Here is a 57,332-nt window from a genome sequence, read left to right as displayed (position 1 = left end):
CAGGCGGTGGCTCATGCTCCGGGCCCTACACGCTGATCTCGCGCCATTCGCCCGGCGCCAGGCCTTCCACGCTCCAGTCGCCCACCTGCCAGCGCACCAGCCGCAAGGTGGGATAGCCGACCGCCGCCGTCATCCGCCGCACCTGCCGGTTGCGCCCTTCGGTGATGGTCAGAGAAATCCAGCTGTCGGGCACGTTCTTGCGAAAGCGGATCGGCGGATCGCGGTCCCACAATGCGGGCGGATCAATCGCCTGTACCAGCGCAGGAGCAGTCACCCCGTCCTTCAGCCGCACCCCGTGGCGCAAATGCGCCAGAGCCTTGGCATCAGGCACGCCTTCCACCTGCGCGTAATAGGTCTTGGGCATCTTGTGCTTCGGCTCCGCAATGCGCGCCTGCAACGCGCCATTGCCGGTCAACAACAGCAAGCCCTCACTATCGCGGTCCAGCCTGCCCGCCGGATAGATCCCTGGCAGATCGACATATTGCGCCAGAGTAGGATGCGGAGAATCATCCTTCCCCCCGCTGAACTGCGAGAGGACACCAAAGGGTTTGTTGAGCAGGATCAGGCGGGTCATGGAGGGTCCTATATCCTGACCAGCATGAATGCGGCACCCCTAACCCCGGCGCTCGTCAAAGCACGCTGGGAATATTATTTGCCAAGTTGCAATCCTCCCTGCGTCCCCCACATGGTCTGGGGACTGCCGGGCGCTGGCTGATTACCACCAAACGTCCCTCTTGACCCAATTGAACATTTGCGGAACATTCAGCTTCTATGGCTCTCACACACATTTCCGTGCGCGGCGCGCGCGAGCATAATCTCAAGGGTTTTGATATCGATCTGCCGCGTGATGCGCTGATCGTGATCACTGGCCTGTCCGGCAGCGGCAAGTCCAGCCTCGCGTTCGATACCATCTATGCCGAGGGACAGCGGCGGTATGTCGAGTCCTTGAGCGCCTATGCGCGGCAGTTTCTGGAGATGATGCAGAAGCCCGATGTGGAGCATATTGACGGGCTTTCCCCCGCCATCTCCATCGAGCAGAAGACCACCAGCCGCAATCCGCGCTCCACCGTGGCGACGGTGACAGAGATATATGACTACATGCGCCTGCTGTGGGCGCGGGTGGGCGTGCCCTATTCGCCCGCCACCGGCCTGCCGATTGAGGCGCAGACCGTCTCCACCATGGTCGACCGGGTGATGGAACTGCCCGAGGGGACGCGCGCCTATCTGCTCGCGCCGGTGGTGCGGGGCCGCAAGGGGGAATACCGCAAGGAGCTGGCCGAATGGCAGAAATCCGGCTTCACCCGCGTGCGCATCGATGGCGAGATGTATCCGATCGAGGAGGCGCCCGCGCTCGACAAGAAGTTCAAGCACGACATTGAGGTTGTGGTGGACCGGATCGCGGTCAAGCCCGGCATGGAAACGCGGCTGGCCGACAGTTTCGAGCAGGCGCTGAAGCTGGCCGACGGGCTGGCCTATATCGACCTGGCCGATGGCGTGGTGCCGGGCCGTGAGGAAGAGGGCGCTGCGGGGGGTGCCATGAAAGGCGCCGGCATGCCCGCCAACCGCATCGTCTTCAGCGAGAAATTCGCCTGCCCGGTGTCCGGCTTCACCATCGAGGAGGTTGAGCCGCGCCTGTTCAGCTTCAACGCGCCGCAGGGTGCCTGCTCCACCTGTGACGGGCTGGGTGAAAAGCAGCTGTTCGATCCGCAGCTTGTGGTCCCCAATGAGGAGCTGAGCCTGAAGAAGGGCGCGGTGGTGCCGTGGGCCAAGTCCAACCCGCCGTCCCCCTATTACATGCAGGTGCTGGGCAGTCTGGCCAAGGCCTATGACTTCGACCTGACCACCCCGTGGAACGAGCTGGAGCGCGACCAGCGCGACATCATCCTGTTCGGCACGCAAGGCATGCGCGTGGCGCTCACCTTCAAGGACGGGCGCAAGGAATATACCGTGCACAAGCCCTTCGAAGGGGTGATCGGCAACCTCAACCGCCGCCTGCTGCAGACCGACAGCGCGTGGATGCGCGAGGAGCTGTCCCGCTTCCAGACCGCCCAGCCGTGTGAGACATGCGGCGGTGCGCGCCTGAATGAAAAGGCCCGCGCGGTGAAGATCGCCGGGCGCGATATCTCCATGCCCGTGCGCCTGTCCGTGGGCGATGCGCTGGAGTTCTTCGAGGCGCTGCCCGCGCAGCTTACCGACACGCAGAACCAGATCGCCAAGGCCATATTGAAGGAAATTGTCGAGCGGCTCGGCTTCCTCAACAACGTCGGACTGGATTACCTCAACCTGGACCGCACCAGCGGCACGCTTTCGGGCGGGGAGAGCCAGCGCATCCGCCTCGCATCGCAGATCGGCAGCGGCCTCAGCGGCGTGCTTTACGTGCTGGATGAACCCTCCATCGGCCTGCACCAGCGTGACAACGATCGCCTGCTGGAAACGCTCAAGCGCCTGCGCGACCTGGGCAATACCGTGATCGTGGTGGAGCATGACGAGGACGCCATCCGCGCGGCGGACCATGTGGTGGATCTTGGCCCCGGCGCAGGCGTGCACGGGGGCGAGGTGGTGGCGCAGGGCACGCTCAAGCAAGTGCTCAAGGCCAAGAACAGCCTCACCGCCGCCTATCTCAACGGCACGCGGGAAATCGCCATTCCGGCCACCCGCCGCAAGGGCAACGGCCACAAGCTGACAGTCCACGGCGCCTGCGCCAACAACCTCAAGAACGTCACCGCCGCCATTCCGCTGGGCACGTTCACCTGCGTCACCGGCGTATCGGGCAGCGGCAAGTCCAGCTTCACCATCGATACGCTGCACGCCGGCGCCGCCCGCACGCTCAACAACGCCCGCGTCATCGCCGGCCCGCATGAGAAGATCACCGGGCTGGAATTCTGCGACAAGGTGATCGAGATCGACCAGTCGCCCATCGGCCGCACCCCGCGCTCCAACCCCGCCACCTATACCGGTGCCTTCACCAATATCCGTGACTGGTTCGCCGGCCTGCCCGAAAGCGCCGCGCGCGGTTACAAGCCGGGCCGCTTCAGCTTCAACGTCAAGGGTGGCCGGTGCGAGGCATGCCAGGGCGACGGGCTGATCAAGATAGAGATGCACTTCCTGCCCGATGTCTACGTCACGTGCGAGGCATGCCACGGCAAACGCTACAACCGCGAAACACTGGAGGTGAAGTTCAAGGGCCTGTCCATCGCCGACGTGCTCGACATGACGATTGAGGACGCGGAGGAATTCTTCAAGGCCGTGCCCCCCATCCGTGACAAGATGCACATGCTGAACGAGGTCGGGCTGGGCTACGTCAAGGTCGGCCAGCAGGCCACCACGCTCTCGGGCGGAGAGGCGCAGCGCGTCAAACTCGCCAAGGAACTCGCCCGGCGCAGCACCGGGCAGACGCTCTACATCCTCGATGAACCGACCACCGGCCTCCACTTCGAAGACGTCCGCAAACTGCTGGAAGTTCTGCACCGCCTGGTGGACCAGGGCAATTCCGTGGTGGTGATCGAACACAACCTCGACGTGATCAAGACCGCCGACTGGGTGATCGATCTGGGGCCGGATGGCGGTGTGCGCGGGGGTGAAATTGTTGCGGAGGGGACTCCGGAGCAGGTGGCGAAGGAGGTGCGGTCTTTTACCGGGCAATACCTTGCGGGGATGCTGCGGCGGTAGGTGGTAGCTCAGTAGACCGTCGATGAAGAAAAAGTCTATCCACAGGATATAACGTCAGAGATTTGCAGCTGAATCGATTTTTATTTGTATTAGCATTTGGATGGAACGGAATTTGAACCAAGAAGCAGCAAGCACTCCGACTGGCAAGATAATATCGTCAGCAGCCGAGGATGCCTTGGAGGATATTGAAGACAAATCTTGCCGTCTGGTTTTAACCTCCCCCCCATACAATATCGGGAAGGAATACGAGCGGGACCATCGCCGCTCGATTGATGAATATATTGAGTGGTTGAAGCCAATAATTCAGCAAACAGCTAAAAAAGTTTCCGACAACGGATCGATCTGTTGGCAGACTGGGAATTATGTCGAAGGAGGAGAAGTTTTTCCATTAGACTATTTCTTTTATTCAATTTTTAAAGATCTCGGTTTTAAGTTAAAAAATAGGATTATTTGGCATTTCAATTTCGGGTTGAACGCAACCTCGCGATTTTCAGGCAGATATGAAACACTGCTTTGGTGGAGTAAGTCCGACGCGCCAGTTTTTAATTTAGACAAGGTGCGAGTTCGGCAGCTTTATCCAGGCAAGCGGCATCCTTCTACTAAGGGTGCGAAGGCGGGAAGGCTTAGTGGCAACTCAAAAGGGAAGAATCCATCAGATTTCTGGACCTTCGAGCCAGAGGTTGGTCTTAAGCTTCAGCCGATCTGGGATTTGCCAAATGTTAAAGCGAATCATCCCGAGAAAACGTTTCATCCGTGTCAATTCCCCGTCGAGCTGGCTGAAAGATGCATTTTAGCGTTAACTCAGCCTGGGGACACAGTCCTCGATCCGTTTGTAGGTGCTGGCACCAGCGCAGTCGCTGCAGTTATCAACGGGCGTAACGCAATCGGGATAGATCGGGATCCACGTTACGCAGAGCTCGCGCGGCAAAGAGTGGCTTTGGCTCTTGATGGCGACCTTTCTATTAGGGACTTCGGCAAGCCAACTGCCCACCCAAGGCCGGGCCAGCAAGTCGCAAAGGTTCCTGAAGAATGGCTGGAAGAGAATGAAGGGCTCTGGACAAATGCCGCGGAAAAAGAAGCCTAAGATATCCAAAGAGGAGCGGTTTCGCCGTAGACACTACACCTCGGGGCGCGCCGTCTTCAGAAATATCGGTTTTGAGAGGATTGGAAGCCTCTCTGATCGTGAGTTTACTTATGACGGGAGTACGGGCGACTTCGACGACATTTACGTCGGCGATAACGTCGTAATTTTGATTGAGCATACCATATCCGCAATGGGTAAGGTCGGTGATCATCTAAAAAAGAAACACATCCTATTTCAAAAAATAGCGTCGGATCCCCTGAAGTTCTTTGACTTTCTTGTCTCGAAGTCAAAGGAATTCGCGGATGCAGTCTCAACTTCATACCATCGAGACAATTTTATCATAAGGATCGTCTATAATACAGTAAATCCGCCAAGTTCTGTGACGAAGGCGAATGTTCCTGAGCCAATCTATATGGAATATCCCAACTTAAAGTATTTTGAGAAAATTACGGGCATAGCAAAACTATCAACAAAGAAAGAGGTACTCCAATTTTTAGGAATTGATCCTGATGATGTTGGTGTGAATGGCGCATTTCCCAAAAAAGGCGCTTCTGATCCGTATGATGGATCGATACTTCCGGAAGCATCGTCGGGTTTTCCTAAAGGCTTTAAGGTCGTCTCATTTTATGCTGATCCAGCTTCGCTTTTGGAGCGAGCCTATGTTGTTCGTCGCGACGGCTGGAGAGGCTCCTCAGAATCTTATCAACGTATGCTGCAAAAAGGTAAAGTCGAACAAATCCGCAAGAAATTGCGTACCGAGAAAACCGTTTTTATAAACAATCTGGTCGCGACCCTTCCGGATAATGTTCATCCAGTTGATGAACATGGCAAAACGGTAGATATTTCGAAGCTTACAAAAACATCTCCTGTAAAAATTGGACTTCCTCGCTCTCCGAATTCATTGGGAGTGATTGACGGTCAGCATAGGCTCTATTCCTACTATGTAGCAAAGGACGATGATCCGATAATTGCTGGATTGCGAAATAACCAAAACCTTCTCGTCACAGCAGTTATATTTCCGGGCAACCTATCGACTGCTGAACGCGAGCGTTTTGAGGCTGGCATGTTTCTCAACATTAACTCGAATCAAACCAACGCTCCGAAGGCTCTCCGGCAAGAAATTCAAACGATTTTGAAGCCCTTCGGCAACGAGGCGATAGCTAAAAAAGTTATGCAGCGTTTGGCAGATGAGGGGCCATTAGAAGGACATGTGGAGCGCTTTTTCTATGAGCAGGGTCTATTAAAGACTACTTCTATTGTAAGCTATGGCTTAGCCCCTCTCGTAAAGTTGAGCGGTACGGACAGCTTATTTGCGAAGCTAACATCTGAAACACAGGAGCGTTTGCTCGACCACGATGAGGCTGCGCTTGAGGACTATGTCGAGTTTTGCAAGTCAGCAATCAATGAAGTCTTGGCTGCATTCAAGAGTCAAATTGGAAACGCCCGTTGGGTTACAGATCGAAACGTGCCTGAGCGCGTTCTGACTGTCACATACATAAACAGCTTTCTTATATTGATGCGCATTCTTATTGAGAATGGGCAGTCGACAAGTGGTTCGGTGGTCAGAGCTAAACTCGGGGACATTGGGAAATTCAAATTCAAGGATTATCATTCTAGCCAATATAACCGCATGGCGCAGGACATTTTTGCTAGGTATTTTTAGTTTCCTACACCCTCGTAAATGTGCCTCACTCGTTGCCTCAAACCGCAATCCATGAGGCAAGCTAATGTATTTCCCAAAGTCCCCGGCCAGTGAGCCCGAAATGCGCGAGCATGTGTGTCGCTGGGTGGTTCAAGTCACTGCTGGTCGCATTGGCATCGGTCCCAGCACCACGTCCGAGCAGCTCGCTCGCCATCGGCGCAATGAAGAGGTGTTCCGGCCATGAGCAAACTCCCCACATCCGCCCCCAAACCCCGCCACAACCAGTGGACCCGCCAGAAGATGGTGCTGTTCCTGCGTGAGCTGGCGGCGACGCAATCGGTGTCTTGCGCGGCGCGGCATGTGGGGATGAGCCGGACTTCGGCTTACACCCTGCGCAATCGCCTGCGGAACACGCCGTTCGACCTGGGGTGGGAGGTGGCCTTGGAAATGGGCTTTCACCAGCTCGCCCATGCGGTGATGGACCGGGCGATCAACGGGATGGAGGAGCCGCGTTTCTATCACGGGGAGCTGGTGGGCACGGTGCGCAAGTTCGATAACCGGCTGGCCACGTGGGTGCTCTCCAACCCCTGGAGCGTGGGGCGATCGCAGGTGGCGCGCGAATATTCGTCCGCCGCGTTTGACCGGCTGCTGGAACGGATCGAAGTGGCCTCTCTGGACTGGGAAGCGGGCGAGGGGCTTCCGGGTACCTCCGTGGATCTGGGCGCCTCGCCGCAGGACACGCAGGCCGCCGAGGGGGCCTTCGTCAACAAATCCAGCTGGTACGCCGCCGATGCCGCAGGGGGCCGCAAGCGCGCCGCCAGTCGCTGAGGCGGGCGGAGTGGGCTGAGGTCGGGCCAGGGCGGGCCAGGTCGGGCCAGGGCGTGCCAAGGCAATGCACGCAGGATAATTTCCTACATTGCTAAGGATATTTCTTTCGCCTGTAGGATACGCTCCGCCCGGAAATCACCGCAAGACACTGAGATAACAGCAAAATCGGGAGAGGCGCGGAGTTGACACCGTGTCACTTGTGTAAACCCCGGCCGCTCCGGGCAAGGGGGCAAGCGGGGAGGGGCGTCAGCGCGGGAAGTGGCGCTCGACCATCTGCTTGGCGTCCTTCAGGCCCATGCCGCTGGCTTCGCGCACATGCCGGATCGCCTCGATCTTGTGGCCATTGGCCATCGCCTGCTGCACCTGCGGCAGGGTCATCAGCCGGTGCTCGTCGGCAGCGGAGTGGGTGGGGGCGGTGCGGCGCTGGCGCTCCAGCATGTCACCCCCGCCAGAGCGCATGGCTCTGGTGATCAGAAAGGCCACAAGCATGGCGTTGGCGATGATGATCCACAAGGGCACGAACATGGTGCGCCAATGCTACCGGGCACGGCGCGCCCGCGCAACCGATCAGCCGTTGAGCAGTTCCAGCTCCACCGTGGCATGGCCGGACTGGATCATGCCCAGCTGCTCTGCCGCGATGCGCGAGACATCGATCAGGCGGCCCGCCACGAACGGTCCGCGGTCGTTGATGCGCACCACGACCGATCGGCCATTATGCGGGTTGGTCACCCGCACGCGGCTGCCAAATGGCAGGCTGCGGTGTGCGGCGGTGAGGTCCTGCGGGTCGAACGCCTCTCCGCTGGCGGTGGGGCGACCGGCAAAGCGGCGGCCGTAATAGGATGCAACGCCGCGCCCCAGGCTCTGCGCCTCGCCTTCCACGGCCGGGTCGATGGCGGTGATGTCCACCGCATGGGGCGGCAGAACGGGATCGGCGGCGGCGCCGTCCAGATGGTCGAACGCCTGGTCGAAAGCAGGCTCGGCAGAAGGGGTGAAGACCGGCAGCGACGGGTTGCTGGTGAGCGCCGCGCTGGACGCCGTTGCAACCGAATCCGCGGTCTGCGCGTGGCCAGCGCCCACGGCCCCGCCAAGGGCCAGAAGGGCAGTGGCGGCAAAGGCCAGCTGCGTGCGCAGCGAGTGGGCTTTAGGGGCCGTCATGGGAGGTGCAGATACGCTGCGGGGTGGAAATGCGCCACCCGGCGGCGGGCGAGTGAACGCTGGAAAGGGGCATCCGGTCGCAAATTTGGGGAGAACCGTGCCCCGCCAGGAACGAATTGGCCCGCAGGCGAAGGAGAATCGATGAAGATGCGGCGGGCAGGAAAGGCGTCTGAAAAGAGAAATGGGGCCGGCATTGCTGCCGACCCCACTCTCACCGACGTGTGGATCCCGGAGGATACTTTACGCCTGACGTTATCACCTTCGGCAAGCCGATGGTTCTGTCGTCCGGCGCTCGCGCCGGTGCCGGATCTTGTCTTGGCCGGGTGTGATCTCGAAAGACCTGTCCCTTGCCTCGCTTCGATCCGAGACCGTATCGCGCGTCCTGCTGCCTCGAGCGGAACGGGGGTGCCAGGGGGCATCACCTTTCCATCGGCAACCAGATTTGCAGATCCGGCCTTTCCGTCGTTGATTTCCAGGTGGGATCAACAGTCCGATTGCGGCCTCCCTTGCGGGTGATCCGGTCCTCTTTCCTACTCCACGCTGGCTACCAGCGCCGCGTCGATCGTGGCTGGTTTCTCCGCTTCGGATCGGCAGGCGATCCTGGGTGGAAATCCGTTTCCGCTTTCGATGACCTGAAGATGCGCAGGGGAGGCGAGTCGGGCAAGACCGGGGCAGCCGACTTATCCACTTTTTGTGATTTTGCCGGTGGACAAGGGTGGAAAACTCAACAGCTCGCCGCACCGGGTGAAATCATTGCGCCGTTAGCCGCGCCGGTCCCTCTGGCCAAGCAGGCGCAGCCGCAGGGCGTTGAGCTTGATGAAGCCGGCGGCGTCCTTCTGGTCATAGGCACCCGCATCGTCCTCAAACGTCACATGCGCTTCGGAATAGAGGCTGGCGGGGCTCTTGCGGCCAACCACCATGGCATTGCCCTTGTACAGCTTGAGCCGGACAGTGCCCTCAACCTTCTGCTGGCTGAGGTCGATCGCAGCCTGCAGCATCTCCCGCTCCGGGCTGAACCAGAAGCCGTTGTAGATCAGCTCCGCATAGCGCGGCATCAGCTCGTCCTTGAGGTGGGCGGCACCGCGATCCAGCGTGATCTGTTCGATCCCCCGGTGCGCGCGGGCGTAAATCTCGCCGCCGGGCGTCTCATACATGCCGCGGCTCTTCATGCCGACGAAGCGGTTTTCGACCAGGTCGAGCCGGCCGATGCCGTGCTTGCGGCCAAGGTCATTGAGGGCGGTGAGCAGGGTGGCGGGGCTCATGGCCTCGCCATTGAGCGACACGCCGTCGCCCTTTTCGAAGCCGATCTCGATATATTCGGGCTGGTCGGGCGCGTCTTCCGGATTGACCGTGCGCGAATAGACATAGTCCGGCGTTTCCTGCCACGGGTCTTCCAGCACCTTGCCTTCGGACGAAGTGTGCAGGAGGTTGGCATCGGTGGAGAACGGGCTTTCGCCGCGCTTGTCCTTGGGCACGGAAATCTGGTGCGCCTCGGCCCAGGCGATCAGCGCGGTGCGGCTGGTCAGTTCCCATTCGCGCCAGGGGGCGATCACCTTGATGTCCGGGTCGAGCGCATAGGCGGAGAGTTCGAACCGTACCTGGTCATTGCCCTTGCCGGTGGCCCCATGGGCAATGGCATCGGCGCCAGTCTCATGCGCGATCTCCACCAGTCGCTTGGAAATCAGCGGGCGGGCAATGCTGGTGCCCAGCAGGTAATCGCCTTCATAGCGGGCATTGGCGCGCATCATCGGGAACACGAAATCGCGCACGAACTCCTCGCGCACGTCTTCGATGTAGATGTGCTTGTCAGGAATACCCATCGCGCGCGCCTTGATCCGCGCAGGCTCGATCTCCTCACCCTGGCCAAGATCGGCGGTAAAGGTGACGACTTCATAGCCACGCTCGGTTTCGAGCCATTTGGCGATCACGCTGGTATCGAGGCCGCCGGAATAGGCGAGGACTACACGCTTGATATCGGACATTGGTTGCTCCGCAATTCGGGTCGCGGCGCGCCTATCAGGCGGCGCGGCTTGTCGCAACGCAGATCACCAATCAGATGGTCAATCAATCTCGCGGGCGTGCAGTTGCGGGTTGTTGCGGGTGATGTAATTGAGCCAGGCCTTCGGGCGGCGGAGGAAGTCTTCGGGCACATCGACCTGCAGGCCGACAAGCTGGGCCATGCGGGCAACGAAGTGGATGCAATTGCGCTCGTCCAGATCGTAATATCGCCCCGGATGGTTGCGCCAGCGCTCCACCTCGGCCCGCAGTTCACGGTATTTCGTATCGGATACGGTGATGGTGAAGTGGCGGTTGGTGTCCGCGATCGTGCGCTGTTCCTCCACGATGATCTCATGTTCAGCCGGGCCGCTGGTTATCGCCTGCGTGGTATATTTGGCAGAGAAGCCGAAATTCTCATTCACCATCTGGCCGGTGTCATCCAGCACGCCCTGGAACACCACGAAGGTGTGCGGATAGCGGCCCCACAGGACCGATCCGTTGAAGCTGTGAAAGGACACTTGCACAGCGGCCTGCGCGGGCACGCTGGCCATGAGACTGATGCCAAGCACCAGCACCAGCGCGCCAAGCCATCGGGTTATCGATTTGATTCGCAGGTGAGCCATGTTCATGGTCCTATTGAGCATTGTTGTGGGGTCCCTCGTCAAGCATCTTTGCTGCATCGCCGCAATCTAGCGAACGAAGCAGGCCCGGAAGGTAAAGCGCAAGCGCACCGGCACGAAAGAAATAGCTCGCTGAAAAGGCGATCCATACGCCCAGATTTTCTTGCGGCCTCATTACCAGGTCCAGCGCCAGATAGAGCAGCGTTGCCAATACGCCGGCATTGCGCAGCGCGCGGCCACGCGTGGCGCCGATGAAGATGCCGTCGAGCAGCCAGCTGGGCATGCCGATCAGCGGCACCAGCGCAGCGAAGGGCATGAAGCGCATCGCCTCTGCCCGGACCAGCGGATCGGTGGTGATGAAGCCGATCACCGCCGGACCGCCAATCAGGAACACCGCACTCAGCACCAGCGCCGCGGCCAGGGAAAACTCGCCCGCCAGCCTGACCGCGCGCAGGAAAGTGGCCTTGGACCGCGCGCCGATGGCATTGCCCACGCGGCTCTCCGCCGTGAAGGCAAAGGCATCGAGCACGAAGGCGGCCATGTTGATGAATTGCAGCAGCACATGGTTGGCCGCCAACTGCACCGTGCCCAGCCGCGCCCCGGCATTGGCGTACCAGGTGAACATGAACAGCAGCGCGAGCGTGCGGATCATGATGTCCCGGTTGACTGCGAACAGCCGTTTCAAGGCTGCAGGATCGATGATGGCGCTGCGCGGCATGCGGCGGATGATGGCGGCAAAGGACCCGCCCGCAACGCGGCCTGCCAGCACAAGGCCCACTGCCAGCGCGGTCCATTCTGCCAGCGCGGTGCCGATGCCCACGCCAGCCGCGCCCATGTCATATCCCCACACCAGCACCAGATCGGCGATGACGTTGACGATGTTCATGACGATTTGCAGCACCAGCGCGGACCGCGTGCGACCAAGGCCCAGCAGCCAGCCATTGATGGCAAAGACGCACAGGGCAGCGGGCGCGCCAAAGAAGCGGGCGGAGACATACTGGCTGGCCTCAGCCGTCACATCCTCGCCCCCGGCCAGCAGTGAGAAGGCAAGGCTGCCCAGCGGCCATTGCAGCGCCAGCAGGGCAAGGCCAATGCCAAAGCCGATCAGCAGCGCCCGCAGCAGCAGCGCCTCCACCTCCTGCCGGTCATTCGCTCCATCCGCCTGGGCGGTCAGGCCGGTCATGCCCATGCGCAGAAAGCCAAAGCTCCAGAATATCAGGCCGATCACCGTCGCGCCCAGTGCCACGCCGGCCAGCGCGGCAGCATCGCCCGTGCGCCCGATAACGGTGGCATCCACCACGCCCACCAGCGGGATCGAGGCCTGCCCCAGCATGATGGGCCAGGCCTGCGCGAAAATGCTCGCGCGGGTCAGCGGTGTGGATTGGGAATGGGCGGTCTGGGCCATGCGGCGGGCCTCAGCTGTTCAGCAGGCGCTTCTCTGCCTCTTCGATATAGCTGCGCGTCAGCGGCAGGGCGTGGCGATCGCGCACATACTGAATCTGGTAATTGCACATCGATCCATGCTCGAACGCGGTGGCCGCGCCCGCCAGATAGAAGGTCCACAGGCGATAGAAGCGCGCATCCATCAGCGCCTCTATCTCGGTCTGCTTGTCCACGCAGCGCACATACCATTCACGAATGGTGCGCGCATAATGCAGCCGCAGCGTCTCCACATCGCTGGCGATCAGGCGCACTTTCTCGCTCGCCGCCACGGTCTCGCTCAGCGCGGGGATATAGCCGCCGGGGAAGATCCATTTGTCGGTAAAGGCATCGGTGCGTCCGGGCGTTCCCATGCGGCCGATCGTGTGCATCAGGAAGGCGCCGTCCGGGCTGAGCATGTTGGCGCAGGCGCGAAAATACGTCTCGAACTGCGGCACACCGACGTGTTCGAACATGCCGACAGAAACGATCCGGTCGAATGTGGCCCCGCGCGCGGCAAGATCGCGGTAATCGACCAGCTCGAAGGTGACGCGGTCGGCCACGCCGGCGGCCTCTGCGCGCTTGCGGGCCAGTGCGAGCTGTTCCTCGCTCAGCGTGATGCCCAGCACGGTCACATCGGCGCGGCTGGCAAGGAAGATCGCCATGCCGCCCCAGCCGCAGCCAATATCCAGCACCGTGTTGCCGGGCTGCAGTTTCAGCTTGGCGGCGATATGCGCCAGCTTGGCTTCCTGCGCCTGCGCCAGTGTTTCGGTCTCATCCGTCCAATAGGCACAGCTGTACTGCATATGCTCCGGGTCGAGCATCAGCTGGTACAGATCATTGCCGATATCATAGTGATGGGCGACGTTGCTCTTGCTGCTGCCCGGCTTGTTGACGCTGCGCAGGGCAGAGCTGATCCGGCCCTTTATGCGCCGCGGCAGGGAGGGCGGGGCGAGGCGGATATTGTCTTCCCAGCGATTGTTGGCCCGCATCAGCGACACCAGACCCATCACATCGCCATGTTCGATCACGATGCGCCCGTCCATGAAGGCCTCCCCCACACCAAGGCGGGGGTCGAGCAAGATGTCGCGCGCCACCTTCTTGTCGACAAAGCGCACGCCAATATCGGGGAAGCCCTGCGTCGGCGTTCCAAATGTGCGGGTAACGCCGCTGGCATGGGTGACACGCAGGCTGCCCTTGCGGACGAGCTTGCCGAGCAATCGATCGATCAGTTTTTCAGAAGCAGACATATCATGCGCCCTAGCGCGCTATTCGCCGGGCGCAATGCGCAGCACGGCATTCTCATTGCCATCGGTGAGAACATAGATCAGCCCGTCGGGGCCTTGCACCACGTCTCGAATGCGCTGGTGCAGCTGGGTCAGCAGGCGCTCGCGGCGCAGCTCGCCGAACTGGTCGTTGAAGACAATCCGCTCCAGCCCGCCGGTAAAGTTGATCTCTCCGCGCCGGGCGCTGCCGATGAACAGGTTGCCCTGCCACGCCGGAAATGCCGCGCCTGTATAGAACAGCAGGCCGGAGGGCGCGATGGACGGCTGCCACAGCAACAGCGGATCGGTAATGCCCTCTCCCTGCATGGGGACACCCATCGGCGTGCCATCGTAATTGCGCCCGAAGGTATAGGCGGGCCAGCCATAATTGCCGCCCGCACGGATCAGATTGACCTCATCGCCGCCATTGGGGCCATGCTCGGCAGTGAACACATCGCCATTTGCCGGGTGAATGGTCAGGCCGTGCTGGTCCCGGTGGCCAAGCGAGTAGATGGCGGGATGCGCGCCTGCCTGCCCCACAAAGGGATTGTCCGCCGGGATCGAGCCATAGGTGTTGATCCGCAGCACCTTGCCATGCGGGCTGGCCATGTCCTGTCCGGAGGCACCAAAGGGCGCCCCGGTGGCAATCCAGATGATCCCATCGGCGGTGACCTGCAGCCGCGATCCGCCCGCATAACCGGGTTCCTCCATGGCGAAGACGGTCGTCACGCCGGACAGGCCATCAGCCGTAAGCCTGCCGCGCATGATCGCAAGGCGGCCCTGCTGGGGCGGTTCTTCCGGGTTCTCGGCATTGGGAACGGGAATATTCCACGTCCAGTAGATCAGGCCGTTGCTGGCAAAACCGGGATCGACGGCGAGATCGTGCAGGCCGAAATTGCCCTGCGATGTGCCCGGCTGCGGCATTCCGGCAATCGGCGCGGTGTCCATCACCGCGCCCGGTGTGATCGCCGCGCGGATGATCCTGAGATTGCCTGCGCGCTCCGCCACCAGCAGATCGCCATTGGGCAGGAATTCCATCGCGAACGGGCGCCCGAAATCCTTCGCCACCACGGATACGGCGATGCCGTGCACTTCGGCGGTGTCAAAGTGATAAGGCTCTGCCGCCAGCGTGACCGGAGAAATGCCCACGGGCGGGGGCTGCTGGGCCAGCGCGGCAGCAGGGCTGAGCAGAGCAAGCGCAACCAGAGCAGATCGTCGTTTCATCGCGCTTGTTCCCTACTTTTGGCCTACTCCGCCGCTTCCTACTCCGCCGCTTCCTTCAGTGCCGGATCGAGATGCCACACGGGCGGCTCTTCCAGTGCGCGCAGGCGGGCGCTTTCCTCATAGACATAGTCGCCTGTCATCGGGATTGCGGCGCGGTCCTTCACATACTGGATCTGCCAGTTGACCAGCGTGCCGTTGCGGAAGCTCTGTTCGGCCCCGGCGAGGTAGAACAGCCACATCTTGTAGAACTTCTCGTCATACATCTCGGTAATTTCTTCCCGGTGCATGACGGTGCGCTTGTACCATTCCTCCAGCGTGTGGCTGTAGTGGAAGCGCATCGCCTCCACGTCCATGATCTGCCAGCCGGCCTTCTCGCTCTCCGTCACCAATTCGGACAGGGCGGGGATATAGCCGCCGGGGAAGATGTACTTGCGCGTCCACGCATCGGTAAAGCCGGGAGGGCCCGCGCGGCCGCAGCAATGGCTGAACATCACCCCGTCATGGACCAGCAGCTGATGCGTCTTCTTCATGAACTGCGGGTAGTGCGGCGTGCCGACATGCTCCAGCAGGCCGACAGAGCTGATGCGATCGAACTCGCCCTCGACATCGCGGTAATCCATCAGCGCGAACTTGACCTTGTCATCCACGCCCAGCGCCTTCGCGCGTTCCTTGCAGAAGGCGATCTGGTCAGGCGCAAGGGCAACGCCCAGCACTTCGCAGCCGTAATGCTTGTGCAGGTACAGCGCCAGGCCGCCCCAGCCGCAGCCGACATCCAGAACGCGCAAGGGGCGATCCATCTCTCGCGCCTTCTGCATATACATCTTGGCGGCGATGTGGGCTTTCTTGTCCAGCTGGGCCTTTTCCAGGCTGTCATTCAGGTCGCGGTGATAGCCCATGGTGTACTGCCGGTCCTCATCCAGGAACAGCTCATACAGGCGGCGCGTCAGATTATAGGTGTGCTCGGCATTCTTGCGTGCCTTGCTTTTCAGATTGATGCTGTCGGCCTTGGCGGCGGCCTTCTGCGCCATCCGCTTCAGCGGTCCCTGCGGTTGCAGGGCGCGGTCGCCATGCGCCTTTGACTGGGCGGTGACGAACAGGATCATGTCGCGAATGTCATGCGGCGGATCGACGTGCAGCCAGCCCCACATGAAAGCCTCGCCAGCGCCAACCTGCGGATAGCGGGCAATATGACCCGAAGCCTTCTTGTTGGTCAGGCGCACATGAATCGGATCGCCATCGCCGCCGGGACCATATTCATAGGTCTTGCCATCATAGTCGGTGATTATCAGCTGTCCGCTACGGATCAGCTTGTTCAGCATTTTGTCGAGCAGCCACATGAGCGGCACGTCTCCCCCAGTTGGAATGTCAGTACGCAGGTTTGAATGCCGCCTTGCAGCCTGTCAATCGCCCGATAAGATGCCGCGCCATGTCGACCAACAAGACCCAGCCAACGCAGACCAGCGCAGATGCCTTTATCGCGGCGGTGGAACACCCTGGAAAACGCGAGGATGCAAAAGTCCTCGATGCGCTATTTCGCAATGTCACCGGCGTCGATCCGGTGATGTGGGGGCCAACGATCATCGGCTATGGCAGCTATCATTATAGATACGACAGCGGGCGTGAAGGTGACATCTGCCGCGTGGGCTTTTCACCGCGCAAGGCAAAGCATTCGCTCTACCTGCTTAGCTGTTCGGCCGCTGGTGATGAGGCGCCATTCGCTGCCCTGCGTGAAAAGATGGGCAAATACAGTCGCGGCAAGGGCTGTCTGTATGTCAACAAGCTGGCCGATATCGATCTGGCCGTGCTGGAGCAGATGATCGCGCTGTCGTGGAATAATTCGCTGGAGCGCTATCCCGGTTAGGCGTCAGATCCCCGCATACCACTGGTATCCGGCGCGATCTTCCCAATATCCGCCCTTGCCATCGCCCACCTGCTCCAGACTGGAGACGAGTTCGATTCCGGTCAGATATTTGGGGTGCTTGTAGCCCAGCTGCCGTTCGATCCGCATGCGCAAGGGCGCGCCATTGATCACCGGCAGCCGCTCTCCATTCAGCAGATGCGCCACGATTGTCTGGGGATGACGGGCATCATCCATGTCGCAGCTCTCGTAATAGTCAGCGCCGCTGAGCTTGTCCGCGCAATGGAAGATGGCGAAGTTCGCCCCGTCCTCCACGCCTGCCATATCCAGAATGGCGGACAGCTGCGGACCGGTCCATTCGCCGATCGCGCTCCAGCCTTCCACACAGTCATGCCGGGTGATCTGCGTGCGCTGGGGCAGGGCGCGGATATCGTCCATCGACAGGCTCAGCGGATTGTCGACAAGGCCGGTGACGGCCAATTGCCACTGGGCAAAACCGCCAGCCAGTGCTTCGGCATATTCGGGTGTTTCGACATTGGTGCTGCCATTGCCGCGAAAGAAGGGCGAGATGTCCGCCCGGGTGAATTCCGGCGCCATGGTGATACGCCCCATGCCCAGCGCGCGGTGAATGCCGCGATGCCAGCTCTCTGCGGTATCGACAACCGAACCGAACAGCTCGCTGTCACCGATCTTCGAACAGCCGGCCACGAAAGCCGCGCCCATTGCGGCCAGGAAATTACGCCGCTTCATCGTGCTCGCCTCCGGTAATCATCTCGTGAAGCTGTTTGATCGGGTTCGACAGCAGGACCAGCACAACATGCACCACGAAGAAGCCGAACAGTCCGAAGGCGCACAGGAAATGGATCGAACGCGCGCTCTGCCTGCCGCCCAGCAGCTCTGCCAGCCAGGGCAGGGCAGCTTCCGCGCCGGGGCTCATCACCAGGCCGGTAAAGATCATCAGCGGCAGCAGGATGAAGATCACCGCACCATAGGTCGCCTTTTGCAGGAAATTGAACTTGCCCGCGCCATGATCGAAATTCAGCTTCAGGTGCTGGCGAATGTCATGCCAGATCGCAGACGGCTTCCAGTCGGCCAGGCGGGTGAACAGGTCGCGCCGGAAATGGCCGTTCATCACCGCGCGGATCATGAACACCAGCAGGCCAAGGGCGAAGACCCAGGCGAACACCACGTGCCAGTCGCGCGCGGAGGCGAGGCTGTAATAGCCCGGAATAGTGGCCCAGCCGGGAAAGCGCGGGACGGACAGCCATGCCTGCTCCGCCGCAAATCCCCAGTCGCCCCAATACAGGCGCGGGTGGGCGTTGGAGATGTTGAGGCCGGACATGAACAATATGCTCACGCTGAGCACGTTGACCCAGTGCCAGATGCGCGTGGACAGCGCGTGGCGCTTCTTCGGCTTGTTCGGATTGGCCATTGTTAATCCTCTCCACGCGCAAGATACAGCACGTCGCGCGGTTGCGACAGCAGATGTTGGCCTGAATCGACAAATATCGCCTGCCCGCTGGTGAGCGGTCCTGCGGCCATGAACAGCGCCGCATCGGCAATCTCCGCCGCAGCGGTGCGCCGACCCAGCAGGTTCATCCGGTGCGATGTTTCGGCTTCGGCAGGGGTCTGGTCATGGCTGGCCAGAATGGCGCCGGGCGCAAGGCGATAGACGCGGTCATCGGGCTCGCAAGCCATGGCCATCATCCGCGCTGCGCCATCGGCGGCATATTTGCTCATCGTGTAGCTGAAGAAATCCGGATTGGGATTGGCCAGCTTCTGGTCGGTCAGCTGAATCACCCGCCGCCCCGCGCATGATCGGGCGCCGTTCAGGAAGGCCTGTGCCATGATGGCGGGAGTGACTGCGTTGACCTGCATGGCCATTGTGTTCGTGGCCGGATCGAGGGCGGTTACATCGTCCTCTGCAAAAACCGATGCATTGTTCACCAGCACGCGCCAGTCAGCCAGTTGCCCGGCCAGAGTTGCGATCATGGCCTTGGCCGCATCCCCATTGGCAAGGTCGCATTGCACCACTTGCGCGCTGGGCAGGCTGCTGGCGAGCGCCTGGGCTGCATCGAGGGATCTGTTGCAATGTACCACCACATGCCAGCCCGCGTCGCCAAAGCGGCGGGCGATTGCCGATCCGATCCTGCGCGCGGCCCCGGTGATCAGGACGGCCTTGGTCGTGGTGGGCGAGAATTCCTGCATAGGCTCCTTCCAGCACAGCCAGCCGGGATAAGAAAGTAAAGCCGCTGTGGTTCATTTCGGACAGAGTCATTGTGCCGCACGCAGCAAGTGCATAGGATACGGACAAAGGGCGGTCCCGATGAATGGACCGGCGGAGGGAAAGGACTGAATATGAAGGGTTTGAAGGCTCTGGCTGCCGTTTCGGCATTGGCTATGTGGAGCGCCGCGGCGATGGCACAGGATGCGCCGGCAGCGCCGCCTCCCGGTCCGCCGCCATTCCAGGGCACTGATCTGGCAACCGGGCCATGGTCGTTCCAGACCGCACAGGCCGATTTTGACGTCGATGTGGTCGCGCGCGGACTGGATCATCCGTGGGGCCTGGCCTTCCTGCCCGATGGCGGAATGCTGGTGACGGAACGCCCGGGCCGTCTGCGCCTCATTCGCAATGGCGTGCTCGATCCCACGCCGATTTCCGGCCTGCCGGATGTGTTCGCGGTCGGCATCGCCGGGCTGATGGATATCGCCCTGCATCCCGATTTTGCCGAGAACGGGCTGGTTTACATGGCCTATTCCAAGAACAGTCCTGACGGCAAGGAACAGGCGCTGGCCGTGATGCGGGCGCGCTGGGATGGCGCCCACGCGCTGACCAATGTCGAGGATATCTTCGTGTCCACGCCCTGGTACGGCTCCGAGACGCAGCCAGAACGCTGCTGCGGGCAGGGGCCGGCCTTCGGCTCCTTCGGCGGCCGCATCCTGTTCGATCCGGACGGCTATCTCTACATCACCAGCGGCGATCGCAATTACGGTGAGCTGGTGCGCGATCCGAGCAACCACATCGGCAAGATCCTGCGCCTCAACGATGACGGTTCCGTTCCTGCGGGCAATCCGTGGGTGGGCTTGGCAGGTCACGCGTCAGAAGTGTGGTCGACCGGCCACCGCAACCCGCTGGGCCTGACCTACAACACGCTGACCGGCGAAATCTGGGAGAGCGAGTTCGGTCCGCGCGGCGGGGACGAGGTCAACCGCATCACGCGCGGCGGCGATTACGGCTGGATCACGGTGACGCAGGGTTTTCATTACGATGGGACACAGCAGGAAGGCATCCGCAACCGTCCCGGCATGATCGATCCGGTGCTGGTCTATGGCCCGCCCTCGCTCAATCCGGGCAATCTGGCATTCTACGATGGCACGCAGTTCGCAAACTGGCACGGCGACCTGTTCCTCGCCAGCTTCACCCAGGGCCTGCTGCGCTATGACACGGACGTTGTCGGCATGCCGCGGGGTGAGCCTGAAATTCTGCTCAAGGATCTCGGCCAGCGCTGGCGCGATGTTCGCAACGGCCCGGACGGCAATCTGTATGTCCTGTCGGACATGGCCGATGGGGTGGTGCTCAGGATCAGTCCGGCGAACTAGCGCCAGCCCTATTGCGGAAGGCCAGCCCTAATGCGGCAGGTTCTGCCGCAATTCCTCCAGCCACACATCGGCCACGGCATCGCTCGGCGCGCGCCAGTCTCCGCGAGGGGACAGGGCGCCGCCGCTCGATACCTTGGGGCCGTTGGGAATGGCGCTGCGCTTGAACTGGCTGAACTGGAAGAAGCGCCGCAGGAAATTCTCCAGCCATTTGCTGATCGTGGCCAGATCGTACTGATTGCGCAGATCCGCCGGGAAATGCGGCGGCCATTCACCGCGGCTCGCATCGCGCCAGGCATGCCATGCCATGAAGGCGACCTTTGACGGGCTAAGGCCCCAGCGCATGATATTGTGCAGGAAGAAATCGTTCAGCTCGTAAGGCCCCACGGCGCTTTCGGTGCTTTGCACCGCGCCGTCTGCGCCGATCGGCACCAGTTCTGGCGTGATCTCCGTATTGAGCACGGCATCCAGTATCGCGTCGGTTTCATGAGTGAACTGCTCGGAGCGGATGGCCCAGCGGATCAGGTGCTGGATCAGCGTCTTGGGGACGCCGGAATTGACCGCATAGTGGCTCATATGGTCGCCCACGCCATAGGTGCACCAGCCCAAGGCCAGCTCCGAAAGGTCGCCCGTTCCGATCACAAAGCCATTGTGCTGCCCCGCCAGGCGGAACAGGTAATCGGTGCGCATGCCCGCCTGCACATTCTCGAACGTCACGTCATAGACCGGGTGACCATCGGCAAAGGCATGGCCGATATCCTCCAGCATCTTGTTGGCCGCCGGCCTGATGTCGATTTCCTCAGCCGTGACGTGGAATGCCTCCATCAGCTTCCAGGCGTTGGACTTGGTGTGCTCCGTGGTGCCGAAACCGGGCATGGTATAGGCGCGGATCATGCTGCGCGGCAGGTCCAGCCGGTCACAGCACTTGGCCGCCACGATCAGCGCATGGGTTGAATCCAGCCCGCCCGAAATGCCGATCACCAGGCTCATGGGACTGGTCGCCTCGACCCGCCGCATCAGCCCGTCCACCTGAATGTTGAAGGCTTCATAGCAATCCTCGTCCAGCCGGTTTTCCCGGTCAGGCACGAAGGGAAAGCGGGCGATAGGCCGGGTCAGGCCGATATCGCCATGTTCGGGATTATGCGGCATATCTATGAAACGAAAGCGCTTCTCCGGCCTTCCCGCTTCATCGATCGCATCGTCGAAAGTCTTGTGGCGGATGCGGTCGCCATAGATGCGCTCGCAATCGACATCGGCGATGCACAGTTCCGGGCGGCGGCGGAAGCGCTCGCTTTCCGCCAGCAATTCGCCCAGCTCATAAATCATGCCTTCGCCGTCCCACGCATGGTCGGTGGTGCTCTCGCCATGTCCGGCGGCGGAATAGACATAGGCGCAGGCAAGACGTGAGGATGAGCTGCGCGCCAGCAGGTGCCGCTCATCCGACTTGCCGATCACGATGTTGGAAGCGGACAAATTGGCGCAGATCGTCGCGCCTGCCAGCGCGCCTGCGATGGAGGGCGGGGCAGGTGACCACATGTCCTCGCAAATCTCGATATGCAGCTTGAAACGCTCATCGCGGGTCGATGCGAACAGCAGGTCCACGCCGAACGGCACAGCCTCGCCATTCACTGTGATCGTGCCGCCGGTGACATTGCGACCGGAGGCGTACCAGCGCTTCTCATAGAACTCGCGGTAATTGGGCAGGAAGCTCTTGGGCACAGCGCCCAGCAATCTGCCCGCGGCGATCACCAGCGCGCAATTATACAGCTGGCCATTGGCAAGCAGCGGTGCGCCGACCAGCAGTATGGGGGAAAGGTCGCGGCTGGCGGCAACGATCTGCGCCACCGCGCTCTCGACCTTTTTGAGGAACGCCGTCTGCATCACCAGATCATCCAGCATGTAGGAGGAGATGCACATTTCCGGATAGACCAGCAGGTCCACATGCGCCGCATGGGCGCGCTCCGACTCCTCGATGATACCGGCGGTGTTATAGGCGATGTCGGCGGTGCGGACCTGCGGCGTGCTGGTGGCCACGCGGACATAGCCGTGCCGGTGCATGTCGAAAAAGGGATGGGTGTCGCTGGTCATGCGGGGCGCTGCTTTCGAAATTGGCGTATCGGTTCCGGGGGCTGGTTCCAGCCAGTCTGCGGGATGGCATATGCCCAACTGGGCCAGGCGTTTCTGAATGGCCGGGCGGGCGATCTTGCCCTTGCTTTCCCAGCCATAGATGGTGCGGCTGGGCCAGGGTTTGGGCGCACCGAACCGCGCGCCAAAGTCCTCCGCCGAAAGCGGCGGCTGATGCGCTTCACGCCAGGCGCGCAGTTTCTGTCCGGCCAGATGCATGATGTTCAAGTATCCTAAAAGGATACGAAAGACAATGTGCATATATCTGCCGGGCGCGGCGCGGCATCTTGCTCACGGCAGGCAATCGCGCCACACCCATTGCGATGCAGAACTCCAAGACATTCGCGCCACTGCGGCACCGCGCCTTTCTGGTGCTCATCGCCGGCAGTCTGATGGCCAATCTGGGCAATACCATCCAGTCTGTCGGCGCATCCTGGCACCTGACACAGGCGGGCCAGCCTGCCGATATCGTGGCGCTGGTGCAGACCGCCTATAATCTGCCGATCATGTTGCTGGGCCTGCCCGCCGGGGCATGGGCGGATATGGTCGACAAGAAGAAGATCCTCATGGCCGCGCTGTCGGTGATGCTGCTGGCGTCGCTGCTGCTGGCGGTGCTGGTGCAGGCCGATGCGGCGGGACCGGCGGCGATCATCGTGCTCACCGCAGTGCTGGCTTGCGGGGTCGCCTGCATCATTCCGGCGGTGGCATCCTCGGTCAATTTCGTGGTCCCGCGCGCAGAGCTGGCCGCGGCGGTGGCGCTCAACATCCTTGGCTTCAACGTAGCGCGCAGCTTTGGTCCGGCGCTGGGCGGGGCGATCACATCGTGGGGCGGGGCCAGCGCGGCCTTCATCGCCAATGCCTCGGCCTATGCGCTGGTGATCGCGCTGCTGTGGCGCTGGCGCCTGCCGCCTGCGGAACCCAAGCCCAAGCGCAGGATCTGGCCGGTGATGGCAGAGGGGCTGCGCTTCGCGGTGGCGTCCCCGCAAGTGCGCAATATCATGATCCGCGGCTTCACCTTCACCTGCACCGGTGCGGCGGCGTGGGCGGTGATGCCGCTGTTCGCCAGCCAGACGCTGGGCGCAGGCTCATTCGTCTATGGCATCTTGCTGGCAGCGCTGGGCAGCGGGGCAGTGATCGGAGCGGCCAGCGCAACCTACTTCCGTTCCCGCTTCAATGCCGAGCAGATCATCCGCGCATCGGGCATTCTGTACGGTTCCGGCTGCGTTCTGGTGGCGCTCAACCCCGGTCTGATACCGATCCTGATCCTGCTGGTTCTTGCCGGGGCGGGCTGGGTTCAGGCGCTTTCCGGCTTTGCCGTGGCAGGCCAGATGTGGGCCCCGCGCGCCATCGTGGGCCGCGTGACCGCATTCGTCAGCAGCGTGACATTTGGCGGCATAGCGATCGGCAGCTGGCTGTGGGGCCATTTCGCCGACGCACACGGCATCGCCACCGCCTTCCTGGTATCGGGCGCGGCGATGATCGTCCTGCCGCTGCTCGGCCTGATCCTGCCCATGCCGGAGCATGGACCGGCCACTCCGATAGACGACACCCCGCAAAAGCCGGCCTGACAGCCTCAGCTCAGGCGGCGGCCTTTTCGTTGCCGATTGGCAGGCGGGCCTTCACCGTCGCCTGGCTGAGATCGAGGCCATAGAGCTTGGCAGCATTGCCGCCCACCAGGCCGCAGATGGTGCTCTGGTCCAGCTGGCTCATCGTCTCGGCAATGGTCTTGACCGAGTTGGGCCAGATGCTGTCGGGATGCGGATAGTCGCTGGCCCACAGCATGTTTTCCGGTCCCCAGAACTCGATCAGCCGCATCGCCGTGGGGCTTTGCTGGAAGGTGCCATAGACCTGCCGCTTGAACACTTCTGACGGCTTCATCTTGTGCGGAATACCGCCCTTGTCGTCCCAGAATTCCTTGCATTCCCACAGGCGGAAATGGCGGTAGTCCAGCTCTTCCACCACCCACGGAACCCAGCCGATGCCAGCCTCTGCAATCACGATCTTGAGATCCGGGTGCCGTTCCAGAATGCCCCAGGCGAACAGATCCACAAACGGATCGAGGAACTGGTCGATGAACATCTTGGCGTGCAGGAAAGTGGCGCCGGGGCTGCCCTTGTACTTGTCGAAGGCCTTGGTCACGCCGGGGAATACGGTAACGTGGAAGGACAGCACGATGCCCGATTTCTCCAGCAGGTCGAACAGCGGCTCCCACCGCTTGTCGTCCAGACGCGGCTCGGCCACGGCGATCTGCAGATTGGCCTGGCGGCATCCGCCCTTCCTGGCGAGGCGGGTGAGTTCTTCCACCGCCGCTTCTGGATGCGGGGGCAGCATGGCCACGCCGATCAGGCGATCCGGCGAAACCGGGCAGAATTCCTCATACAGCCAGTCATTATAGGCGGAATAGCAGGCCTTCATGAAAGCCTCATCCTGCGTCTTGATGCTGGTAACGGGGCCAAACACCAGATGCGCCCACACATTGTCGCGGTCCATGTCCTGCAGGCGCAGCTGCGGATTGCCCGCGCGCAGATCGGTCACATCCTCTATCCCACCGCGATCATAGGCGGTGTGGATAGGCTTGGGACCCTTGAAGCCCATCGGCTTGCCCGACCAGAAGCCCCAGCTCTCGCCATCGGCCATCCACAGGGCAGAGCCGTTCTCCTGCACCGCGATGCGAGGAGCGCGGTCGCCCCATTTCGCGCTCATGCGATCGGCCCACACATTGGCGGGCAGCATGTTCAAATCGAGGTGGTCATCGCAGGAGACCAAAGCGGTTTCGATCATTCGGGGACTCTCCGGTGTCACTATTTGACTTTGTCCGTATACTAACATTGCCGCCGTGACCATGCCTCCAAAAGGCACCTGCGATCAGGTCGGAAGGAAAGCGGGCAGGGCATGCGGGTAGGGCACGGGGCCAGCACTTTCCCCAAAGAGTTTGCGGCGCCCTCTCGAGGGGACAGAGAGGACGCCGCAAAGATCAGGACCGGGCAGTTGCTCGTATTATCAGCGGCAGCGCGCCTCACCGCGATCGATTTCGCGGCCGAGCAGACCACCAATGGCAGCGCCAAGGATCGTGCCGACGGCGCGGTCGCGCCCGCCGTCAATCTCGCGGCCCAGCAAGGCGCCGCCTGCGGCACCGATGATCAGGCCGGTCGTGCCATTATCACGCTTGCAGTAATAGCGGTTGTCGTCGCCGCGCCAGACGCGGTCATTGCGGCTGATACGGCGCGGTTCGATGTAGCGCCCGCGATCATCATAAACGCGGCTCTGGCGGCGATCGTCGCGCCGGTAATCGCGCCGGTCATCGCCGTGATGACGATCATTGTCGCGCTGGCCATAGGCAGGCGCCCAGCGGGGCGGGTCAGCGGCCGCAGGTGCTGCGGGAAGAACCATAGCGGCAGCGGCGATTGCTAGAATGCTCTTTCGCATGATGTGAACCTTTCGAATCCGGTTGTTGTTAAATCCCGAATGCTCGAAATCGTTCATGTATCCCCAACGTCAGATGAACGGCTTGTTGTAATAGGCAAGTCAGGGCAAAAAGTTCGAATATTGCGACGAGTGGAGGCTCTGCCCGCCTATTCCGCCGCCAGCCTGGCATGCAATTTGGCGCGCAATTTGTCTGCCAGCGGGCCCAGTTCGCTGATTTCCCGCAGCAAGGCCGGGTCCTGCGGGGTGGAGGTGCCCCAGATGGCTTCGAAGATGCGCGCCATGCTCCAGCCTTCGAGGCCATCATCGACCTTGCACAGCGTGTCCCCGGCCTGCGCCTCGCCTTCCTCGATCACGCGGTAGAACCAGCCGCAGCGCCCGCTGGCCATGATCGTCTTGACCATTTTCTTGCGGCCAAAGCGGTGCTCGATCTTCCAGCACGGCTGGCGCGGCTGGCAGGCTTCGATCAGCGCCGTGCCAAGGCGGTAGCGGTCACCCAGCAGCACTTCGCTTTCGGTCAGGCCGTGCACGGACAGGTTGGATCCGAAGGAGCCCGGCTCGCCCAGCAAGGGATGATCGCCCAATTGCTCGCGCCAGAAATCGTGATGGTCGAGCGGATAGTGATGCAGCGCCATGTCCGGCCCGCCGTGGTGGACCAGGTCCGCCTGCTCATCGCCTGCAAGCCCGGCGGCGGTAATGGGCAATGTGCCGGTAACGGCCTGCTTGGCGATCGCGCTCTGCTCATCGCCGCGAAAGGGGCGGGCGGAACCGGTGCACAGGGCGAGCACCTGATGGTTCATGCAGGTTTCTTGTGCATCGTTATCGCCATCCAGTCACGCATCACCTTGTCCAGCCCGCCATCTTCATACCGCAATACGTCGACAAAGTCCCAATCGGGAATGGCGGCATAGGCGGCGCGCAATTCCTCTTCAGGGGGGAAATTATACAGCCGCCCGAATGTGTCGCGCGCCTCGCCTTCACCCAGCTTGAAATTGGCATAATGCCAACCACCGGGCTTCAGTGCGCGGGCGATGCGGCGCAGGACATCGGGAAGGCCGTCGAAGGGCATATGGTGGATCGAGGCATGCGCCCAGACGGCGTCGTACTCTTCTACCGCGTCAAGCTCATCGAAACGCATGACCTGCACGGCAATGCCGATCCGCTCCTGACCTTTCTTCGCCATCGCGGCAGAACCGTCTGTCGGCACCACATCAAAGCCCCGCTTGAGCATATGCGCAGCATCCCTGCCACCGCCGCAGCCCAGTTCCAGAATGCGCGCGCCGGGCGCGAGGCGGCTGAGGAAGTTATCGAGGTGGCGGGCAGGCCCTTCGCGCCCGCTCAGCGTGTAGCTGGGAGCTTCGCGCTCATAGAAATCAAGGGTTGCCCTATCGCCCATTATTATCGCCTATTATTCTTGCGCCGCGCTCTCCGCCGCTTCGCGGTCACGCTCGGCGCGGCTTTTCTTCATGGCGGCGGTGCGCAGCTGGCCGCAGGCGGCATCGATATCGCGCCCGCGCGGGGTGCGGATCGGGCCGCTGATGCCCGCTTCGAAGATGATGTTGGAAAACGTCCGGATACGTTCCGGCGTGGAGCATTCATACGGCGCGCCGGGCCAAGGGTTGAACGGGATCAGGTTCACCTTTGCAGGCAGATTATAGTGCCGGATCAGGCGCACCAGCTCGCGCGCATCGGCATCGCTGTCATTCTTGTCCTTCAGCATCACATATTCGAACGTGATACGGCGGGCATTGCTGGCACCGGGATAGTCGGCACAGGCCTGGAGCAATTCCTCTATGCCGTATTTCTTGTTGATCGGCACGATCTCGTCGCGCACTTCCTTGGTCACGGCATGCAGGGAGACGGCGAGGTTGACGTTGATCTCCTCACCGCATTTGATCATCATCGGGACCACGCCGCTGGTGGAAAGCGTGATACGGCGGCGGGACAGGGCCAGACCTTCGCCGTCCATAACCAGCTTGAGCGCATCGCGCACGTTCTCGTAATTATAAAGCGGCTCACCCATGCCCATCATCACGATGTTGGTCAGCAGGCGGCCATCGGCGGTGTATTCGCTCTCGCTCTCATCGTCGGCGAAATCCATCTTGCCCTTGGGCCATTCGCCCAGCGCATCGCGCGCCAGCATCACCTGCCCGACGATTTCACCGGGAGTGAGGTTGCGTACCAGCCGCATCGTGCCGGTGTGGCAGAAGGTGCAGTTGAGCGTGCAGCCAACCTGCGAGGACACGCACAAGGTGCCGCGATCGGCATCGGGAATGAAGACCATTTCATAATCGTGGCCGTCATCGGTCCGCAGCAGCCATTTGCGCGTGCCGTCGGTGGAATGCTGCGCTTCAACCACGTCGGGACGGCCGATCACGAAGCGCTCGGTCAGCCAGGGCTGCATGGTCTTGGCGATATCGGTCATCTTGCCAAAGTCTGTCACGCCCCGGTGATACAGCCAGTGATAGACCTGCTTGGCCCGCAGCTTGGCCTGCTTGGCGTCCAGCCCGGCCTCGGCAAACAGTTCGGCTATCCGCTTCTTGGGCAGGCCGAGCACATCGACGCGGCCATCGGCACGCGGCGTGATATCGCGCGCGACGGGAACCGGATCGAATTGTCCGGCAATCGGCATAAGGGCAGTGTCTGGCATGGGGGGCATATAGGGTGGCGCGCCGCCCGACGCAAAACTTGTTCGCCAGTTCCCGGTGCCACGAAAAAAATTTGCCTGAATTTTGCTCGCGCGAACGTCGCAGGCAGCAAGCGGTTCCAACCGTTTGTCGATCAGGAAATGCAGTTGGTCGAACAAGTATGTTGCTAAAAAACAACAATTTATTTGTTGTGTGAGGTTCAGGAAACCAAGTGCGTTTCTACCCATTCAGCCAGTCCAAGCACGGCAAGACCGTGTGGACCAATGAATGGAGTTTACTATGAACAAGGGTCTCGCAATCATCCTCGCCGCCGCATCTGCCGGTGCTGTCGCAATGCCTGCCGCCGCGCAGGACAACACGGCCTTCACCGGCCCGCGCGCGGAAGTTCTGGCCGGATATGACATCGTGCGCCCCGGCAGCACGACCGACATCGACAACAACAACGATGTCGACCAGTCGATCGAAGACGTCACTTACGGCGTCGGCCTGGGCTATGATTTCGCCATGAATGGCGTGGTCGTGGGTGTCGAAGGCGAATGGATGGAATCCGAAGCCTCGACCGATTTTGACACCACCGGTTTCACCAATTTCGGTGTCGGCAATGTCGAAGCTGGCCGTGATCTCTATGTCGGTGCGCGTGTCGGCTTTCTCGCCACGCCCTCCACGCTGATCTATGCCAAGGGTGGCTACACCAATGCGCAGATGAACATCCTGGCCACTGACAACACCACCGATGTCGATACCGACGTCGATCTGGACGGCTGGCGCGTGGGTGCCGGCATTGAGCATGCCATCAACGAAAACCTCTTCCTGAAGGGCGAATATCGCTATTCGAACTACAAGGAAGGCGAATTCGAGGCTCCCAGCGGGCTGGAAAGCGATCGCTTCAATGTCGATCTCGACCGTCACCAGTTCGTGGTTGGTGTCGGATATCGCTTCTGATCAGGCGTTCCTGATCAGAATGAACAGGTGAAATGGCGGGCCGGGGAGCAATCTCCGGCCCGCTTTTCGTGTCAGCCGGCAGCGCAGCCCACGCTGGCGGCATCCATCGCCGTGGCGGCGCCATCAAGGCTGTAGCTGTCCGTGAACCGGCGCCCCTGCCTATCGCGCGAAGATACGCGCATGGTCGAGGCGACACGCATTTCGGCCACGATCCGGGCATCCATCTGCGCATCCTTCGCCCATGCATTGCCGTTGTCACCGCTCAGATCGAACCGGCTGCTGCCCATTGTCAGCGTGATCGCCGCACCATCGCGAACCTGCCGTGACAGGCGAAAGTGCACTTGCCCGCGGACCTGCCGCCTTGGCCATGTGCCAACGCTGGCAAAGGGATCGTATTCTCTCGAACGCGTTCCCGCTCCCGTGCCCTGCGCAGCGGCAATGGCATAGCAGCGCGGCATCTGCGCATCGCGAAACGCGCCCCAGTCGCCAAACACGCCAAGACTGTCCTTCGCCGCAAGGGGAGCGGCGATCAGGATCAGGGCAGATGCTGCAAGAATGAAGCGCATGTCCTTGCTCTAGCGTTCCCGGGTCCACGGGCAAGGGGGCGCGACATTCGTCCCGGTATTCGTCCCGGCATTCGTGGTGGTTTTCAGCCGGGCATTCAGCCCGCGCGATCGATCCCGTATTCCGGCGATCAAGTAGCTCCGGAATCGATACTTCCAAATCCGGTTTATCTGGCTTTATCCCACTGTTTCCGCTAAATGATTGAGGCAGAAGCAAAGAACAGGGGAGGGGCCGAAGGCGGTTGCCAGTGGCCGGTATTACCATGAGTTTACTGGCCGATCACAACCTGCCGTTCGCCATAGCGCTGGGCGCGATGTTGCTGCTTTCGCTGCTGCAGATCATCGGTCTGGGTGATCTGGATTCCGGTTCTGATGTGGATGTCGATCTGGACGCTGATGTCAGCGCGGACCTGGATGCGCACGCATCGGCGGATGGTCTGCCGGATGTGGGCGTGCTGGGCGCGGTTACCACGCTTCTGGGTATTGGCCGGGTGCCGTTCCTGATCTGGCTGATTGTGTTCCTGTTCCTGTTTGCGGGCATTGGTGTCAGCATTCAGTCACTGGCGCAAAGACTGACCGGCGCGCCGCTGTACAGCTGGCTGGCAGCGGTGATCACGCTGGGCGCGACCTTGCCCGTCACCAGCGCGCTGGTGCGGCCGCTGGCGCGCATTCTGCCCAGGGATGAGACCAGTGCGGTGGCGCTGAATACGCTGGTCGGGCGGCGGGCGCAGATCACCACCGGCACGGCGCGCACGGGCTATCCGGCGCGGGCCAGCGTGCGCGATCAGTTCGGCCATACGCACCACGTGATGGTGGAGCCGCACGACGCGAACAGTGAATTGCACGAAGGCGACGAGCTGCTGCTGGTGCGCCGCGAAGCACAGATATTCTTTGGCATTTCGGTGGCTGAGCGCACGCTCGCCCCGCTCAGCTGACCAGTTTACGAATAAGGAGAGGACATGGAAAATCTATTGAGCACCACCGTGATACTGAGCGGTGCCGGAGTCATCGGCTTCCTGGCGATGTTTATCTTCATCATCAAATTGTACCAGCGCGCGTCCAAGGAGACCGCTTTTGTGCGCACCGGTGCCGGGGGTGAGAAAGTGGTGATGAACGGCGGCGCGCTGGTGCTGCCCGTGTTCCACGAAACCATGCCGGTCAACATGAACACGCTGGTGCTGAGCGTGGTGCGGCGCGATGCCGAGGCGCTGATCACGCTCGACCGCTTGCGGATCGACGTGAAGGCCGAGTTCTACGTGCGCGTAAAGCCCGATGCCGAGGCCATTGCGATGGCCGCGCAGACGCTGGGCCAGCGCACCATGCAGCCCGAGGCGCTGAAGGATCTGGTGGAAGGCAAGTTCGTCGATGCGCTGCGCTCGGTCGCGGCGGGTATGACCATGAATGAGCTGCACGAACAGCGCGCCGACTTCGTGCAGAAGGTGCAGCAGGTTTCGTCCAACGATCTGTCGATGAACGGACTGGAGCTGGAATCGGTCTCGCTGACCGGGCTGGACCAGACCAGTATCGAACACTTCAATGCCAACAACGCCTTTGATGCCGAGGGCCTGACCAAGCTGACCGAGCAGATCGAGGCGCGCAAGAAGCTGCGCAACGATATCGAGATGGACACGCGCGTGCAGATCGAGACCAAGAATCTCGAAGCCGACCAGCGCTCGTTCGAAATCAGCCGCGACAACGAATTCGCCCGGCTGGAGCAGGAGCGCGAAGTGGAAATGCGCCGGGCCAAGCAAGGCTCCGAAGTGGCGCGAGAGCAGGCCGAACGCAGCCGGGAAGCGGATTCCGCCCGGATCGAGGCGAAGAAGCAGGTCGATGCGCAGCAGATCGAGGCCGACCGGCTGGTGGAAGAGGCGCGGATCGATCAGGCCCGCGCGCTCGAAATCGCCCGTCAGGAGCAGCAGATCGCGGTTCAGAACAAGAGCCGGGAGGAAAGCCAGGCCAAGGCCGAAGCCGATGCCGCCCGCGCCAAGGCCGTGGCAGCCGAGGAATCGGTGACCACCAGCCGCGAGACGGAGATTGCCGAGCGCGACAAGCGCATCGAACTGATCGAGGCCGCCAAGGTGGCTGAGCGCGACGCCATCGGCGTCAAGGTCCAGGCCGAGGCGGAAAAGGATGCCGCCACCAACCGCGCCGAGGCCAGCCGTCTGGCGGCCAAGGGCGATGCCGATGCCGAAATCCTGCGCGCCGAAGCGGACCGCGTTCGCTTTGAGGTGGAAGCAGCCGGTCAGCGGGCGATCAATGAAGCGGCCAACCTGCTTTCGTCCGATCAGATCAGCCTGCAAACCAAGCTGGCACTGCTGAAGGTCCTGCCCGAACTGGTGCGCGAAAGTGCCAAGCCGCTGGAAGCGATCGATTCAATCAAGATCGTCCAGGTTGACGGCCTGACCCAGCGCAGCGGCGCGCCGGGCACCACATCTGGCGGCGGGGGCAGCACTGGCAATCTGGCCAGCGATGCGGTGGCAGCAGCCCTGTCCTACCGCGCGCAGGCGCCGGTCCTGGACGGGCTGATGAAGGAGCTGGGACTGGACGGTTCCTCGCTCGGCAAGCTGGTCGAAGGCGCGGCGAGCAGCGAATATGCACCCGCAGCGCCGCTGGCGCAGGCCAGCGCTGCGCTGGAGGTGGATACTCCGCCGGTAGCCGAGATTTCGGAAAAGGGCGGGGCTCAGAAGGCTGGAAAGTCCGACAAGGCCGAATAGGCCCCGCGCGGTTCACACAGGAAGGGCGGGCGCGGATACCCTCCGCGCCCGCCTTTGCTTTTGAGTAAGCTACTGCCGGGTCAGGGACTACTCGCGGCGCAGCGCGTCGATCTCGTCGATCATGGCCTGCAGCTTCCGGGCGCCAAGCTTGTTCAGCCACCACACTGCGGCGAACACCAGCGGCGCAAGCGAAACCTTCAGCACGACCTTGAACCAGGACAATTCGCCAATCTGCGGTGACAGGGCGAGAGGGGCGAGCAGGAGCACAGCCAGCCCAGGCACGAAGGGCAGGATGTACCAGTAGAACACGCTGTCTATCGCGTCACGCTGGCGCACCAGTTCCGCACGCTGATAGTCGAGCACCGAATTGCGCCCGCCATCCACCGGTGGATCGAGCGGCGCGGTGCGGCGATGCAGCTGCCACAGGGTGAAGACCGTGCCGATCATGACCAGCGCTGACCCCAGGCGAATGATTGCCGCGGGGATCACCGCCGGGGTCCACGGCAGCGGGCCGACAATCACCATCCATCCAAAGCCCAGCAACACCAAGACGCCGGCAAGATACTCGATCAGATTGCGCCGCTGGATCTTGCGGCGGAATGTGTCGGCCCGGGTGCGCAATTCTTCCAGCGGGGGCAGTGCGCTTGCGGAGCCGCTTGATTGCCAGCTGCGGCGGGCTTCATCTTCAGGTGACATCAGTCGATCTCCTTGTCGGCATAGGGCTTGGCCAGCAGTGCCTTCAGCCGGTGGATGCGGCTGCTGACTGCGGTGGGGGAAAGGCCCGTAACTTCGCCAATTTCGGCAGCGGTCAGATCTTCCAGAAACAGCAGCATCACTTGCCGGTCAGTGGGGGCCAGCCGGTGAATGGTGGCCAGCAGGCGGGCAGCCATCTGGGCTTCACCCGTCTCGGCCTCCGGGTTGTCCGGCGCGGCCAGTTCCTCGATCACCTCCAGCGTTTCAAGCCCACCGCCGCGCTGGCGTCGGCTGCGCTGGATGTGGCTGACGGCAACATTATGCGCGATGCGGTACACCCAGCTGCGGATGGAGCACTGCTGTTCGAAATAAGCGAAGCTGCGCCACAGGGCGGCGTGAATATCCTGCACCAGATCGCGGCAGAGATCGGCATCGGCTTCATAGCCGCGCGCCAATCGCTGGATGGCGGCGCCAAAACTGGCAGCCGCTTCGGCATATTGTTCATCCTGGCTGATGTGGGCGCGTTGCACTGCGGAAATTTCCTCCCCTGGTGCAAGGATAGTCCACCTGCGGGGGGATTTGTCACACAGGTTCTGAAATAAACTTTTCAGCCCGTGGTTCGGCCAGCCTTTAAGCCAGCCTTTCAGCCCTCATGCATGTCCAGATAGGCCACCACATCATTGTCCGTCGCCAGATACAGGCCCTCCTGCATATCCTCGGGCTGGTTTGCGGCCATCTGCAGCGCCTGCTCCAGCGTGCCGTAGAACAATGTGGTGACCGCGCCGCCCTCCGCCGCGCCGTCCAGATGATACAGCCGCACGGTGGCCTCTGAGAATGTCGAGCGCATCAGCTGTTTCCCTGTTGGGGTGAGGGCGGATAGGATATTTCCACCACTTCCCATTCCTTCGTGCCGCCGGGCAGGCGGACGGTGCGCAGATCGCCGATGGCTGCCCCGCGCAGCGCGCGGGCGATGGGGGCGCTCCAGCCGACCATGTCCTTCGATGCATCCTGCTCGTCATCGCCCACCAAGGTGAGGCTGCGCTGATTGTCATCCTCATCGGCGATGGTGACATGGGCGCCAAACCAGATGCGGCTGTGGTCGGGTTGTTCGGAAGGGACGATGACCTTGGCCGCCTTCATCCGCCGCGCCAGAAAAGCCAGTTCGCGGTCGATCTCGCGCATGCGCTTGCGGCCATAGATATAGTCGCCATTTTCGCTGCGATCGCCATTGCCCGCCGCCCAGCTTACAATGGCGACAATCTCGGGCCGCTCCGTGCCCAGCAAATGGTCATAGCGGGCCTTTAGCGCGGAAAGACCGGCTGGCGTGATGGGATTGCTGGCGGGCTTCACGAATCCGGCGGGCGCGCTCAGCGCAGGAAATCGGCCAGGGTGCGGGTGCGACCGGCCTGATCGGGATAGAGGTGTTCATAGACCACGGCGTTTTCCAGCACGCGCTGGACGTAGTTCTTGGTCTCGAAAAAGCCGATTTTCTCGATCCATTCGGTCCATGAAATCTGCCCGGTGCGCGGATCGCCGTTCTCGCGCAGCCACTTGTTCACATTGCCGGGACCAGCGTTGTAAGCCGCCACCGCCAGCGGATAGGACCCGTCATAGCGGGCCAGCAGGCGCTGGATATGGTTGGAGCCAAGGCGGATATTATACGCCGGATCATCGATCAGCGATGCGGACATGTACTGTATGCCTGCACGGCCCGCTTCCTCGCGCGCGGTGCCGGGCATCAGCTGCATCAGGCCGGTGGCCCCTGCATGGCTGATGGCATTTTCGGCAAACTGGCTTTCCTGCCGGGTAATGGCGTGAACCATCGTCCAGTCCGTTCCGGCCGGAACATCCAGCCGCGGATAGCCGATCTGGGTGAAGCCATCGTGGCCATCGGCCATCGCCGCATCGGCCAGGTTCACGGCCAGATCGCGCCTGCCGATGTCGCGGGCCAGTTCCGCCACCAGCAGATGCTCGCTCATGGTTTCGGCCTGGTCGGCAATCGCGCGGTAAAAGCGGATACCGGTGCGCCACGGCGCATCGCGGGCCACTTCGGCCACGGCTGCGGTCAATGGGGCGGAGAGGAATGCGGCGCGCTCGTCAGGGGCGATGGCACCTTCGGGCGATCCGGCAAAGCTGGGCAGGTCGCGGCCCATCGCGGCAAGCGCCAACTGGCCATAGAAGCGGTCACCATACTGGCCCGCCATCTCGTAATAACGGTTCGCCTCGGCGGTATCCCCTGCCTGGCTGGCGGCATAGCCGGCCCAGTAAAAGCCCTTGGAGCGTGTCTGCGGCGTGCGCGCGGCGGCGCCGTAGCGATAGAACAGCGGAGCGGCAGCGGCACTGGCGCCGCGTTCCCACAGCGCCCTTGTCCCGCCCAGCCACATCAGCGAGGTGTAATCGTCGCGCAATTTGTATGTCTGGCGGGAGATATCCTCTCCCGGCACGAAGGCATCGTCGATCGACGCGGCAATCGCCTGCGCGCTGCGGGCATCGGCAAGCCGCGCAACGGTGAGCAGTTCTTCCACCCATGCGGTCTGGTCGAATGGCAGATGAGCCAGCGGCTGGCGGTTGGTGAGCAGGGCAATCGCCTCTGACCGGCGCCCTTCCTGGCGCAGTTCACGGCTGCGATTGTACAGATAGCCCGGATCGGTCAGCGCCGCCGGATCGGTGGTGGCGCCATCACCGCCCTGCAGGATGGCCAGCCGCGCTTCGAACAGCGGGCGGCGCGCGTCGGACGTGCGCACCAGCTGGCGCTCTGCGGCTTCGCGGTCCCGCTGCCACAGCAGCGCATCCATGCGCGCATCATGGTCTGCCTGAGACAAGGCGTCGCCATGCATGGCGGAAATGGTTGCTTCGGCCGTCGGGCTCATCTCACCCTCGCGCCAGGCGTTGACGGCTCTTGCCTGCGCGGCCACCGGGTCCACCCCGGCCAGTGCGAGCGCATAATGCGCCTTGGCCTGATTGGTCACCGGCTCATAGCGGGCGAAAAAGGCCAGCAATTGTTCCGGCGGCACGAATTCCTCGCGCAGGCGGCCCTCGGCATAGCCGCGCAGCCGGTCCTGATCGGGGAAGCCGGGGTTGGCGAGCAGGAAATTGGCATAATCGGCGAAGTTGAGATCCGCATTGCCGGTCAGCCGTTCCCAGCGGGCAATTTCAGGAGCCATCCGTCCGGGGCCGCTGGCGACCAGGCTGGCGCGCGCTTCCTCCCAGTTATTCGCCGCGTCGTTCGCGGGCTGCGCACAGGCCGAAAGGGGAAGGGCGACCGTGCCGCCAAGCAGCAGGGCGATCACAAGGGGGGGCATAGCAGAACGAACCATGCTGGACATAATGGTGGGCCTCTCCTTATCAGGGGCTGAACAAGTGCTCCCCATACAGGGTGTTTGAGGGGCAAAGGCCTCGTTTTTGGGGACAATGCAAGAGGTATACCCATGTTCTCAGGCTCGATTCCGGCTCTGGCGACTCCTTTTCGCGACGGATCGTTTGATGAAGTGGCCTTCCGACGTTTCGTCGACTGGCAGATTGATAATGGCTCATCCGCGCTGGTGCCGTGCGGCACCACGGGTGAATCCGCCACGCTGGACAATGATGAACACCACCAGGTGATCGCCGCCTGCGCCCAGCAATCGAACGGCCGTGTGCCGGTGATTGCCGGTGCCGGGTCCAACGATACGCAGACCGCGCTGTGGCACATCAAGGAAGCGCAGGTGGCCGGGGCCGATGCGGTGCTGCTGGTCGCACCTTATTACAACCGACCGGGCCAAGTGGGCCTGCTGGCGCATTTCAGCTATCTGGCGGAGCGGTCCGAACTGCCGATCATGCTGTATAATGTGCCCGGTCGCACGGTGACGGACATTCTGCCCGAAACGGTGATCGAACTGCATCGCCGCTTCCCGGACAAGATCGTGGCGCTGAAGGATGCCAGCGGCGACCTGTCGCGCGTGGTGACCCAGCGCATGGGCGCAGGGCCGCATTTCTGCCAGCTTTCCGGCGATGATCCGCTGGCGCTCGCGGGATATGTGCTGGGCCAGACAGGGTGCATTTCGGTGACGGCCAATGTCGCGCCAAAGCAGTGCGCGGAGTTTCATGCTGCAGCACTGGCGGGCGATTACGTGACCGCGCGCGAAATGAATGAGCGGCTCTATCCGCTGCACCGGGCGATGTTCGTCGATCCCAGCCCGGCCCCTGCCAAATATGCGCTCAGCCGCCTGCATGACTGGTGGCAGCCCGACGTACGATTGCCGATCGTGGAATGCAGTGATGCGGGCAAGGCAGCGGTGGATGCGGCAATGGAGATCGCTGGAATCGTTTGATCGCCGGGGCAGTCAGGCCGAACAGGTTGCAGTGTTGGCAAAGCGCTGATCGCTCAATACAGCGGGCTCGGGTGTTCCTGACCCAGCATCATAGCGCCATACGTCGCCAGCGCCGCGTCGGACACGATCATGTGCTGGTTCAGCGTCAGCGCATCGCGGGTGCATTGTTCCAGCACCTGTCCCTGGAACACCGCATTGGCGCCCATCAGATCGAACAGCATGCGGGTGACATCCACCGCCATGCGGAAGCTTTCCACATTGGCCAGGGCGAGGCGGCCCTTGGTCCGGACCGATGGTGATCCGGCCTCAAGTTCGGCCCAGAAATCATTGGCGGCGCTGTATAAAAAGGCCCGCGCTGCGCCATATCGGGTGTCCGCGCGAGCGATGGCCATGCGCACGTTTTCCAGCTCTCCCATCGGGCGCGGCGGGATGCCGCCCTGCTTCTCGGCGATGGCTGCTTTGGCCGCATCGAGCGCCTTGGCTGCGCAGCCCAGCGGCACTGCGGCCATGGTGGTCACCCAGTTGAAACCGCTGGAATAGAGCGCCTGCTTGCCCTCAAACAGCGCCGCCTCGATCCGCATCGCCTGATCTTCGGGAATGAACACGCCTTGGGCGCGGTAATGGTTGGAGCCGCTGCCGCGCAGGCCATGCGTGTGCCAGCTATCCTCTATTTCCAGCTGGTCCGCGCGGCAGAAGGCGAGGCGGATTTCCGGCATGCCGTTTGCGCCGGTGACCGGCTGGCCATGCTGATGGATGATGCCGCCCGTCATCACCACATCGGCATGGGTGATCCCGCTGCCGAAGGGGAAGCGGCCCGAAAGCTCATATCCGCCCTCCACCTGTTCCAGCACGCCGCGCCCGGCGGTGAACTGGCCCGCGGTGATCATGTCCGCATCTGGCAACAGGCGCGCGGAGGCACCGGGCGGCAGCAATTCGGCCAGCAGGCCGCTGTCCGTGCCGATCTTCACGCACCAGCCGACGGAGGGATCTGCCCGCGCCAGCACTTCGATCACTTCGAGATGCTGCGGAAGGCTCATCTGCGGGCCGCCCTTGCTGATTGCGCGGCCCATGCGGAAGAAACCGGCGCGGCGCAGATCGGCCACCAGATCGGCGGGCAGGCGGCGCAACTGCTCGATCTCTGCGCTACGGGCGGCGATGGCGGGCGCCATCATATGCGCATTGGCGAGGATCTGCCCGGCGCTCAGATCACCGGAAATTGCGGCTGGCGTTGCAACACTTGCCATTGGTTTGAACTCTCCCCCGGCGAGTCGATGGCTCGCTTTGATCGCCAGTCTATCGCCCGCCAGCATAAGACCAAGTGCGCATGCCCATTTCTCCTTGTGCCATTTGCTTTTTCTGCGGGCGCGCCTACATGCCCGCTCACCATGGCGCGTCCCAAACCCACCCCTTTCGACAAGCAGAAGATCGTCGCCGAAAATCGCCGCGCGCGGTATGATTATCATATCGAGGACGTGTATGAGGCCGGTCTGGCGCTGCAAGGCACAGAGGTGAAATCGCTGCGCTTTGGCGAGGGCTCGATCGCCGAAAGCTATGCCGACATCCGCAATGGCGAGGTCTGGCTGATCAATGCCAATATTCCCGAATTCAGCCACGGCAACCGCCACAATCACGAACCCCGCCGCCCGCGCAAGCTGCTGCTGAAAGAGCGCGAGATAGAAAAGCTGTTCGGTGCAGTAGAGCGCAAGGGCATGACGCTGGTGCCCTTGTCGGTCTATTTCAACTCACGCGGACGGGCCAAGGTGGAACTTGCACTGGCCAAGGGCAAGCAGACGCATGACAAGCGCGCATCGATCAAGGATCGCGACTGGAAGCGCGACAAGGCCAGATTAATGCGCGAAAAAGGCTGATCGCACCGGTAGGTCGCCGTTAAGCGCCCGTTCGTCGAATGGACAGTAAGTGTCACTTCCTTGGCGATATTAAAGGTGTAAGGGACACCGCAGCATGACTGCCCAGAAACAGAGCTGGTACCGGCCCAAAATGCCGACGCGCGAGGAGATGGTTCGCAACCGCTGGCTTGCGCCAATCGCGCACCGCTTTGCGCGGTCGGAATTGTGGCGCTTTACCCGCCGTTCTGTGCCGCGCGGCACCGCTCTGGGTCTGTTCGCCGCCTTTATCGTGCCGTTCGGGCAGATTTTTCTCGCTGCATTCCTGGCTCTGCCGGCGCGTGCCAATGTGCCGGTGGCAGCGCTGCTGACCTTCATCACCAACCCCTTCACCGTGCCCTTCTGGATCGTGGTGGCCAACAAGGTCGGCCGCTTCGTGCTGAAGATCGATGCCGTGGCCGGCGGTGCCGCCCAGGCTGAACTCAGCAGTGGCAGGTGGGAAAGTTTCGGCTGGTTCCAGGTGCTTGAAGGCGTGGGAGTGACCGCATTCGGCTTCGTCATCCTGTCAGTGGTCACGGCTGCGCTGGGCTATGTGCTTTCCAGTTTCACCTGGCGCCTGATGGTGGCACGCAAATGGACCAGGCGACCGGGGCGCCGGAAAGTGCTAGACCCCGCGGAATGATCCGCGTGCAGGGGAAGGGAACGGGGCAGTGAGCGTGGCACGCATACAGCAATCACGCAGTCTGGTGGATAGTCTTGCCGTGGCCGCCGCCGTGCTGGCCAGTATCGCGCTGATCCATTTTGTCGCCGGAAATACCATCGTCACGCTGGCCTTTGCTGGCGGGCTGACGGTGCTGGGCCTGCTGGCCTATACCGCCGCGCGCTATCGCCCTGCACAACGCGAGGCGATGGAACTGGCGGCACCCGACTGGTCCGTAACCGTCGCCGCAATCGAGCAGCCCGGACAGGCCATAGCGATTACCGACCGTGCCAACCGGCTGGTCTGCGCCAATGCGGCGTTCGAATTGTGGTTCGGCTCCAGCATGGCACCGCCGCGCCTGCCGGTGGATGGCGGATCGTCCGAACTGCTCGCCAAGATCGCCCGCAATGCCTGGCGCGATGGCAGCAGCGGCGAAGTGGTGACGATCGCCGATGAAGGCCATTCCTGGACGGCGGAAGCGGTGCGCGCCGGGCGCGGGGACGACTTCCTGATCTGGCGTTTCAACCCGGTGCTGCGGGCCGAGCCGCTGGTTGCCATCAGCAAATATCTTTCCGGCACCTTTGGCCGCATTCTGGGTGCAGCCGGTATCGCCGCCGCGCTGGTGGGACCCGACGGGACAATTCGCGCGGTCAATCCCGCTTTTGCCAGGCGTGCTCACGGCGATGAAGGCGCCAGCATGGTGGGCCAGGAATTCGTGGCGCAATTGCGCTCCGACGACCGCGACCGCATCTATTTCACGCGCGAGGCGCAGAAGGGTTCGCCCCAGACGCTCGTCCACGTGCCATTGAGCGACCCGGCCGCAGTGGAGGGCGGGGCCGACAAATCCGCAGACGAGGCGCCCACGCTGATGCTGCTGCTTGATAGCGGTGTCGGACTGGGCGGCTGGGGCGGGGAGACGCGCGGCCAGGTGCCGCAGCTTGAGGCCTTGCTGGAACAATTGCCGCTTGGTCTGGCGATGACCGACAGGGACGGCCACTTCCTGTTCGCCAATCCCGCATTCCGCCGGGCTGCCGGGATCGAAGGGCGCAATCTTCCGCCCTATCCCTCCGACCTGGTGATACCGCGCGACAAGACCGCCATGTCCGATGCCGTGCGCCGTTATGGCCAGGGACCGGCCAACAGCGGAGATATTGCCGTGCGCCTCCGGCAGGAACCGGACGATCCTGTATCGCTGGGCCTTGCCGGTGTGCGCGGTCTGGGAGAGGCATCGGTGCTGCTCAGCCTGGCCGATACGACCGAGGAAACGCGCCTGAAAAGGCAGGTGGCGCAGGCCACCAAGATGCAGGCGGTGGGCCAGCTTGCAGGCGGCGTGGCGCATGATTTCAACAATGTGCTGACCGCCATCATCGGCTATTGCGACCTGATGTTGCTGCGTCATACGCCGGGTGACAGCGATTATGACGATATCCAGCAGATCAAGGCCAATTCCAACCGTGCCGCCAGCCTGACGCGGCAATTGCTGGCATTCAGCCGCCAGCAGACGCTGCAACCCGAAGTGCTGCAACTGCCCGATGTCCTGTCCGAAGTCTCGCAACTGCTCAAGCGGCTGCTGGGCGCCAAGATCACCCTGCGCGTCCACCATGATCGCAATCTGGGTCCGGTCCGGGCCGATCCGCGACAGCTGGAACAGGTCATCATCAACCTGGCCGTGAACGCCCGCGATGCGATCTATTCGGGCAAGGCCGGGGAAGGTGGCAGCGGCACGCTGTCCTTCGCCACGCGCAGGGTGGAAGCCAGGGACATCCGCCGCATGGGCAATGAGATCATCCCCGCTGGCGATTACACCGTGCTGATTGCCGAGGATACCGGCGGCGGCATCCCGCCCGATGTGATCGGCAATATCTTCGAACCCTTCTTCACCACCAAGGAACAGGGCAAGGGCACCGGTCTGGGCCTTTCCACCGTCTATGGCATCGTCAAGCAATCGGGCGGGTTCATCTTCGCCGGCAACACGAAGGCCGCCGATGGCACGACAAAAGGCGCGCGCTTCACCATCTACCTGCCCGTCCACAATGCCACCGAAGAGGAACTGGCCAAGGCCGAGGTGGAGGAAGCGGCGCGCAACTGGTCTGGCGGCGGACGCATATTGCTGGTGGAGGATGAGGATATGGTCCGCGCCGTGGCAGAGCGTGCTCTATCGCGGCAGGGATATGAGATCGTCACCGCCAGCGATGGCGATGAAGGTCTGGAGCAGGTCCAGGCGGGCGAGAAATTCGATCTCGTGGTCAGCGACGTGGTGATGCCCAGCATGGATGGCCCGGCCATGGCGCGCGAAATCCGCAAGTTGCAGCCGGACCTGCCGGTGCTGTTCATGTCCGGCTATGCCGAAGGTCAATTGCGCAGCCAGATCGACATGGCGGCGATGCATTTCATCCCCAAGCCGTTCAGCGTGCAGCAGATTGCCGACAAGGTGGGAGAGGTCCTCGCCCTGTCACGCAAACAGCCGTAGTCCCTCTGTTCAGCACGGATAAAGGTGAAGGTTACATTATTACATCGAATTCCCGCAATCGGGGGGAGAGGATCGATATGAAACTGCACGCTATTGCCCTGGCAGGCCTGCTTGCCGCCACCACGCTTGGTTCTGCTGCCAGCTTTGCCCAGACGGACCCGGCCAGCGACGAGACATCGCAAGGGGACGTTTCGGTCACCATTTATAACAACGGTCAGTCGCTGGTGCAGGATATCCGCCAGCTCGATATCCGCAACGGCAGGTCGGTCGTCACATTTCCCGATGTCTCCGCCATGATCCGGCCCGAAACGCTCAGTTTTGCCGCGGCCAACACCTCGATCGTCGAGCAGAACTTCGATTTCGACCTTCTGACCCCGCAAAAACTGATGGAGAAGGCGATTGGCCAGGCGGTCACGCTTATCCGCACCAATCCGGCCACTGGCGCAGAAACGATGCAGCGGGCCGAAGTGCTCTCCACCGTGGGCGGCGTTGTGGTGCGGATCAATGGCCACATAGAGGTGCTGCGCGATGATGGCCTGCCGGTGCGGGTGATCTTCGATGAAGTGCCGCCAAACCTGCGCGCACGGCCTACGCTTTCGGTCACGCTGGAAAGCAATCGGTCGGGCACGCGGCCTGCATCCATTCGCTATCTCACGCCCGGCCTTGGCTGGTCGTCTGACTATGTCGCGCTTTATGATGAACAGCGCGGCACGGTGGACATGCAGGGCTGGGTCACGCTGACCAACACCACCGGCACGACTTTTCACGCGGCGGACACTCTGTTGGTGGCAGGCAATGTCAGCGGCAGTTTCAGCCCCGCGCGGCGCGATCTGGTGCGGCCCGGCACCGAAACTGCGGACCGTGAGCGGCTGGGGGACTTCTATCTCTATCCGATCGCGGAGCGCACCACGATCGCCAACAACCAGACCAAGCAGGTCAGCTTTCTGGATGTGCAGGGCGTGCCCGCGCGCCGCGTCTACACCCGCAATGTCGGCTGGCTGACGAGCGATTCCGATCCGGTCAACGCCTCCAGCGCGATCAGCTTCTCCTCCAGCCGCGAGGGCGGGCTGGGCGATGCTCTGCCAGCGGGAACGGTGCGTTTCTACCAGAATGACAGCCAGGGTACCCCGCAGTTCATCGGTGAGAACGGCATTGGCCACACGCCGATGGGCAGCGTGCTCAGCCTGCGCACGGGCGATGCCTTCGACATTTTCGTCCAGGCCGAAGTGGAGCAGCGCGACCGCATCACCGCGGCGGAATATGAACGCAGTGCGCGTTACCGCGTGATCGAGGATGGCGAGGTTACCCGCACCGTGGAGGTGGAGCGTGCGGTCGATTATTATCGTACCACCATGCGCTACACCTTCACCAACGCCAAGCCGGAGGCGGTGGACGTGGACCTTGTCCAGTCTGGCCTGGACCGGGGCTGGTGGAGCCGCGATTTCCGCGTGGTGAATGAGGATGTGGCGGGTGAGCAGCTCAATGCCGGAACGCGCCGCTATGTCGTCAGCGTTCCCGCCAACGGGACGCGCATTGTGCGGGTCACATACGAAACCAGGTATTGAGGAGCCGCCGGTGGCGCGTCTCCACACATTGATCCTGCCGCTGCTGTTGTGGAGCGGCGGCGCAAGTGCCCGCGAGGTGGTGGATGCCTCCGCGCCGCAGGATCTGGCGGTTACCGTCTACCGCGATCCCAACCGCGGCCTTTATGGTGAAATGAACCGGGACTGGCCGCAAGGCTTCGCCATGATAAGCGAGACGCGGCAGGTTACCCTGCCTCCGGGCGAATCCACCATCCGCTTTACCGGCGTGGCAGAGGGCATGGTGGCCGTCAGCGCCATCGTCACCGGCCTGCCGGGCGGGACGATAGAGAAGAACCGCAATGCCGACCTGCTCAGCCCCGCTGCATTAGTGGACGGGACGCTTGGCAACCGCGTGCGCATCACCCGCACCAATCCCGGCACCGGGCAGGAGGCCAGCGAAAGCGCCATCATCCGCACGCGGGCCGACGGCGGACTGGTGCTGCAGACGTCGCAAGGGTTTGAAGCCGTGCGCTGTTCGGGCCTGCCCGAAAGGCTGACCTTCGATGCCGTGCCGGATGGCCTGTCCGCGCAGCCGGTGTTCTCCATCGATACGCGCGACGCTGCTGGCGGCACCTATCAGATCACGCTCACCTATCTTGCCTGGGGCTTCGACTGGCAGGCCAATTATGTCGCTACCCTGCACGAAAATGGCCAGGGGCGCGGTGCTGGCGAGGGCGGCGGCGGCGATGATGTGCGCATGCGGTTGATGAGCTGGCTGACCATCCTCAACGACAACAACCAGAGCTTTGAAGGCGCAGAGTTGATGGCGGTGGCTGGCACGCTCAACGTGGTCAGCGATTTTCAGCAGCTGGCCGATCCGCCTGATGCGCGGCCCTTGCAACTCACCTGCTACCCTTTCGGCAGCACGGCAGCGGGATCGCCTGAACCCTATTTCGGCTATGACTACGCCGTTCCACCTCCGCCCGCACCGATGATGGCAATGCGCGAAAGCATCGTGGTCACCGGCGCGCGGATGGCCGATGTCTCCAACGAGATGCCGCAGTTCAAGGCGGAGGAGGAGCAGCTGGGCGACCTCAAGCTCTATCGCATCCCGGAAAACGTCACCGTCTCTGCCCAGGGCCTCAAGCAGGTCGCCTTCCTCGACCGCGATGAGGTGGCCGGTCGCTTCCTCTATGAAACCACGTGCCAGCCATTTTATGAGACCGAAGAAGCACAGGCGGCCGATATCCTGTTCGCCACGGTGAATGACGAGGAGCATGGGCTGGGCGTTGCGCTGCCATCGGGTTCCATCGCCTTCTTTGAACCTTCCGCCACGGGTGAGCTGCTGGTGGGGGAGGAGAATTTGCGCGATTATGCCAGCGGCCAGGACGTCGAGATCGGGTTGGGGCAAAGCAGCCAGGTCTTTGCCCGCTGCCAGCGCCTGACCAGCCATGACCCCTATGAAGAAAAGACCTGGTCGCAGATGCGCACCACTCTCACCAATGCCAATCCTGCGCCGGTTTCGATGCGGGTTGTCCTGGGCAGTCCGGTGGAATGGGACCTGCGCGGAGTGGGCAGCACGGTCAAGAACGGCCGGCGAATCGTCGAAGTGACAATCCCTGCCAATGGGGAGCGGGTGATTGACTGGCAGGTCCGCCCGGCGCTGGCCGAATAGCGCCAAAAACCACCCTTTTCAGCAAATCCAACAAAAATTCTGTTCCGCTCTTGTTCTAATAGAACAAAGTGGGTACATAGTGTTCCAGTTGATGAATCGAATGCAACGCTAGGAATGATTGGAGGGCCGTGTCATGGCTGCAAGTCTGAAATTGGTAGACAAGGAATCCAAGGTGGACCGTCAGAAGGCTCTCGACGCAGCGCTCGCGCAGATTGATCGCGCATTCGGCAAAGGCTCGGCCATGAAGCTGGGCAGCAAGGAAACGATGAACGTGGAATCGATTTCCACGGGATCGCTCGGCCTTGATATCGCGCTTGGTATTGGCGGCCTGCCCAAAGGGCGGGTGATTGAGATTTACGGCCCTGAAAGTTCGGGCAAGACCACGCTGGCGCTGCATGTGCTGGCCGAAGCGCAGAAGAATGGCGGCACCGTCGCTTTTGTCGATGCCGAACATGCGCTCGATCCTGTCTATGCCCGCAAGCTGGGCGTGGACATTGATGAACTGATCATCTCGCAGCCCGATACCGGCGAACAGGCGCTGGAAATCGTCGATACGCTGGTGCGCTCTAACGCGATTGACGTGCTGGTGGTCGATTCTGTTGCGGCACTGGTGCCGCGTGCAGAAATCGAAGGCGAGATGGGTGACAGCCATGTCGGCCTGCAGGCCCGCCTGATGTCGCAGAGCCTGCGCAAGCTGACCGGTTCGATCAACCGTTCCAAGTGCATGGTGATCTTCATCAACCAGCTGCGCATGAAGATCGGCGTGATGTACGGCAATCCGGAAACCACGACCGGCGGCAATGCGCTCAAGTTCTATGCTTCGGTCCGCCTCGATATTCGCCGCACCGGCCAGATCAAGGACCGGGACGAAGTGGTGGGCAATTCCACCCGCGTCAAAGTGGTCAAGAACAAGGTCGCCCCGCCGTTCAAGCAGGTCGAATTTGACATCATGTATGGCGAGGGCATCTCCAAGCTTGGTGAAATCCTCGATCTGGGCGTGAAGGCCGGTCTGGTGGAGAAATCGGGTAGCTGGTTCAGCTATGACAGCATCCGCATTGGCCAGGGGCGTGAGAACTCCAAGCAGTATCTGAAGGAAAATCCCGAGGTTTGCGACAGGTTGGAAGCCGCCATTCGCGGTAAAATCGACGTTGTCGCCGAGGAAATGATGGCAGGCCCGGACGCGGAGCCTGAAGTCTGATCCTCAAGAAGCTGCGCCCGGCCGGTTGATTTCGGTCCCTGGGGTGCGCTTATGGAAACGGAGCCGGCGCAATGCCCCAATCGGGCAGAGCGTCGGCTTCTTTCGTTCTGAAATCGCTGCCGGTGCTGCTGGCCTAGTTTCAATTCCGATCCATTCGTTGCACTGGAATTGTGCAGGCCTTGGGTGCTATCCACCTGCTGCAACTGACAATTTGCTGCCAGCGGGCAGCGGGGATGGACGGATAATGGACAAGAGCGAATGGCAAACCAGCGCTGGTGACACCTGGGCGGCGGAATGGCGCAGAACCGATCGCAGCTTTATCGCGGTAACCGACAAGCTGATCGAGCGGACACGCAGTTTCAATTTCAGCCAACTGCTGGATATTGGCTGCGGGGCAGGGGAGCTTTCGCTTGCCCTTGGTCGCGGCAGGCCGGAAGTGCGCGTGCTGGGTGTCGATGTCTCACCGGCGCTAGTCACGGCAGCCCGATCGCGCGCGGTCAATCTCGCCAATGTGGATTTTGATCTGCACGATGCCGCCACATGGGCACCACCTGCCGGATTCGCTCCGCAATTGCTCGTCTCCCGTCACGGGGTGATGTTCTTCGATGATCCGCCGGCAGCTTTCGCCAATCTTGCGCGCGCCGCGGATGCAGGCGCCAATCTGCTGTTTTCATGCTTTCGTTCGCCAGCGGAAAATCCTTTCTTCACCGATGTCGCACGTCTCCTGCCGCAGGCCCCGCCGCCTCCGCCACCCGGTACTCCTGGCCCGTTTGCCTTTGCCGACAAGGACCGCATGACATCAATCCTGACCGCCGGTGGCTGGGAATCCATCGCCATCGATCCGTTCGATTTTGCCATGGTGACCGGGGCTGGCCCGGATCCGGTAGAAGATGCCGTCGGCTATTTCTCCACCATTGGCCCGGCAGCCACCGCCGCGCGGGCGATGGAAGAGAGTGACAGGGAGCGTTTCCTTGACCGGATTCGCGATCTGGCCAGCCGCAATTGCCGGGAAGGCATCGTCTCTCTGCCCGCCGCCGGGTGGATCGTCACCGCGCGCAGGGCCTGACTCTGTGCAAAATCGAACGCGGCGATTGCTGCAAGCGCTTTAATGCGCTTGTCGAGGTCGCCGCCACGTCCTAACTCGGCTGGCATGAATTCTACCAACGATATCCGCCGCGCGTTTCTCGACTATTTCGCGGCCAATGATCACCTTGTGGTGCCATCCGCGCCACTGGTGCCCTATAATGATCCGACGCTGATGTTCGTGAATGCGGGCATGGTGCCGTTCAAGAACGTGTTCACCGGGCTGGAAACACCGCCCGCGCCGCGCGCTGCCAGCAGCCAGAAATGCGTGCGCGCCGGGGGCAAGCACAACGATCTGGACAATGTCGGCTATACCGCGCGGCACCTGACCTTGTTCGAAATGCTCGGCAATTTCAGCTTTGGCGATTACTTCAAGGAGCGCGCGATAGAGCTCGCCTGGGGCATGATCACCAAGGAACTGGGCCTTGATCCGCAGCGCCTTTCAGTCACCGTCTATCACACCGATGATGAGGCGTTCGACCTGTGGCGCAAGATCGCCGGCCTGCCCGAAGACCGCATCATCCGCATCGCCACCAAGGACAATTTCTGGGCCATGGGTTCGGACGGACCGTGCGGCCCGTGTTCGGAAATTTTCTGGGATCACGGTCCTGAAATCGCCGGTGGCCCGCCCGGATCGCCCGATGAGGATGGCGACCGCTTCGTCGAGATATGGAACCTGGTGTTCATGCAGCACCTGCAGGAAGCGGACCAGATCACCGGGGACCTTCCGCGCCCCAGCATCGACACCGGCATGGGGCTGGAGCGTATCGCCAGCGTGATGCAGGGCGTGCACAATGTGTTTGAGACAGACACATTCCGCGAACTGATCGCCGCCAGCGAGGAAATGTCCGGTGCCAAGGCGCAGGGTGAGCAGCTCGCCAGTCACCGGGTGATTGCCGATCACCTGCGTTCCACCAGCTTCCTGATTGCCGATGGCGTGCTGCCGTCCAACGAAGGGCGCGGCTATGTGCTGCGGCGGATCATGCGCCGCGCCATGCGCCATGCGCATCTGCTGGGTGCGGACAAGCCGCTGATGCACCGCCTGGTGCCCGCTCTGGTGGGCGAGATGGGCCAGGCCTATCCTGAATTGCCGCGCGCCGAAGCGCTCATCACCGAAGTTCTAGAGCGTGAGGAAACCCGTTTCCGCCAGACGCTGGAAAAGGGCCTGCGGCTGCTCGATGAGGAAACCTCGCAGCTGGGCGATGGCGACAGCCTGCCGGGCGAAACCGCCTTCAAGCTGTATGACACATTCGGCTTTCCCTACGATCTGACCGAGGATGCCCTGCGCGCACGCAACATCACCGTGGACCGCGACGGGTTCGATGCCGCCATGGCGCAGCAGAAGGCCGCTGCCCGTGCCGCGTGGAAGGGTTCGGGCGCAGCTGCGGATGGCGAATTGTGGTTTGATATTGCCGAGCGCGAAGGCGCCAGCGAATTCACCGGCTATGCCGCCACCGAGGGCGAGGGCCGTGTGGTGGCGCTGATCGTTGATGGCAAGGAAGTCCAGCGCGCCGATTCGGGGCAGGAAGTGATCCTGCTCACCAATCAGACGCCCTTCTATGGCGAAAGCGGCGGCCAGACCGGTGACAGCGGCACGATCAGTGGCGATCGCCGTCTGGAGATGGTTGTCAGCGACACTTCCAAGCCTCTCGGCCGCCTGCATGCCCACCATGGGCGGATCACCGGCGGGTCTGTGGAAGTGGGCGACACCGTGCATATGCAGATCGATGCAGAGCGCCGTGATTGCATCCGCGCCAACCACTCCGCCACGCATCTGCTGCATGCCGCCTTGCGCAATCATCTGGGTGACCATGTGACGCAGAAGGGTTCGTTGGTTGCGAACGACCGGCTGCGCTTCGATTATTCGCATCCCAAGCCGCTCGATGCGGATGAAGTGGAAGCGATCGAAGCCGAAGTGAATGCCGAAATTCGCAACAATGCACCGGTTTCCACCCGCCTGATGAGCCCCGATGACGCCATCGAGGCGGGAGCCATGGCGCTGTTTGGCGAGAAATATGGCGACGAAGTGCGCGTCCTCTCCATGGGCCGCGGCGACTGGCAGGGTTCGGGCCGCAATTACTCGGTCGAGCTGTGCGGCGGCACCCATGTGAAGGCGACCGGCGATATCGGCCTGCTGCGGATCATCTCCGATAGCGCGGTATCATCGGGCGTGCGCCGGATCGAGGCGTTGACGGGTGAAGCCGCGCGCAAATGGGTTGTCGGCCGCGAGGATGCGCTGAAAGCTGTCGCCGCCACGCTCAAGACCGCGCCCGATGAAGTGCTCGAACGCGTTGCTGCGCTGATGGATGAGCGCAAGAGCATGGAACGCGAACTGGCCGAGGCGAAGAAGCAGCTCGCGCTTGGCGGCGGGGGCGGTTCGGCGCCTGCTGCGGACGAGGAAGTGGGCGGGGTGAAATTCTCCGGCCAGGTCCTCCATGGCATGAATCCCAAGGAATTGCGCGGCCTGCTGGATGAAGCAAAGCAGCGCATGGGATCGGGCATCGCGGCAATCTGCGCGGTCAATGATGGCAAGGCAGCCTTTGCCGCAGCAGTGACCGATGACCTGACCGATCGCTTCAGCGCGGTCGACTTCGTGCGCGCGGGTGTCGAGGCGCTGGGCGGCAAGGGCGGCGGTGGCCGCGCGGACATGGCACAGGGCGGCGGACCCGATGGGGACAAGGCCGATGAGGCGATTGCCGCTGCGAAAGCTCTGCTGGCCTAGGACCGGACTTCAGCTCGCCTGACTTCAGGTCGTTCGACTTCAGGTTTCCGCCGTGGATGTGCGCAGCTTGGGCTTGTGCTCAAGCGCGCCTTCCAGCTGGATGCGTTCGCGGAATTCGTCACGCTTTTCATGGATCGAGGCGATCACCGGACCCATCGGTACGCCCAGGTCCACCAGCACCGCTTCTGACAATTGCAGCGAGCTTTCCAGCGTTTCGGGCACGGCAGTGCTTGCCCCGCTGCGATAAAGCTCCGCCGCGTGATAGGAATCGCGCGCGCGGGCGATGATCGGCAGGTCCGGGTGGGCAGTGCGCAATCTGCGCACCAGACTTTGCGCCAGGATATGTTCGTCCATGGTCAGGATCACCGCCGGGCAATCCGCCATTCCCAATTTGTCGAGAATATCGCCGCGCGCCGCGTTACCGAAAATGGCGTTATAGCCGTCGCGACGGGCGCTTTCGATCAGGTCTGAATCGGAATCGATGCCGATATAGGGCTGGTCATGCTTGTCGAGCATCTGCGCCACAAGCCGCCCCACACGGCCAAGGCCGACGATGATGACGCGCGGCCTGCCATCCTGGGCCATGGCTTGCGTCATGTCGGGTGCGGGCTCCACCCGGCGCGCCATGTGCTTGCCGAGCTTGGCCAGCAACGGAGTGATGGTGAGGCCGATTGCTGTGACGATCTGCCAGAACTGCGCCGTGCCGGGCTGGATCAGCAGCGCCTGCGTGGCCGCGGCCAGCACGATCAGCGTGGTCTCCGACGGGCTGGCCATCAAAATGCCGGTCTCCGTCGCCGTGCTGCGCCGCGCACCCATCATCCGCAGCAACACGCCGGTGACCAGCGCCTTCAATGTCAGCACGCCGACAACGGCAGCCGTGATGGTCCACAGATTGGCCCAGATCGTTGTCAGGTCGATTCCCATGCCAACGGTGATCAGGAAGACGCCCAGCGCCAGGCCCTTGAACGGCTCCATGATGCCTTCGACTTCGGTGTGGTACTCAGTTTCCGCGATCAGCAGTCCGGCGATCAGCGCGCCCACGATGGGGGAAAGACCCACCAGAGCCGTGGCCAGGCTGGCGCCGATCACCACCAGCATACTGGCGGCCAGGAACAGTTCGGGGCTCTTCGCGCGCGCTGCCAGAGCGAACAGGCGCGGCAGGGCAAAGCGGCCCACAACCATCATCGCGATCACCACCAGCGCGCCTTGCCACAGCGTATCGAACAGGCCGGTCATGCCGTCGCTTTGCGCATAGGGGGCGAGCGCGCCGAGCAGGAAGATGATCGGTACGATCATGATGTCTTCGAACAGCAGCATGGACAGCGCCGCGCGCCCGACCGGGTTCGTGGTTCCGGACATGGGCAGGACCAGTGCGGTGGAGGAGAAGGCGAGCGCAAGGCCAAGGCCCAGCGCGCCGGTCCAGTATTGGCCGAGCATGGACAGGAAGGCCGCCAGCAGCGAACCGATGATCAGCAATTCCAGCGCGCCAAGCCCGAAGACCAGCCGCCTCAGCTCCCACAAGCGGTTGAAGCTCAGCTCCAGCCCGATGGAAAACAGCAGCAGGATGATGCCGAATTCAGCAAAAGGCTCCAGCCGCACCGGATCGGTGATGGTGAAATAGCTCAGCCATTCAAACTGATAGACCAGCCGGCCCAGCCCAAACGGACCCACCAGCAGACCAACCAGGATGAAGCCGATGATCGGCGTGATCCGGAAGCGGGCAAAAAGCGGGATGACAAGACCAGCCGCGCCCAGGATCACCAGGGCATCGGACATCATGGGAGAGATTGCTTCACCGTGCATTACAAATTCACTATGTCAGATAGGACATGAACGCTGCAACGCACAATTCGCCAGATGTCATAATTGTTGGGGGCGGCCCGGCCGGAATGATGTGCGCGCTGCTGCTGGCGCGGGCTGGGGTCAGCGTGACGGTGCTGGAAAAGCACGGTGATTTCCTGCGCGATTTTCGCGGCGACACTGTCCATCCCTCGACGATGGAGGCGCTGCATGAGCTGGGTCTGCTGGAGAAATTCCTCCAGCGCCCGCACGAAAAGGTCGCCAGCGCGCAAATTCGCATTGCCGGGATCGATTATACGATTGGCGATCTTTCGCACCTGAACGTGGCGGCTCCCTTCATCGCCATGATGCCGCAGTGGGAATTCCTCGATTTTCTGCGCGATGAGGCCGAGAAATATCCCGGCTTCACGCTGGCAATGGAGGCCGAAGCGACCGGTTTCATCGAGGAGGATGGCCGGATCGCCGGGGTCACGATGGCAGATGGCCGGCAACTGCGGCCGCGCCTGCTGACTCTGATGTGCGATGGCCGCGGGTCACTGGTGCGCAAGCGCAAGCTGCTGCCGCTTTGCCAGATCGGTGCGCCGATGGACGTGTTCTGGTTCCACCTGCCCAAGGCCCCGCACAATGGCGAGGCGCTACGCGGCGCGATCGATACCGGGCGGATGATCGTGCTGATCGACCGGCGCACCTATTGGCAGGCGGCATTCCTCATTCCCAAGGGCAGCGCCGATGAGGTGCGCGCAAAGGGTGTGGGCTGGATAAAGGCGCAAGTGCAGGCGGCATTCCCGGAGCTGGACCTTGGCGGGCAGGGTGGCGGCGGGCAGGGCGGCGGCGGGCAGGGCAGCGGTGGGCAGGGTGGCCTTTCCAGCCTCGACGATCTGTTCCTGCTGCGCGTGTCGCTCGACCGGCTGGAGGAATGGTGCAGGCCCGGCCTGCTGGCGATTGGCGATGCCGCCCATGCGATGAGCCCGATTGGCGGGATCGGCATAAATCTGGCGATTCAGGACGCTGTCGCCGCCGCGAATATTCTGGCCACGCCCTTGGCGCAGGGGCGCAATGTCGATGACATGCTGCATCTGGTGCAGGAGCGGCGCCTGTTTCCCACGCGGGTGATCCAGCGCGGGCAAAAGGCGGCGCAGGATACGATCATCGGCGCGGTGCTTTCCGGCAGACCGATCACGCGCGCGCCATGGCCGGTGCGCCTGCTCGGTGCGGTTCCGCTGCTGCGGCGTATTCCCGGCAGGATTATCGGGCTGGGCGTGCGGCGCGAGAGCGTGCAGTCACCCAACGCCTTTGGGGCAGACTAGCCGCCGCCGGGACCATGCTGGCGGACCGGGGGAGGGCCATCGGGTTCTGTGCTGCCCGATGCGTTGTCTGCCCATTCAATGCGGTAAAGGTCGAACCGGCGATCTGCCAGATTGCGCACGGTGCCTTCGGCGCGCGCCCAGCTGAGGTCAGCCAGGTTCACGTCGCTGATGGTCAGCGTCTCGACATTCTCGGTCGCCTCGGCGGCAATGCCGTCACGCGCGAAGGGGAAGTCGCAAGGCGTCAGGATGCAGCTTTGCGCATACTGAATGTCCATGTTGGCGACATTGGGCAGATTGCCGACATTGCCGCTGAGCACCACGAAACATTGGTTCTCGATTGCCCTTGCGGCCGAGCAATAGCGCACGCGCAGATAACCCTGACGGCTATCGGTGCAGAACGGCACGAAGATGATCCGCGCGCCTTCATCCACCAGGCGGCGGGTGAGTTCGGGGAATTCTGAATCGTAGCAGATCTGCACGCCGATGGGGCCGCAATCGGTCTGGATCACGTCGATCGAATCGCCGCCCTTGATGTTCCACCAATAGGCTTCGTTCGGGGTGGGGTGGATCTTCTCCTGCTCATGCACAGATCCATCGCGCAGGCAGACCATGGCGACATTGTGAATGTCGCCGTCCGCCATGCGTGTGGGGTGCGATCCGCCGATGATGTTGATGTTGAACTTGAGCGCCATGTCCGAAAGCGACTGGCGAATGCGCGGCGTGTAATTGCTGAGGCATTCGATGGCTTCGATGGGAGACAGTTCTTCCTCCTCCGCGCTCAGCAACATGAGCGTGAAGAGTTCGGGAAAAAGTATGAAGTCCGATTCGTAATTACTTGCAACATCGACGAAATATTGCACCTGGCCGATGAATTCCTCGTAATCCTTCACCGCCCGCGCCTGCATCTGGCAGGTGGCAATGCGCACACCTTCCACGCCGCGCGGAACCTTGTGGCGGGCATCGTCTTCCTGATCCACGAACGGATTGCGCCAGACCATGTGGACAGATGCGGCGCGGCTCTGCACGTCATCTGGCAGATAGTCTTCCAGAATGCCGATAGGCTCAAACCCGTTGGCCAGCTGGAAGCGGATCACCGGATCGTGCAACTTGCCGGCCACCACCTGATCGACATAGTCCTGGAAGCCCTTGACCCGGCGCCAGTTCTTCTTGAGATTGGGCATGCGTCCGCCAAACACGATGCCTTTCAGTTCCAGCCGTTCCGCCAGCTTGCGGCGCTCTTCATACAGGCGACGCCCGATGCGCGTGCCGCGCACCTTGGGATCGACGCACATCTCATAGCCGTACAGCCAGTTGCCGGTGGGATCGTGGCGGCTGCCGTATCCATCGCCGGTAATCTCGCTCCAGCTGTGCGGCTTGAGCGCCTTTTCGCCGCCGATCCGCATGGTGGCGCAATAGCCGACCACCGTGCCATCCAGAATGGCCACAAAGCAGCCCTCGGGATAATTGTTGAGCTGACCCACCAGCTTGCGCCGCGGATAGGGCGCGAACTCGTCATACACCCGGCGCACCAGCGCGCCGATGGCGGCAATGTCAGACGGTGCTGCCTGGCGGATTTCGAGACGGGCCTTGCTCATATATGCTCCTGATTGATCATTGGACGAGAGTCAGGCCATCGCACAGGCGATGCAACCGGGAACAGACGGTACGCGGGCAGTTTTTGACAAGCTCTGGAAAGTCCAGAACCTGATCAGCCCAGAACTTCAACCCAGAACCTCAACCCAGGCCCTGCGCAGCCATTTCCGCTTCCAGACCATCGACAATGGCTTCGAAGAACTGCTCGGTGGTCATCCATGCCTGGTCGGGGCCGATCAGCAGCGCCAGATCCTTGGTCATCTTGCCTTCTTCCACGCATTTGATGCAGACCCGCTCCAGCGTTTCGGCAAAGGCCACCACATCGGGCGTGTTGTCGAAACGGCCGCGATACATCAGGCCGCGCGTCCACGCGAAGATGCTGGCGATGGGATTGGTCGAAGTGGCCTTGCCCTGCTGATGCTGGCGGTAATGGCGGGTAACCGTGCCATGCGCGGCTTCGGCTTCCACGGTCTTGCCGTCTGGCGTCATCAGCACGGACGTCATCAGGCCCAGCGAGCCGAAGCCCTGCGCCACGATATCGGACTGCACGTCTCCATCGTAGTTCTTGCAGGCCCAGACGAACTTTCCGCTCCACTTGAGGGCGGCGGCAACCATGTCGTCGATCAGGCGGTGTTCGTAGAAGATTCCGGCTTCCTTGAACTTGGCATCGAAGCCTTCGGTGTCGAACACTTCCTGGAACAGGTCCTTGAAGCGGCCATCATAGCGCTTGAGGATGGTGTTCTTGGTGGAAAGATACACCGGCCAGCCACGGTCGAGCCCGTAATTGAAGCTGGCACGGGCGAAATCGCGGATGGATTCGTCCAGATTGTACATCGCCATGGCCACGCCGGGGGCTTCGAACTCGTACACGTCGAGGTCGATCTTCTTGCCGTCGGCACCTTCGAAAACCAGCCGCAGCTTGCCCGCACCGGGAATCAGCGTGTCGGTGGCGCGGTACTGATCGCCAAAGGCATGGCGGCCAACCACGATGGGATCGGTCCAGCCGGGCACCAGGCGGGGCACGTTGGAAATCACGATCGGCTCACGGAAAATCGTTCCGCCCAGAATGTTGCGGATCGTGCCGTTGGGGCTGCGCCACATCTGCTTGAGGTCAAACTCCTCAACGCGCGCTTCGTCAGGAGTGATGGTGGCGCACTTCACGCCCACGCCATACTTCTTGATGGCATTGGCCGAATCGATGGTGATCTGGTCATCGGTCTCATCGCGCTTTTCGACCGAGAGATCGTAATACTTCAGGTCAACATCGAGGTAGGGCAGGATCAGCCGTTCGCGGATCCACTGCCAGATGATTCTCGTCATCTCATCGCCATCGATTTCCACAATCGGGTTTATGACCTGAATTTTTGCCATCGGGGCTTCCTGTGTTGTCTGGATTCTGAAGGGAATTTGGGGCGGGTCTTAGCAGTCAAAGCGGCTCACGCAAGGGCAGGCGAAACACTGATCCGCGTCTGATGCATCAAAAGCGTGACAAGGCGCGGTGCAACACGGGCCAGCGCCATGGCAATATCATGCCCCGTGCCCGTTTCCGCCAGTCTGCGGGCAATGCGGGCCATCGCCACCGGGGCTGCCGCCTGACTGGCGAACCGGGCCTGAAATTGCGCCGCCCCCTGCGGACCGTGG

The 57,332-nt window shown here is 62.1% G+C and carries 50 protein-coding genes (2 of these 50 only partly in view); 20 read left to right on the top strand and 30 right to left on the bottom strand.

Annotated elements, in window-relative coordinates; all coding sequences use genetic code 11:
- A protein-coding gene (gene thpR / locus GRI32_RS03395; protein WP_160589731.1) for an RNA 2',3'-cyclic phosphodiesterase crosses the window boundary here: on the bottom strand, positions 1-15 show its 5' portion. 519 nt of this gene lie to the left of the window's left edge; only the first 15 of its 534 coding nucleotides appear in the window; the start codon lies at positions 13-15; its stop codon lies beyond the left edge, outside the window.
- Positions 16-25: 10 nt separating this feature from the next.
- Positions 26-574, bottom strand: coding sequence for a pseudouridine synthase (locus GRI32_RS03390; protein ID WP_160589730.1), 549 nt, complete (start codon positions 572-574; stop codon positions 26-28).
- 197 nt (positions 575-771) lie between these two features.
- On the opposite strand from GRI32_RS03390, the gene uvrA reads away from it, so the two are divergent.
- The 4 genes from uvrA (at position 772) to GRI32_RS03370 (ending at position 7,223) form a co-directional block, all read left to right on the top strand.
- Positions 772-3,669, top strand: a complete 2,898-nt coding sequence (gene uvrA, locus GRI32_RS03385; protein WP_160589729.1) for an excinuclease ABC subunit UvrA — start codon at positions 772-774, stop codon at positions 3,667-3,669.
- Between the two features lie 100 nt (positions 3,670-3,769).
- Positions 3,770-4,753 carry a DNA-methyltransferase gene (locus GRI32_RS03380; RefSeq protein WP_160589728.1) on the top strand — a complete coding sequence of 328 codons (984 nt, stop codon included), beginning with the start codon at positions 3,770-3,772 and terminating at the stop codon, positions 4,751-4,753.
- The gene (locus GRI32_RS03375) at positions 4,713-6,416 is read left to right on the top strand and encodes a DGQHR domain-containing protein (protein WP_160589727.1); all 1,704 of its coding nucleotides are present in this window, start codon (positions 4,713-4,715) and stop codon (positions 6,414-6,416) included. Before GRI32_RS03380 ends, GRI32_RS03375 begins: the two co-directional genes overlap by 41 nt.
- Before the next feature lie 219 nt (positions 6,417-6,635).
- Entirely contained in the window at positions 6,636-7,223 is a 588-nt protein-coding gene (locus GRI32_RS03370; protein ID WP_160589726.1) for a hypothetical protein, read from the top strand.
- A 246-nt stretch (positions 7,224-7,469) separates the two neighbouring features.
- On the opposite strand, the gene GRI32_RS03365 is transcribed toward GRI32_RS03370, so the two are convergent.
- The 8 genes from GRI32_RS03365 to GRI32_RS03330 all read right to left on the bottom strand — a co-directional run bounded on the left by GRI32_RS03365 (position 7,470) and on the right by GRI32_RS03330 (position 16,241).
- A complete protein-coding gene (locus GRI32_RS03365) occupies positions 7,470-7,748 on the bottom strand; it encodes a ribosomal protein L7/L12 (protein WP_160589725.1) in 279 nt (92 codons plus the stop codon).
- Between the two features lie 42 nt (positions 7,749-7,790).
- Positions 7,791-8,378 carry a septal ring lytic transglycosylase RlpA family protein gene (locus tag GRI32_RS03360; RefSeq protein ID WP_160589724.1) on the bottom strand — a complete coding sequence of 196 codons (588 nt, stop codon included), beginning with the start codon at positions 8,376-8,378 and terminating at the stop codon, positions 7,791-7,793.
- Between the two features lie 761 nt (positions 8,379-9,139).
- Entirely contained in the window at positions 9,140-10,360 is a 1,221-nt protein-coding gene (locus GRI32_RS03355) for an argininosuccinate synthase (protein ID WP_160589723.1), read from the bottom strand.
- 78 nt (positions 10,361-10,438) lie between these two features.
- The gene (locus GRI32_RS03350; protein WP_237437363.1) at positions 10,439-10,999 is read right to left on the bottom strand and encodes a hypothetical protein; all 561 of its coding nucleotides are present in this window, start codon (positions 10,997-10,999) and stop codon (positions 10,439-10,441) included.
- A 10-nt stretch (positions 11,000-11,009) separates the two neighbouring features.
- A complete protein-coding gene (locus tag GRI32_RS03345; RefSeq protein ID WP_237437362.1) occupies positions 11,010-12,401 on the bottom strand; it encodes an MATE family efflux transporter in 1,392 nt (463 codons plus the stop codon).
- A gap of 10 nt (positions 12,402-12,411) precedes the next feature.
- Complete coding sequence (locus GRI32_RS03340) at positions 12,412-13,665, bottom strand: SAM-dependent methyltransferase (protein ID WP_160589722.1); 1,254 nt, start codon at positions 13,663-13,665, stop codon at positions 12,412-12,414.
- Positions 13,666-13,683: 18 nt separating this feature from the next.
- Entirely contained in the window at positions 13,684-14,904 is a 1,221-nt protein-coding gene (locus GRI32_RS03335; RefSeq protein ID WP_160589721.1) for a PQQ-dependent sugar dehydrogenase, read from the bottom strand.
- A 38-nt stretch (positions 14,905-14,942) separates the two neighbouring features.
- Entirely contained in the window at positions 14,943-16,241 is a 1,299-nt protein-coding gene (locus tag GRI32_RS03330; protein WP_160589720.1) for an SAM-dependent methyltransferase, read from the bottom strand.
- 89 nt (positions 16,242-16,330) lie between these two features.
- Between GRI32_RS03330 and GRI32_RS03325 the strand changes: the two genes are divergently transcribed.
- Positions 16,331-16,765, top strand: coding sequence for a DUF1801 domain-containing protein (locus tag GRI32_RS03325; RefSeq protein WP_160589719.1), 435 nt, complete (start codon positions 16,331-16,333; stop codon positions 16,763-16,765).
- 3 nt (positions 16,766-16,768) lie between these two features.
- Here GRI32_RS03325 and GRI32_RS03320 read toward each other — a convergent pair whose 3' ends face one another.
- From GRI32_RS03320 to GRI32_RS03310, 3 genes are read right to left on the bottom strand one after another with little or no spacing between them, the layout of a single operon-like run.
- Entirely contained in the window at positions 16,769-17,512 is a 744-nt protein-coding gene (locus GRI32_RS03320) for a molybdopterin-dependent oxidoreductase (RefSeq protein ID WP_160589718.1), read from the bottom strand.
- Positions 17,499-18,194, bottom strand: coding sequence for a cytochrome b/b6 domain-containing protein (locus GRI32_RS03315; protein WP_160589717.1), 696 nt, complete (start codon positions 18,192-18,194; stop codon positions 17,499-17,501). Before GRI32_RS03315 ends, GRI32_RS03320 begins: the two co-directional genes overlap by 14 nt.
- 2 nt (positions 18,195-18,196) lie before the next feature.
- Complete coding sequence (locus GRI32_RS03310) at positions 18,197-18,970, bottom strand: SDR family oxidoreductase (protein WP_160589716.1); 774 nt, start codon at positions 18,968-18,970, stop codon at positions 18,197-18,199.
- Between the two features lie 150 nt (positions 18,971-19,120).
- Between GRI32_RS03310 and GRI32_RS03305 the strand changes: the two genes are divergently transcribed.
- On the top strand, positions 19,121-20,362 hold the full coding sequence (locus GRI32_RS03305; RefSeq protein ID WP_160589715.1) for a PQQ-dependent sugar dehydrogenase: 1,242 nt from the start codon (positions 19,121-19,123) through the stop codon (positions 20,360-20,362).
- A 27-nt stretch (positions 20,363-20,389) separates the two neighbouring features.
- On the opposite strand, the gene GRI32_RS03300 is transcribed toward GRI32_RS03305, so the two are convergent.
- Positions 20,390-22,447: an NAD(+) synthase gene (locus GRI32_RS03300; RefSeq protein WP_160590219.1), complete on the bottom strand. Its 2,058-nt coding sequence runs from the start codon at positions 22,445-22,447 to the stop codon at positions 20,390-20,392.
- A gap of 359 nt (positions 22,448-22,806) precedes the next feature.
- On the opposite strand from GRI32_RS03300, the gene GRI32_RS03295 reads away from it, so the two are divergent.
- Complete coding sequence (locus GRI32_RS03295; protein WP_160589714.1) at positions 22,807-24,051, top strand: MFS transporter; 1,245 nt, start codon at positions 22,807-22,809, stop codon at positions 24,049-24,051.
- Positions 24,052-24,061: 10 nt separating this feature from the next.
- On the opposite strand, the gene GRI32_RS03290 is transcribed toward GRI32_RS03295, so the two are convergent.
- From GRI32_RS03290 to rlmN, 5 genes are all read right to left on the bottom strand, one after another.
- Positions 24,062-25,264 carry an amidohydrolase family protein gene (locus tag GRI32_RS03290; protein WP_202385920.1) on the bottom strand — a complete coding sequence of 401 codons (1,203 nt, stop codon included), beginning with the start codon at positions 25,262-25,264 and terminating at the stop codon, positions 24,062-24,064.
- A gap of 219 nt (positions 25,265-25,483) precedes the next feature.
- Positions 25,484-25,909, bottom strand: coding sequence for a glycine zipper 2TM domain-containing protein (locus GRI32_RS03285; protein ID WP_160589713.1), 426 nt, complete (start codon positions 25,907-25,909; stop codon positions 25,484-25,486).
- Positions 25,910-26,055: 146 nt separating this feature from the next.
- Positions 26,056-26,706, bottom strand: a complete 651-nt coding sequence (locus GRI32_RS03280) for an MOSC domain-containing protein (RefSeq protein WP_160589712.1) — start codon at positions 26,704-26,706, stop codon at positions 26,056-26,058.
- A complete protein-coding gene (locus GRI32_RS03275) occupies positions 26,703-27,302 on the bottom strand; it encodes a class I SAM-dependent methyltransferase (protein WP_202385919.1) in 600 nt (199 codons plus the stop codon). Before GRI32_RS03275 ends, GRI32_RS03280 begins: the two co-directional genes overlap by 4 nt.
- Positions 27,303-27,314: 12 nt before the next feature.
- Positions 27,315-28,556 (bottom strand): dual-specificity RNA methyltransferase RlmN, encoded by a 1,242-nt coding sequence (gene rlmN / locus GRI32_RS03270; RefSeq protein ID WP_160589711.1) that lies wholly within the window; start codon positions 28,554-28,556, stop codon positions 27,315-27,317.
- Between the two features lie 277 nt (positions 28,557-28,833).
- On the opposite strand from rlmN, the gene GRI32_RS03265 reads away from it, so the two are divergent.
- The gene (locus tag GRI32_RS03265) at positions 28,834-29,496 is read left to right on the top strand and encodes an outer membrane protein (RefSeq protein ID WP_160589710.1); all 663 of its coding nucleotides are present in this window, start codon (positions 28,834-28,836) and stop codon (positions 29,494-29,496) included.
- Between the two features lie 71 nt (positions 29,497-29,567).
- Here GRI32_RS03265 and GRI32_RS03260 read toward each other — a convergent pair whose 3' ends face one another.
- Positions 29,568-30,062, bottom strand: a complete 495-nt coding sequence (locus GRI32_RS03260; protein WP_160589709.1) for an invasion associated locus B family protein — start codon at positions 30,060-30,062, stop codon at positions 29,568-29,570.
- Positions 30,063-30,307: 245 nt separating this feature from the next.
- Between GRI32_RS03260 and GRI32_RS03255 the strand changes: the two genes are divergently transcribed.
- Together GRI32_RS03255 and GRI32_RS03250 are read left to right on the top strand one after the other, a co-directional pair.
- Positions 30,308-30,994, top strand: coding sequence for a YqiJ family protein (locus GRI32_RS03255; protein WP_337190143.1), 687 nt, complete (start codon positions 30,308-30,310; stop codon positions 30,992-30,994).
- An 87-nt stretch (positions 30,995-31,081) separates the two neighbouring features.
- Positions 31,082-32,773 (top strand): flotillin family protein, encoded by a 1,692-nt coding sequence (locus GRI32_RS03250; RefSeq protein WP_419866760.1) that lies wholly within the window; start codon positions 31,082-31,084, stop codon positions 32,771-32,773.
- Between the two features lie 87 nt (positions 32,774-32,860).
- On the opposite strand, the gene GRI32_RS03245 is transcribed toward GRI32_RS03250, so the two are convergent.
- From GRI32_RS03245 to GRI32_RS03225, 5 genes are all read right to left on the bottom strand, one after another.
- Positions 32,861-33,469, bottom strand: a complete 609-nt coding sequence (locus GRI32_RS03245) for a hypothetical protein (RefSeq protein WP_160589707.1) — start codon at positions 33,467-33,469, stop codon at positions 32,861-32,863.
- Entirely contained in the window at positions 33,469-33,996 is a 528-nt protein-coding gene (locus GRI32_RS03240) for a sigma-70 family RNA polymerase sigma factor (RefSeq protein WP_160589706.1), read from the bottom strand. The genes GRI32_RS03245 and GRI32_RS03240 overlap by 1 nt, the downstream gene beginning before the upstream one ends.
- A gap of 113 nt (positions 33,997-34,109) precedes the next feature.
- On the bottom strand, positions 34,110-34,313 hold the full coding sequence (locus tag GRI32_RS03235) for a hypothetical protein (RefSeq protein WP_160589705.1): 204 nt from the start codon (positions 34,311-34,313) through the stop codon (positions 34,110-34,112).
- Entirely contained in the window at positions 34,313-34,816 is a 504-nt protein-coding gene (locus GRI32_RS03230) for a GreA/GreB family elongation factor (RefSeq protein WP_160589704.1), read from the bottom strand. The genes GRI32_RS03235 and GRI32_RS03230 overlap by 1 nt, the downstream gene beginning before the upstream one ends.
- 17 nt (positions 34,817-34,833) lie before the next feature.
- Positions 34,834-36,768 carry a lytic transglycosylase domain-containing protein gene (locus GRI32_RS03225; protein ID WP_237437361.1) on the bottom strand — a complete coding sequence of 645 codons (1,935 nt, stop codon included), beginning with the start codon at positions 36,766-36,768 and terminating at the stop codon, positions 34,834-34,836.
- Positions 36,769-36,894: 126 nt separating this feature from the next.
- Between GRI32_RS03225 and dapA the strand changes: the two genes are divergently transcribed.
- Positions 36,895-37,776 (top strand): 4-hydroxy-tetrahydrodipicolinate synthase, encoded by an 882-nt coding sequence (gene dapA, locus GRI32_RS03220; protein ID WP_160589702.1) that lies wholly within the window; start codon positions 36,895-36,897, stop codon positions 37,774-37,776.
- Between the two features lie 53 nt (positions 37,777-37,829).
- On the opposite strand, the gene GRI32_RS03215 is transcribed toward dapA, so the two are convergent.
- Positions 37,830-39,020 carry an acyl-CoA dehydrogenase family protein gene (locus tag GRI32_RS03215; protein WP_160589701.1) on the bottom strand — a complete coding sequence of 397 codons (1,191 nt, stop codon included), beginning with the start codon at positions 39,018-39,020 and terminating at the stop codon, positions 37,830-37,832.
- A gap of 141 nt (positions 39,021-39,161) precedes the next feature.
- On the opposite strand from GRI32_RS03215, the gene smpB reads away from it, so the two are divergent.
- The 8 genes from smpB to alaS all read left to right on the top strand — a co-directional run bounded on the left by smpB (position 39,162) and on the right by alaS (position 50,991).
- The gene (gene smpB, locus GRI32_RS03210; RefSeq protein WP_160589700.1) at positions 39,162-39,644 is read left to right on the top strand and encodes an SsrA-binding protein SmpB; all 483 of its coding nucleotides are present in this window, start codon (positions 39,162-39,164) and stop codon (positions 39,642-39,644) included.
- Between the two features lie 94 nt (positions 39,645-39,738).
- Positions 39,739-40,302: a DUF2062 domain-containing protein gene (locus GRI32_RS03205; RefSeq protein WP_237437360.1), complete on the top strand. Its 564-nt coding sequence runs from the start codon at positions 39,739-39,741 to the stop codon at positions 40,300-40,302.
- 28 nt (positions 40,303-40,330) lie between these two features.
- The gene (locus GRI32_RS03200; RefSeq protein ID WP_337190142.1) at positions 40,331-42,790 is read left to right on the top strand and encodes a response regulator; all 2,460 of its coding nucleotides are present in this window, start codon (positions 40,331-40,333) and stop codon (positions 42,788-42,790) included.
- A gap of 77 nt (positions 42,791-42,867) precedes the next feature.
- Positions 42,868-44,355 (top strand): DUF4139 domain-containing protein, encoded by a 1,488-nt coding sequence (locus tag GRI32_RS03195; RefSeq protein ID WP_160589699.1) that lies wholly within the window; start codon positions 42,868-42,870, stop codon positions 44,353-44,355.
- A 10-nt stretch (positions 44,356-44,365) separates the two neighbouring features.
- On the top strand, positions 44,366-45,988 hold the full coding sequence (locus tag GRI32_RS03190; protein WP_160589698.1) for a DUF4139 domain-containing protein: 1,623 nt from the start codon (positions 44,366-44,368) through the stop codon (positions 45,986-45,988).
- A 133-nt stretch (positions 45,989-46,121) separates the two neighbouring features.
- Positions 46,122-47,186, top strand: coding sequence for a recombinase RecA (gene recA / locus GRI32_RS03185; protein ID WP_160589697.1), 1,065 nt, complete (start codon positions 46,122-46,124; stop codon positions 47,184-47,186).
- 244 nt (positions 47,187-47,430) lie between these two features.
- On the top strand, positions 47,431-48,252 hold the full coding sequence (locus GRI32_RS03180; protein WP_202385918.1) for a class I SAM-dependent methyltransferase: 822 nt from the start codon (positions 47,431-47,433) through the stop codon (positions 48,250-48,252).
- Between the two features lie 84 nt (positions 48,253-48,336).
- Positions 48,337-50,991: an alanine--tRNA ligase gene (alaS, locus tag GRI32_RS03175; RefSeq protein WP_160589696.1), complete on the top strand. Its 2,655-nt coding sequence runs from the start codon at positions 48,337-48,339 to the stop codon at positions 50,989-50,991.
- Between the two features lie 39 nt (positions 50,992-51,030).
- Here the strand turns inward: alaS and GRI32_RS03170 are convergent, their stop codons facing one another.
- Positions 51,031-52,770, bottom strand: a complete 1,740-nt coding sequence (locus GRI32_RS03170) for a cation:proton antiporter domain-containing protein (protein ID WP_419866757.1) — start codon at positions 52,768-52,770, stop codon at positions 51,031-51,033.
- 50 nt (positions 52,771-52,820) lie between these two features.
- Between GRI32_RS03170 and GRI32_RS03165 the strand changes: the two genes are divergently transcribed.
- On the top strand, positions 52,821-54,098 hold the full coding sequence (locus GRI32_RS03165; RefSeq protein ID WP_160589694.1) for an FAD-dependent oxidoreductase: 1,278 nt from the start codon (positions 52,821-52,823) through the stop codon (positions 54,096-54,098).
- Here GRI32_RS03165 and GRI32_RS03160 read toward each other — a convergent pair.
- The 3 genes from GRI32_RS03160 to GRI32_RS03150 all read right to left on the bottom strand — a co-directional run.
- Positions 54,095-55,693 (bottom strand): bifunctional GNAT family N-acetyltransferase/carbon-nitrogen hydrolase family protein, encoded by a 1,599-nt coding sequence (locus GRI32_RS03160; protein ID WP_160589693.1) that lies wholly within the window; start codon positions 55,691-55,693, stop codon positions 54,095-54,097. The two genes, GRI32_RS03165 and GRI32_RS03160, sit on opposite strands and share 4 nt — an antisense overlap.
- A 139-nt stretch (positions 55,694-55,832) precedes the next feature.
- Positions 55,833-57,062 carry an NADP-dependent isocitrate dehydrogenase gene (locus GRI32_RS03155; protein WP_160589692.1) on the bottom strand — a complete coding sequence of 410 codons (1,230 nt, stop codon included), beginning with the start codon at positions 57,060-57,062 and terminating at the stop codon, positions 55,833-55,835.
- Positions 57,063-57,127: 65 nt separating this feature from the next.
- On the bottom strand, positions 57,128-57,332 hold the final stretch of the coding sequence (locus tag GRI32_RS03150; protein WP_160589691.1) for an NAD(P)/FAD-dependent oxidoreductase. It continues 896 nt past the right edge of the window; 205 of the gene's 1,101 nt are visible here — the last part of the coding sequence; the start codon falls outside the window, past its right edge; the stop codon is at positions 57,128-57,130.

The sequence above is a fragment of the Alteraurantiacibacter aestuarii genome, from assembly GCF_009827405.1.
GTDB classification, from domain to species: Bacteria; Pseudomonadota; Alphaproteobacteria; order Sphingomonadales; family Sphingomonadaceae; genus Alteraurantiacibacter; species Alteraurantiacibacter aestuarii.
Note: the sequence above shows the minus strand (reverse complement) of the source record. Positions and strands in the feature narration are given on the sequence as shown.

What these genes read in the sequence shown, in the direction of transcription:
- GRI32_RS03390 (WP_160589730.1), bottom strand. Translation starts at nt 574, where the DNA reads ATGACCCGCCTGATCCTGCTCAACAAACCCTTTGGTGTCCTCTCGCAG.
- uvrA (WP_160589729.1), top strand. Translation starts at nt 772, where the DNA reads ATGGCTCTCACACACATTTCCGTGCGCGGCGCGCGCGAGCATAATCTC.
- GRI32_RS03380 (WP_160589728.1), top strand. Translation starts at nt 3,770, where the DNA reads ATGGAACGGAATTTGAACCAAGAAGCAGCAAGCACTCCGACTGGCAAG.
- GRI32_RS03375 (WP_160589727.1), top strand. Translation starts at nt 4,713, where the DNA reads ATGAAGGGCTCTGGACAAATGCCGCGGAAAAAGAAGCCTAAGATATCC.
- GRI32_RS03370 (WP_160589726.1), top strand. Translation starts at nt 6,636, where the DNA reads ATGAGCAAACTCCCCACATCCGCCCCCAAACCCCGCCACAACCAGTGG.
- GRI32_RS03365 (WP_160589725.1), bottom strand. Translation starts at nt 7,748, where the DNA reads ATGTTCGTGCCCTTGTGGATCATCATCGCCAACGCCATGCTTGTGGCC.
- GRI32_RS03360 (WP_160589724.1), bottom strand. Translation starts at nt 8,378, where the DNA reads ATGACGGCCCCTAAAGCCCACTCGCTGCGCACGCAGCTGGCCTTTGCC.
- GRI32_RS03355 (WP_160589723.1), bottom strand. Translation starts at nt 10,360, where the DNA reads ATGTCCGATATCAAGCGTGTAGTCCTCGCCTATTCCGGCGGCCTCGAT.
- GRI32_RS03350 (WP_237437363.1), bottom strand. Translation starts at nt 10,999, where the DNA reads ATGGCTCACCTGCGAATCAAATCGATAACCCGATGGCTTGGCGCGCTG.
- GRI32_RS03345 (WP_237437362.1), bottom strand. Translation starts at nt 12,401, where the DNA reads ATGGCCCAGACCGCCCATTCCCAATCCACACCGCTGACCCGCGCGAGC.
- GRI32_RS03340 (WP_160589722.1), bottom strand. Translation starts at nt 13,665, where the DNA reads ATGTCTGCTTCTGAAAAACTGATCGATCGATTGCTCGGCAAGCTCGTC.
- GRI32_RS03335 (WP_160589721.1), bottom strand. Translation starts at nt 14,904, where the DNA reads ATGAAACGACGATCTGCTCTGGTTGCGCTTGCTCTGCTCAGCCCTGCT.
- GRI32_RS03330 (WP_160589720.1), bottom strand. Translation starts at nt 16,241, where the DNA reads ATGTGGCTGCTCGACAAAATGCTGAACAAGCTGATCCGTAGCGGACAG.
- GRI32_RS03325 (WP_160589719.1), top strand. Translation starts at nt 16,331, where the DNA reads ATGTCGACCAACAAGACCCAGCCAACGCAGACCAGCGCAGATGCCTTT.
- GRI32_RS03320 (WP_160589718.1), bottom strand. Translation starts at nt 17,512, where the DNA reads ATGAAGCGGCGTAATTTCCTGGCCGCAATGGGCGCGGCTTTCGTGGCC.
- GRI32_RS03315 (WP_160589717.1), bottom strand. Translation starts at nt 18,194, where the DNA reads ATGGCCAATCCGAACAAGCCGAAGAAGCGCCACGCGCTGTCCACGCGC.
- GRI32_RS03310 (WP_160589716.1), bottom strand. Translation starts at nt 18,970, where the DNA reads ATGCAGGAATTCTCGCCCACCACGACCAAGGCCGTCCTGATCACCGGG.
- GRI32_RS03305 (WP_160589715.1), top strand. Translation starts at nt 19,121, where the DNA reads ATGAAGGGTTTGAAGGCTCTGGCTGCCGTTTCGGCATTGGCTATGTGG.
- GRI32_RS03300 (WP_160590219.1), bottom strand. Translation starts at nt 22,447, where the DNA reads ATGACCAGCGACACCCATCCCTTTTTCGACATGCACCGGCACGGCTAT.
- GRI32_RS03295 (WP_160589714.1), top strand. Translation starts at nt 22,807, where the DNA reads ATGCAGAACTCCAAGACATTCGCGCCACTGCGGCACCGCGCCTTTCTG.
- GRI32_RS03290 (WP_202385920.1), bottom strand. Translation starts at nt 25,264, where the DNA reads ATGATCGAAACCGCTTTGGTCTCCTGCGATGACCACCTCGATTTGAAC.
- GRI32_RS03285 (WP_160589713.1), bottom strand. Translation starts at nt 25,909, where the DNA reads ATGCGAAAGAGCATTCTAGCAATCGCCGCTGCCGCTATGGTTCTTCCC.
- GRI32_RS03280 (WP_160589712.1), bottom strand. Translation starts at nt 26,706, where the DNA reads ATGAACCATCAGGTGCTCGCCCTGTGCACCGGTTCCGCCCGCCCCTTT.
- GRI32_RS03275 (WP_202385919.1), bottom strand. Translation starts at nt 27,302, where the DNA reads ATGGGCGATAGGGCAACCCTTGATTTCTATGAGCGCGAAGCTCCCAGC.
- rlmN (WP_160589711.1), bottom strand. Translation starts at nt 28,556, where the DNA reads ATGCCAGACACTGCCCTTATGCCGATTGCCGGACAATTCGATCCGGTT.
- GRI32_RS03265 (WP_160589710.1), top strand. Translation starts at nt 28,834, where the DNA reads ATGAACAAGGGTCTCGCAATCATCCTCGCCGCCGCATCTGCCGGTGCT.
- GRI32_RS03260 (WP_160589709.1), bottom strand. Translation starts at nt 30,062, where the DNA reads ATGCGCTTCATTCTTGCAGCATCTGCCCTGATCCTGATCGCCGCTCCC.
- GRI32_RS03250 (WP_419866760.1), top strand. Translation starts at nt 31,082, where the DNA reads ATGTTTATCTTCATCATCAAATTGTACCAGCGCGCGTCCAAGGAGACC.
- GRI32_RS03245 (WP_160589707.1), bottom strand. Translation starts at nt 33,469, where the DNA reads ATGTCACCTGAAGATGAAGCCCGCCGCAGCTGGCAATCAAGCGGCTCC.
- GRI32_RS03235 (WP_160589705.1), bottom strand. Translation starts at nt 34,313, where the DNA reads ATGCGCTCGACATTCTCAGAGGCCACCGTGCGGCTGTATCATCTGGAC.
- GRI32_RS03225 (WP_237437361.1), bottom strand. Translation starts at nt 36,768, where the DNA reads ATGCCCCCCCTTGTGATCGCCCTGCTGCTTGGCGGCACGGTCGCCCTT.
- dapA (WP_160589702.1), top strand. Translation starts at nt 36,895, where the DNA reads ATGTTCTCAGGCTCGATTCCGGCTCTGGCGACTCCTTTTCGCGACGGA.
- GRI32_RS03215 (WP_160589701.1), bottom strand. Translation starts at nt 39,020, where the DNA reads ATGGCAAGTGTTGCAACGCCAGCCGCAATTTCCGGTGATCTGAGCGCC.
- smpB (WP_160589700.1), top strand. Translation starts at nt 39,162, where the DNA reads ATGGCGCGTCCCAAACCCACCCCTTTCGACAAGCAGAAGATCGTCGCC.
- GRI32_RS03205 (WP_237437360.1), top strand. Translation starts at nt 39,739, where the DNA reads ATGACTGCCCAGAAACAGAGCTGGTACCGGCCCAAAATGCCGACGCGC.
- GRI32_RS03195 (WP_160589699.1), top strand. Translation starts at nt 42,868, where the DNA reads ATGAAACTGCACGCTATTGCCCTGGCAGGCCTGCTTGCCGCCACCACG.
- recA (WP_160589697.1), top strand. Translation starts at nt 46,122, where the DNA reads ATGGCTGCAAGTCTGAAATTGGTAGACAAGGAATCCAAGGTGGACCGT.
- GRI32_RS03180 (WP_202385918.1), top strand. Translation starts at nt 47,431, where the DNA reads ATGGACAAGAGCGAATGGCAAACCAGCGCTGGTGACACCTGGGCGGCG.
- alaS (WP_160589696.1), top strand. Translation starts at nt 48,337, where the DNA reads ATGAATTCTACCAACGATATCCGCCGCGCGTTTCTCGACTATTTCGCG.
- GRI32_RS03170 (WP_419866757.1), bottom strand. Translation starts at nt 52,770, where the DNA reads ATGATGTCCGATGCCCTGGTGATCCTGGGCGCGGCTGGTCTTGTCATC.
- GRI32_RS03165 (WP_160589694.1), top strand. Translation starts at nt 52,821, where the DNA reads ATGAACGCTGCAACGCACAATTCGCCAGATGTCATAATTGTTGGGGGC.
- GRI32_RS03160 (WP_160589693.1), bottom strand. Translation starts at nt 55,693, where the DNA reads ATGAGCAAGGCCCGTCTCGAAATCCGCCAGGCAGCACCGTCTGACATT.
- GRI32_RS03155 (WP_160589692.1), bottom strand. Translation starts at nt 57,062, where the DNA reads ATGGCAAAAATTCAGGTCATAAACCCGATTGTGGAAATCGATGGCGAT.